Here is a 57,671-nt window from a genome sequence, read left to right as displayed (position 1 = left end):
CCGATCCAGATCGCCAGCACCACCACGGTCGCGACGCCCGCGACCGCGATCGCGCCATGCGGTCCTTGCGCGACGATGCGTTCGACTTCGTCGTCCGAAGCGTTGCCGGAATGGTCGCCGGAGTGAACGTTAGGGTCCATCTGCCATATCTCCGAGGACAAGGTTTATGCGAAATGATGTGGGCTAATGCAACGGCGCCTTGCGCAGTTCATTGACCTGCTTCGCCGTCACGGGCAAGCCGTGATTGCCCCACGCGGTGCGGATGTACGTGACGACGGCGGCGAGATCGGCGTCGTTCAGTTCCTGCGCGAACGGCGGCATGCCATACGGCTCGGGATTGCGCCGCGTGCCGGGCGGAAAGCCGCCGTTCAGCACGATGCGAATCGGGTTGACGGCCGAGTCCATTTCGATCGACTGGTTGTGCGCCAGCGGCGGATAGTGCTGCAGATGACCTTCGCCGTGCTCGCCGTGGCATGTCGCGCACTTCTGCATGTAGATGCGCTGGCCGTTCTCGAACACAGCCGGCTTCACGGTCGCCGACGGGCCCGTCTTGCGGCCGGGGTCGTTATCGGGCAGCGTCTTCAGATAGACGGCCATCGCCTTCACGTCGTCGTCGGTCATGTATTGCAGGCTGTGATACGTGACTTCGGCCATCGGGCCGTAGACCGCGCCGCGATCCGAGATGCCCGCCTGCAGCAGATCGACGATGTCCTTGATGCTCCAGTCACCGAGACCGCCGTCCTTGTCGGAGGTGAGCGACGGCGCGTACCAGTTCTGCACCGGGATCAGGCCGCCCGCGAACTGCTCGCTCTTCGATGAGCCGCCGAGCAGATTGATCTTCGTATGGCACATCGAACAGTGGCCGAGTCCTTCCACCAGATACGCGCCGCGATTCCATTCGACCGAACGGCTCGGGTTCGGCTGGTACTCGCCTTCGCGGAAATACAGCGAGCGCCAGCCGATCAGCAGTTCGCGCTGATTGAACGGGAAGCGCAGTTCCAGCTTGCGGCTCGGTTGATGCACGGGTTCCACTGACTGCAGATACGCGAAGATCGCGTCGGAGTCTTCGCGCGTGACTTTGGTGTAGGCCGCAATCGGCATCACGGGATAGATCAGCTTGCCGTCGGGACTTTTGCCCGTGCGCATCATCTTGAAGAACTCGTCGGCGGTCCATTTGCCGATGCCGTACTCCTTGTCGGAGCTGATGTTCGGCGTGTAGAAGGTGCCGAACGGCGTCTCCATCGCGAGGCCGCCGCCAAACGTCTTGCCGCGCGGTGCCGTGTGGCACGCAACGCAATCGCCCGCGCGCGCGAGATACTCGCCGCGCTTGACGATCTCGGGGCGCGTGTCCGGGCCAGCAGGCGCGGTGGCTTCTGCTGCATGCGCGGCGGCGATGAACGGCGAGCGCGGCGCGAGCGCGACGAGCGTGAACATGGCACCCACGGCGAGCGACACGGTGATGCGGCGCGCGACGCGCGCTGCGCGTGGCATGCGATACACGGAGCTGATCGACACGGAGCTAAGGGAGAGAGTCTTCATTCCGGTTGGCTCCCACATGCGAGCGGCAGCTTGCCGGGCAATCGCGGCACGGGACGCGGATCGGCGGGACGCGGCTGGCGCGCGAGCCAGCTCGATACGGCGGTGATGTCCTTGTCGCTCAGCTTCACGGCGATGGTGTGCATGCAGTCGGGCGCGAGCGCGTGACGCGTGCCCGAGCGCCACGTACCCATCTGCCCGGCGATATAGCTCGCATGCAGACCGAGCAGACCGGGGATGCCCGGTTGCTGGCCCGTCAACCGCTCGCCATGACAGGCGGCGCATGCCGGGATGCCGCGCTTCGTGTCGCCTTGCATGACGACCTGCTTGCCGTAATCGAGCGTCGCTTGCGGCACCGGGTTGGTGTCGGGGTTCGGATACGGTGGCTGCAGATCGGCGAAGTACTGGCTGATCTTGCGCAGGTACTCGTCGGGCAGAAACGCGAGCAGATAACCCATCGGCGGATAGGTGCGGCCGCCGTCGCGAAATGCCGTCAACTGGTTGAACAGATACTCGGCGGGCTTGCCCGCGATACGCGGAAAGTAATCGTTGTTGCGCCCCTGGCCCTGCGCACCGTGACAGGTCGTGCAGGCGTGCATTTTCTCGTCCATCGCCGACGGCGTGGGCGCGTCGTTCGACGCCGCGAATGACGCTCGCGCGCAAAGGGCGCACAGCAGCAAAAGGATCGAAGAGCCGATGGTTCTGCGATGCACGACTGGCCTCGTAGGGAAATAGGGTTTGTAGATATCGTTGTGTTGCACCCTTGGGAAGAGACGCATTGCGCTCTTCTCTTTTGCTTCTCTACCGCGGCCGCATCAGCGACCCATGACATGCGAATGATTGCTGCTCTTACATGCGCGATGCGCGGCGCCGACAGTCTAGTCAAGTCCGCAAAAGCATGCAGATGAGGGTACGGATTGACGCGCGCGCATGCTTCGCGCTTGCCTACGATCAGGCAAACGCATTGATACGTTAAGGCATCACGATGACGGTGGCGTTGCAATCATCATAGATGGCAATTGGTCGCGTTTCAACGCAGCAAAAACAGTTGCAGTAATTGTCGTGTCAACTAAGCACTTGTGCAGATACTGCAATCGCATTCACGCGAGCAGGCGCATGAACGCTTCACGCGCATCGCTGACGCGTGCGCTTTCGCCGGGACGTCCGGGCAGCAGATGAAACTCGACGGCTGGCAACTGAGGCAGGCCGATCGTCGGCGGACACAGCACCATGCCCGAACCGATCGACGATTCATTCAGACATGAGATGCCGAGCCCCGCCTTCAACGCCAGTTGAAGACCCGCCATGCCCGATGCCGAATGCGAGACGAGATACGACACCTTGTTCTCGTCGAGCAACCTGACGACGAAGCGCTGCAGCTGACAAGTGGACGGCAGCAGCACGAGATGGAAAGGCGCGGCGACGTGTCGCGGATCGGCGTCGGCGGACATGGCCCAGACCAGCTTCTCGCGCCGCACGACGGTGCTCGCCGCTTGCGGCCTGTTCGATGCCGCGCGCTTCGTGTCCGGCGCGACGATGCGCAGCGACAGGCCGATATCGAACGTGGTGTCGTCTTCGACGCTGCTGTCGATCACCGCGCTCGGCAGCACAGTCACATGCAGACGCAACCGCGGATGCTGCTCCGAGAATATTTTCAGCACGCGCGCGACGTCGTGTGGCCGGTAGTAGTCGGTGATCGCGATGCGCAGTTCGCCGTCGAGCGAGCGGCCTTGCAGATCTTCGAAAGCCGCTTCGCTCATCGCCAGAATGCGGCGTGCATGATCGAGCAGCTTCGCGCCTGCTGGCGTCGCGGTGACGCCCTGCTTGCCGCGCAGGAACAGCGGCTGGCCCGCGCGCTCTTCGAGCTTCTTCAACTGCTCGCTAGCCGACGACTGCGACAGGAACACGCGTTCCGCGCCCGCCGACACGCTGCCTGCTTCCGCGACGGCAACGAAGGTGCGCAGCTGCGCAAGGTCGAACGCACGCTGGTTCATGTTTCGGATTCTCCGATGGATGACATCCTATTTTCCCGCTTTTCCGATTGATCGTCCAATCCTACGATAGCCGTCAACCGATACAACTGGAGGCGATCGTGGGACAGGGATCTGGAATGGGCGGCAATCACCGCTGGAAGGTGCTGGGCGTCGGCTTTGCCGCGAACGCGAGCTTTTCGGCCGCTTTTTCGGGCATTCCGACGACAGCGATTTTTCTGCGCAACGGCTATCACATCGGTAACGGCGGGCTGGGCCTCGTGCTCGGCATGCTGGGGCTCGGTATCGCCATCAGCGAATTGCCATGGGGATTGCTCACCGACCGTTGGGGCGACCGGCGCGTACTGCTGCTCGGCCTTCTGGCGACGGCAGCGGCGCTCGCAGCGATGGCCGGCTTCGTGGTGCCGCACGGCGCCGATGCGCCGGGCATCGTGCCGCTCGCGCTTGGATTGCTGGCTGTCGGGCTGCTGGGCGGCAGCGTCAACGGATCGAGCGGGCGCGCGGTAATGGCATGGTTTCGCGAAGGCGAGCGCGGCCTCGCGATGAGCATCCGGCAGACAGCCGTTCCCGCTGGCGGCGGATTGGGTGCGCTGACGTTGCCGTCGCTTGCCGCGCATTTTGGCTTTGTGGCCGTGTATGGCGTTCTGGCCGTGCTGTGCGCGGTGACCGCGTGGTTCGCGTGGTGCTGGCTGCACGAGCCGCCCGTCGCGGCTGCGTCGGGCGGGCAGCATGCAGCGGCTGGCGGCGAACTCGCTGCTTCGCCTGCCGCGCCCGCCGCGCCGATTTCGCCGCTGCGCGATGCTGGCGTCTGGCGTGTCGCTCTGGGCATCGGCGTGCTGTGCGTGCCGCAACTGGCCGTCGTGACGTTCGCGACGGTCTTTCTGCACGACTTCGGCCATGCAGGCGTGTTCGAGATCAGCGCGACGATGGCCGCCGTGCAGACGGGCGCCGCCGTTGCGCGCGTGTGGAGCGGGCGCTGGACGGACCGGCACGGCAACCGGCGCCAGTACATGCGCGCCTGCAGCGTGCTGACGGCGCTACTGTTCGCGACACTCGCGTTGCTTGCCGCGGGCGCCAACGGCGCGCACGGCGCGATCACGATCGTGCTCGCGGCGATGGTGGTGCTCGGCGGCGTGAGCGCGTCCGCATGGCACGGCGTCGCCTACACCGAACTCGCGACGCTCGCGGGCACGCGCCGCGCGGGCACCGCGCTGGCGATGGGCAACACGTGCGCGTTCATGACCCTGTTCGTTACACCGCTTGCCATTCCGCCGCTGCTCGCGGCGACCTCGTGGCCGGCCGTGTGGGCAATCGCCAGCGTGTTCGCGCTGATTGCGCTGCCCGTCTTCCCGAGGCCCGTGCGCGCGGCGGGGTACGCGTCGAGAGCCAGGGCGTGATCGCGTCGACACTTTCTTGAACATCTCTTTTTTTGCGTCCGGTCATGAGCCGGACGCTTTTTTATTTTGGTGTTATTTCTTCAAGGTGAAGTTAATCGAATTCACCCTATGGATGAAAATCGATGTGATGTGTCTGATATTTCTGTCGTGAAAGTAGGAATTATTTTAGAGGTTGATTTTTGTGGGTTTCGCTTTCTAAGCGGGTTCTTCTCTTTAGAGCATTTTGCGCGACCATGATTTCGTGGCGTACGTCGTATTCACTGCAAATCTAAGATGCATTGGCGCGATTTTGCGAGAGCCGGCCGGGTGCGCCGATTGCCTCTGCGCGCCAGCTTCCTGCACGCTGTGGTTTCCTAACCTGCCTTTAGAAACTTCGGAAATAGTGCGATGAAAATGGTTAAGCACTATCTCAATGGAAGTGTCTGAAATCGGTAATTACTCAACGAAACTTGTAGTTTGTCTTTGAATCGGCCATTGATTCGGAACTCTCTGATATTCCATTTTTGCCGCAAATGTTTTGATTCATTTTGTCAGAACATGATTCGTTATATGTCGCGAGCGTTGTCGTAAAGCGGGCTCGTTTCGACGTTGCCGCGAAATGAGCGTTTCGACATCGACAAACACAAACCAATAACAAGGCGGCAATAGTGAATCTTCGAATCATGCTGGCAGACGATCATCCGTTTGTTCTGCTCGGTATCCGGGCCACGCTCGTGGCGCACGGAGGATTCACGATCGTCGGCGAGGCAACGAGCCCTTCGTCGCTCGTTCAACTCATGGGTAAGACCTCATGCGATGTGCTGGTCACGGACCTGACCATGCCGGATGCGTCGGGTGACGCGGACGACGGGCTGCGGCTCATCCGGCGCATTCGCGGCGGCTGGCCCGAGGTGCGCATCGTCGTGCTGACCAGTCTGACCAACGCGGCCATTCTCCGGTCGATCGTGTCCGACGGCGTGATCGGCATGCTCAACAAGAGCGAATCGATGGACGAACTGACCGCGGCTATCCGCGCGGCGGGCGCGGGCCGTTCCTACGTCAGCCAGTCGATCCTGCTGACGCTCGCAGAAGCGAGTGGTGAGCCGCTTGGCATGTCGCCCATGCGCAATCTTTCCCCACGCCAGGCCGAGGTGATCCGCATGTTCGTGCGCGGGCAGTCGATCTCCGAAATCGCCCGCGACCTGGGGCGCGATGTCCGGACGGTCAGCCGGCAAAAGCGCGACGCAATGGCGAAGCTGGGCGTCAGCAATGATCCGGGGCTTTTTGCGTTCGTGCGGGCGTATGGTCTTGCGCAGAAGGTTGTGCAGGATCGCTAATCAAATGTCATCGCTAAATGATTCTTCCAAATTCAGAGAAGTCTTATGTCGGGGGGCGGTTGAATGTCTGATCCTCAGCCGGCTATGGGCTCGCCGAATCAATACCAAGCTACAGAGCACAGGGAGCGACCACGCGTGAATATCAGAAAGGATGTGACACTGCCAATCCGCACCATCATCGCCGACGACCATCCACTGGTCCTACTCGCGATGGAGAATCTGATGTCGGGGTTTCCGAATATCGAAATCGTTGGGAAGGCAACGGACTCATCGGAGTTGTTCGCTGAGGCGCAGCGTGTCAAATGCGAGCTTGTCGTCATGGATCTGTACATGCCTGGTGGTACATATGGCGACGGCGTCGACATGGTCCGACAGTTCAAGGAACGTCATCCCGACGTCGTGGTCGTGGTGCTGACCATGGAAATCGCGGCGGATTCCCTGCAAAAGGTGATTTCGCTGGGCGTGGGTGCGGTCGTCAGCAAGCGCGACCGTATCGATCTGATTCATGTGGCGATCATTACCGCGTTGGCGCGCGAATGCTATGTCGGTCCCGCCATTCGCGCGTTGCTCGCCGACGCAACGTTGTCGCGCCGGATCGACTATGTCCGACAGGTTCTTTCGCGGCGCGAGCTCGAAGTGTTGACGCACTATGCGACCGGGCGTGGCGTGACCGAAATTGCGCTGAGGCTCGGTCGTAGCGTCAAGACGATCAGCGCACAGAAATGCACTGCAATGCGCAAGCTGTCGCTGCAGAGCGATGCCGATCTGTTCCGGTTCGCCGTCGAACATGGTCTGGTGCCTGACGATCCATCAAGTGGCCCAGGCGGGTCCGGCAAAAGAGGCTGACGCAGCGAAGCTGCGACCCTGGCGAAGTGACCGTCCTCGAGGGGAACGCGCTGTACGGTGACGGTCCATCAACAAGATCACAACAAGATGGAAAACAAGATTCGCGTCATCGTCGCCGACGATCACGTGTGCGTGCGCATGGGCGTCAGGTGTTTGCTGGAACAGATCGCACATGTGTCGGTGGCGGGCGAAGCAGCGAGCACGCAGGCACTCGCTGAACTGCTCGATGCGTGCGCATGCGACGTCGTCGTAACGGATATTGGCATGCCGGGCATCGACGGAGAAAGCAATGCGATCCAGTTCCTGCGGCGGCTGCTGCATCACACGCCTCAGTTGCCGGTTGTCGTGCTCACCATGATCCATCAGCCGTCGATCCTGATGGGGCTGCTGCAGCACGGCGTTGCCGCGATCGTCGATAAGCGCGATATCACCGCGTCGCTGATTCACGCGATCGACGCCGCGCTGACTGGCCAGGGTTACTTGTCAGATCACGCGCGCGCCGCCATTGCGAAGGCGGGCACACCGCAACCGCGGGCAGGCGTGATGAGCGCGGGCGAATGGAAAGTCTTCACGATGTACGTGAGCGGCCTGACGATCGGCCAGATTGCCACCAAGCTGAACCGCAGCACAAAGACGATCAGCACGCAGAAGCGCAATGCGATGCGCAAGCTGGGGCTCGAGACGGAGGCCGACGTAATCGACTATGCCTGCCAGATCGGCCTCACCTGAATGATTTCGGAGTTGTCCGATTCTCTATCTCGTTCGCCGGCCCAACAATCTTCTGTTGGACTCCCGGATCGAGAGGGGGCGGCGCCACTCCATTGATTTGCCATGCAAATCAATCGACACCAGGCGCAAGCATGTAAGCCGTCTCAGAAAGTCGTCGGGACGAGCAGCCGTTACGGGAGGATGCATGTCAGGGCTGGGAAAGCGATTGGTTGTCGAAGGTGCCGGGACGGCGTGGCTCGTGTTCGTTGGATGCGGCACGGCCGTGCTCAACACCGGCGCGCAAGGTAACAGCGTTTTAGCTGTGCCGCTAGCATTCGGACTCGCGCTGGCGACAGCGACTTACGTGCTTGGGCGGTTCTCCGGCGCTCACTTTAATCCCGCCGTCACCGTCGGTTACGTGACCGCGCAGCGGTTTCCCGTCCGCGATCTCGCGCCCTATATCGCCGCGCAGGTGCTTGGCGCGCTCGCGGGCGCGGCGCTGCTCGTCTACATCGCCAGCGGGCGTCCCGGCTTCGAACTCGCAGCGAGTGAATTCGGCGCGAACGGATATGGCGACCATTCTCCGGACGACTATCAACTTCATTCCGCGCTGGCCGTCGAAATCACCATGTCCTTTGCATTCGTGCTGGCGCGCATGCTGATGTCCAGCGGCCAATCCGCGAACCTGATCGATCCGCTCGTCGCAGGCCTGTGGCTGATGCTGAGCTACGTCATTGCGACGCCCATCACCAATGCGTCGTTGAATCCCGCGCGTTCGACCGGCCCGGCTCTCTTTGTCGGCGATTGGGCGCTCGACCAGTTGTGGCTTTTCTGGGCAGCTCCGCTGGCGGGCGGCATGCTCGCCGGCTTGGTCCATTCGCGACTGTTCAGCTACCCATGCGCTATCTTCGCCCGGCCGCCGCGCGAGAGCCGGCATGGCGAGTCGGCGTGAGCGTACGCACATGTACCGTTCGCGTATCTCCACTCATTTCCGTCTTCATTCCACACATCGCGTCTGGCTGATCGCAATCCGCCTGGTGCTGAAAGCAAGCCTCGCGCTGTTGCTGATCGTGCTGGGCGTTCAACAGGCTCATGCCGCGCTCGGCGCTCGGCCACGCGGATTTCCTCCCAAACTGATAGTCGGCGTGCTCGCCAGCGGCTGGTCGCCTTTTGAGATGTTTCAGGAAGGCCGGTTCACCGGGCTGAGCGTCGACTATCTGCGCGCCGTCGTCGGGCCGGACGTCGAGATCACGACGAAGTCGTATTCAGACCTGAACCAGCTGCTCGCCGCGGCATGCGCGAATCGCATCGATGTGCTGACGAGCATTGCCCGCACGCCTGAGCGCGAGCATTGCCTGTCTTTCTCGGTGCCGTATTTCCGCGGATCGACTTCCGTCGTGACGCGGGCGAGCAATGCGATGGCTTTGTCGAGCGAGTCCCAGGTGCAAAGCGCGCGCGTCGCTATCGAGCGCGGGTTCGCGCTCGGCGCCGTGCTGCGCGAGCGCTTCCCGCGCGCACGTATCGATAGTTTTGCCGACACGCTTGCCGCGTTGCGCGCAATCAAGCGGGGTGACGACGACGCCTATTTCGGCTTTACGCCTGCCGTGCGGCACTATCTGGCGGACCCGGAATTCCGTGACCTAAGTATCGCGTTCGAGGAGACGGGGCAGGCGAGCGAGATGCGCTTCGCCGTTCCTGCCGGGAAAAGCGACCTGCGCGACAAGCTGGACCGCGGGCTGTCCGCGCTGCGACCGGACGACGAAGCCGTAATCCGGGCGCGCTGGATCGGCGGCAGCTTCGAAGCGCGGCCTGCATCGGCGGTGTCCAATCTCGTGCTGAGCCGTGAAGAGCAGGCATGGCTCAGGTCGCTTCCGCCGCTCTCCGTCGGCTTCGACGCCGACTGGGCGCCGTTCAGCACGCTCGACGACCTCGGCCGTCCCTCGGGCATCGCCGCCGACTATCTCGACTATCTGGGTCGCACGCTCGGCCTCTCGTTCCACCGCGCGCCGGGGAAGGACTGGACGACCACGGTTGCCGATTTCAACCGCGGCAACGTCGCGCTGCTCGCGACTGCCACGCGCAATGATCCGCACCTGGAGTATGCGACATTCACCCACGCGTACGAAACGTATCCGCTTGTCATCGTCGCGCGCGAAGCCGAACCTGCTGCGCGCGGCCTCAACGATTTTGCCGCGCGCCGCATCGTGTTGTCGATTCATAGCCAGGGGGCGTTGCCATTCGAGTTGTACGGCGTAGTCGCGACGCACGCGACGGTCGCGCCAAATCTCGATGCGGCGCTGAAACTGCTGGCCGCCGGCGGCGCCGACGCGCTGGTTGGCAACGTCGCCGAAATCGACGCTGCGCTGACACGGGAATACGCAGGCGTGCTGAAAGTGGTCGGCGTAGTGCGCGAGCCAGATCCCATCGGCTTCGCGGTTCGTGACGACCTCGCGCCGCTGGCGGGACTGATCGACCGCGCGCTGCTCGCGATGCCTGCCTCGGAGCGACAGCGCATCCGACAGAAATGGGTGACAGGCGACGCACCGCCGCAAGGCGGCTGGAGCGTGACGGCACTGCGGCTGCTGCCTGTGCTGATCGGCATCGGCGTCGTGTTGTTGCTGACGTTGCGAGCGTATGTGTTGCTGCAGCGCGAAGTCAGCCGGCGCGAGCGCACTGAGCGCGAGCTCGAATCGCAACTGAACTTTCAGCAGACGATGATGGAAATGGTCCCGTACCCGCTCGTCGCAAAAGATCTGCAAGGGCGCTACATCGGCGTGAACCGGGCTTATGAAGAAGCGACGGGCCTCAGGCGTGAAACCGTGATCGGCTGCACGAGCGCGGACGTTCATGCCTGGGGAGAGGACAACAGCTTGCGTCTCGAGCAGTTGACACGCGAGGCGCTGCAAAGCGGCTCGGCCACGCAGATCGAACTGGAGTTCGAAGACAGTCAGTACGACAGCCGGCACGGTCTCTTTTGCGTGTGCGTCTGCAACGGCGTCGACGGTACGCCGCTGTGCGTGCTCGGCACGCTCGTTGACATTACGGATATCCGTCGCGCCGAAATGCTGGCAAGCGAAACACAGCGGCGCCTCGTCGACGTAACCAGCTCGTTGCCGGCCGTGGTGTTCCAGTTGCGCCGCGGGCTCGATGGCCAGTACACGTTCCCCTATGTGGGCGGCGATACCAAACAGTTGCTGGGATACGACAGTGCCGTTCTGATGCGGCGCGCCACGCTCAATTTCGGCACCATTTGTGCGGACGACCGTCCCGGCGTCGTCGCCGCACTCGAGCGGTCCGCCGAAATGTCGGAACCGCTGCACCTGGAGTTTCGGATCGACGGTCCCGGCGAGCAGCGCTGGGTTCGCGCGGAACTCGTGCCGTGTCGCGAGCAGAGTGGCGCGACCGTCTGGAGCGGCTATTGGGTCGACGCTAGCATCGAACGGCTGCGTGCCGACGAACTGGCGCGTGCGCGCGATCTGGCCGAAGCGGCGTCGCGCGCAAAAGACGATTTTCTCGCGATGATGAGCCACGAAATCCGCACGCCGATGAATGGCGTGCTCGGACTTGTCGAAGTCCTGGAGCGCACCCGGCTCGATGCCGACCAGGGCGAGATGCTCGGGATGATTCACGAATCGGCGGGTGCGCTGCTGCAGATTCTCGACGACCTGCTCGACTATTCGAAGATCGAGGCGGGAAGACTGACCATCGAATCCGAGCCGATCGACCTGCGTGATCTGGTCGATACGGCGGTTGGCCTGTTGGCGGGGCGCGCGCACGAGAAAGGTCTCAAAGTGCGCGTCGATATCGATCCGCAGGTCGCCGCAACGCTGCGCGGCGACAGCGTGCGGCTGCGACAAATCCTGTTCAATCTGCTCGGCAACGCGATCAAATTCACGCCGCGGGGCGAGGTCGACGTGAACGTGAAGGTAGTCGAGGAAAGCGAGGCGGGACAAACGGTCGAGATGAGTGTCGTCGATACGGGTATTGGTATCGCGCCTGAAGTCCAGGCTCGCCTGTTCGAGCCTTTCGTGCAGGCGGAATCGTCGACCACGCGGCGCTTCGGCGGCACGGGCCTGGGGCTGACGATCTGCCGCAAACTGATTGCGTTGATGGGCGGCACGCTGTCGTTGTCGAGCACGCCTGGTAAAGGCACGCACATGACGCTGCGTTTGCGGATGCCGCTCGAAATGCAGCAATACACGGCGGGCGGATTGCGCGGCAAGCGCGGCGTCGTCGCGACGCCGGATGCGTGCGTCGCGAGGGCGCTTGCGCACTTCGGCGCGGCGCTCGGCATCGAATTGCGTCGCGCCGGTGCCGATCTTGCCGAGTTGCGCGATCCGCAAGCGCTGCGAGGTGTGGACCTCGTATTCGTCGGCGACGGCGTCGACCTGCCGGCTGCCGTCGCGCAGTCCGGCGCGAAAATCATCAGCCTGACCGAGAAGCCGAAGCCGACAGGCTATCGGATCGTTGATAACGCCGTGCGCGTGAGCATCAACCCGATCTCGTGGCGCGGCTTGAGCGCGGCCTGCGCGGCCGCGTTGACGGGCCTTTCGCCGACGCCTGCGCGTCATCCGGGCGCAGCCGAAGCCGCCACCGCGCCACCGGATCGGGAGCGCGCGATTGCGTGCGGGCGTCTCGTGCTCGTCGCCGAAGATCATCCCGTCAATCAGGAACTGATCCGTCATCAGCTGGCGCTGCTCGGTTTCGCGTGCGACGTCGTCAATGACGGCGCCGAGGCACTCAAAGCACTCAATGCGACACCGTACGGCTTCCTGATTACCGACTGTCACATGCCCATCATGTCCGGCTACGAATTGGCGCGATCCGTGCGCGAAAGCGAGCAACTGACAGGCGTACACCTGCCGATACTCGGGATCACCGCGAACACCGCGCCCGAAGATCTAAAGGCATGTCGCGATGCCGGCATGGACGATTGCCTCGTCAAACCGACGCGCCTCGCCACCTTGCGCGAATATCTGAACCGCTGGTTCGGCGCGGACAGCGCGCGGCCCGCCACGCAAGGCGACGCGACGGCTGCTGTCGTCGCGGATGCGGAACCTGCAAACGTCGGCAGCATCGCATTCGTTCCCGTCGATCTCAGTCAGTTGACGCAGATCTGGGGCAGTGAATCGACGGTAAAGTCGCTGCTCGATGCATTCGTGTCGGCCGTGCGTGACGATCTGCGCGCGTTGCCGCCGCTGCTGAACGACCTCGATGTCCCGGCGTTGCGTCAATGGCATCATCGCGTCGCTGGCGCGGTGGGTGTGCTGCAGTATCCGCCGCTGCTCGGCGCGCTCGAACAGTACCGGCGGCAATTGACCTCGGCGCCGTCGGACACGCTGCGCAGCGAGGGCATTGCGCTCGTGCGCACGTGCAATACGATGCTCGACGGCATCGAAGAGCAGGCGGCGCTGCTCGCCTGACTTCCCGTTCCTTCTCCTGCTTCGCAACGCTTTGCGCTGCTGCGCGTGCGTCACGCGCAGCGCTCCGAATTACACTAGTATGTGCTGGCGCATGAGACGGCGTCCGCTCACGCACTACGCGTGAAGCGACGCCGATCCTGAGCGCAAAGACCCGGAGAGAACGATGATTACAATTCAAAAGCTGAGCATGGTTGCTGTCTTGTGGGCGCTGGCGTCGGGTGTGGCACTGGCGGATACGGTGGAATTGAAGGCCGACCTCGAGCCGTCGAGTGAAGTGCCGCCGCGCGTGAGTCACGGGCATGGCGCACTGAACGCCACGTTCGATACTTCGACGAAAACACTCCAGTGGACCGCGACTTACGAGAGCCTGTCGGGTCCCGTGACGATGGCGCACTTCCACGGTCCTGCGCCCGTCGGGCAGAACGCCAAGGTGCAGGTGCCCATCGACAAGAACGCGCTGGCCAGCCCGATCAAAGGCTCCGCGACGCTCACGGAGCAACAGGTCACCGACCTGATGGGCGGTCAGTGGTACTTCAACGTTCACACCGCGCAGAATCCGACAGGTGAAATTCGCGGCCAGGTGTTGCCGGCGAATTAAACGAAGCACGCAATCGAGCACGATGGCCGGAACCGTCAGCGGCGGTTCCGGCCATTTTTCTTTTCAAACGGCGCGCGAATGCCCACGCCGCCAATAGAAGCCGCCTTCGATTGAAGCGCGTTGAAAGCCACGTACCATGGCGATTCAACCCGCGATGGAGAGTGCCCCGATGAGTTGGCAAAGCGCCTTGGCATGCTGGTTCCTGCGCCGTCAGTTTCATCCGCAGACGCGGCATCCGACGATCAGCGCCGAACGCGCGCGCCGCATGACGGCGAAGCGCGCGTACACGCCGCGCGTGCCGTCGGGCTGGACGCTGGATGAGCGCTATGGCGAGCGCGACTGGCCATTGCGCGGCGAATGGCTGACGCGCGTCGACGGCAGGCACACGGCGACGATCCTCTACCTGCATGGCGGCGGCTATTACTTCTGTTCGCCACAGACGCATCGCGCGGCGTCCTTTGGTCTTGCATCGCGCAGCGGCGCGCGCGTGTTCTCGCTCGATTACCGGCTCGCGCCCGAAAACCCGTTTCCCGCCGCGCTCGACGATGCATTGGCCGCGTACCGTCGCTTGCTCGAAGACGGCACGAAGCCCGGCTCGATCGTGATCGCAGGCGATTCGGCGGGCGGCGGCCTCGCGCTTGCGACGCTCGTCGCGTTGCGCGATGCGGGTGAGCCGTTGCCGGCAGGCGGGATCCTGTTTTCGCCGTGGACCGATCTCGCGGCGACGGGTGCGTCGCTGCAAACCAACGACGGCATCGATCCGATGTTTCACGGTCCTTCCATCGCGCGGGCGGCGCGGTTTTATCTCGGCGACACGCCAGCTACGCACCCTTATGCATCGCCGCTCTACGCGGACCTGAAGGGCTTGCCGCCGCTCTTCATGCAGGTGAGCAGCACAGAAGTCCTGCTAGACGATTCGCGCCGCGTCGCGGACAAGGCGCGCACAGCGGGCGTCGATATCGACTTCGAGATCTGGCGCAAGATGCCGCACGTGTGGCAGCTCTGGGCGCCGTTCATTCCCGAAGCGCGCCGCGCCCTCGATCTCGCCGCGCGTTTCGTCGCGCGCGTGACGAGCGAGCCGCACGACGTTCATCCGGCGAGCGAAAGGTCGATCGCCTGATACGCGGCCTGCACGGCGTCCGTGCCGTACTGGCGTTCGAGCCGGCGCACGGTGAAGTGGCCGTGCGCGACCTGCTGGAAGTGGTCGATGAACACGGTGTTGACCATCGCGCCGAGCACCGCGCCGATCGCCGGAATGGACTTCGCGGCGATCTGCTCGCTCACCTGCACCGAGAAGCGCGCCGCGATAGTGTTCAACAATCGCAGCAGCGCCGCCGACCCATGCGTCGTGAACCCCTTCGTCGCGATTTCCGACGACGCTTTCGACACTGCCTGTGCCAACGCGCCTCGCATGATGAAGTAGCCGTAGTCGGCGTCGTCGTCGGCTTTCGACGTGCCGCCCATCCCTAGCACCGTCAGACATTGCAGTTGCGTATCGACGGAAGTCAGATCCTCACCCTCGCTGCGCGCGATGTCGCAGATCGAGCGGAACATCAGCGTGGTCGTGACGGGCAGTTCGACGGGCAGCGCGAACAGCCCGAATGCGCCGCCCGCTGCGCCCGTCGTCGCGACCGCGAACTTGTGTAACAGATTGCTCGGCCGGTCGCTGACGCCGAGCGGCGCGCCAGCCATCGGACGCCCGAGCGTGCGCAGCGCGATCTGCAGACATTTGCGCAGCGCGAGTTGCGTCGCGTCGTTGACCTTGTCGCTGGCAATCGCCGGCATGCGCGAAATCAGCTTTTCCATCGGCGAGCCGACGATGCTGGCGAGCTTCATCGTCAGCGCCGGGCTTTCGAGCTCGTGTTTGGCGCGGCGCAGGGCCGCGAGATCGTCCGCGGAGAGCGGCGCGGCGGCGAGCGTAGTGGGTTCCATGAATCTCCCTGATTTTTCGGAATTCTTAGAAGCGTCGGATCAAACGGTAGCAACGAAGGTCGCAATCGACGCACCCGGATTAGAGCCATTCAGCATGGTATGATTCCTTATCGTTGACGCGTCAACTGTTGTTTGATCAAAAATGGCCGTGCATACCGCCGCCCACCATTCGAGTGGGCAAGTTTTACCGTTCCGGGAGTCGCTACTGGCGATGCTCGGCGTCTCATTCGTCTCGATGCTCGTTGCGCTCGACCAGACCGTGGTCGGCACCGCGCTGCCGACGATCGTCGCGGATCTCAAAGGCTTCGAACTGTACGCGTGGGTCGCGACGTCGTATCTGCTGACGTCGGTGATCACCGTGCCGATCTTCGGGCGCCTCGGCGATTACTACGGGCGCAAGCCGTTCGTCATCGCGTCGATCGTCGTGTTCACGGCGGCTTCCGTGCTCTGCGGCGCGGCCAACAACATGCTGTTCCTGGTGATCGCGCGCGGCTTGCAGGGCATCGGCGGCGGCATGCTGGTCGGCACCGCGTTCGCCTGCATCCCCGATCTGTTTCCCGATTCCGTGGTCCGGCTGCGCTGGCAGGTACTGATGAGCACGGCGTTCGGCATTGCGAACGCCATCGGTCCGTCGCTCGGCGGCTTTCTCACGCAGTACTACGGCTGGCGCTCGGTGTTTTACGTGAATCTGCCCGTCGGCCTGCTGTCGCTGTTTTTCGTGTGGCGTTATCTGCCGCATCTGCGGTATGTCGTCCATGAAGGCAAGATGCGGCTCGACTGGCCGGGCGCGTTGCTGATCGCGCTGTCGCTCGGCAGCTTGCAGATGTTCGTCGAATTGCTGCCGAAGCACGGCGTCACGGCTTCGGCGCTTGCTTTGCTGGTCGTGAGCGTCGCGTGTGCGATTGCGTTGTGGAAGTGGGAAAAGCGCTTCCCGCAAGCGATTCTTCCCATCGACATGTTCCGCAACAAGAGCCTGTCCGCGCTGTTCGTGCTGGCCGTGCTCGGCGGTTTTGCGATGTTCTCGCTGCTGTTCTACGCGCCGCTGCTGTTTCAGGGTGGCTTCGGCATGACGCCGAACGAGGCCGGACTCGTGATCACGCCGCTCGTCGTGTTCATCACGATCGGCAGTATTGCGAATGGGCGCATCGTGTCGCGCGTGCCGAATCCGAATGTGATGCTGTTCATCGGCTTCGCGCTGTTCGCCGCGGCGTCGCTCGGCGTGGTGATCGCGACGCGCTCGATGCCGCATTGGCTGCTGATGCTGTTCATGACCTTTGGCGGCCTTGGCCTCGGCTTCGTGCTGCCGAATCTCACCGTGTTCGCGCAGCAGACGGCGGGCCGCGAGCATCTCGGCATCGCGACAGCGCTGCTGCAATCGCTGCGTATGATCGGCGGGATGATCGGCACGGCGCTGACGGGCACGCTCGTCACGCACATGTATGCGAGCGGCGTGCGCAGCGCGCTCGATGGCGATCAGGCGAGCCAATGGTTCGCCGATCTCGGCGATCCGCAGATCCTCGTGAACCGCGACGCGCAGCACACACTTTTGAGCGAACTCGCGAAGGCAGGGCACAATGGCGCCGTGCTGCTGGAGTCGGCGCGCGAATCGCTGGTGGGCGCGATCCATATCGGCCTGATGCTCGGCGCGCTGGTGTCGCTGTTCGCGATCTGGCAGAGCCGGCGCGTGCCGCCCGTCAAGCTGCGCAAGCAGATCGAGCCGGTCATCCACGCGGATTGACGGGAATGTAAGCGCTTTTGAATCGAAGATAGATCATGGAAGAACAGGACCGCGTCGCTATCCTGCATCAGTTTGGACGCACGTATCGCGCGTTCATGTCGGCGTTCGAAGGCCGCGTCGGGCATCCGATGCCGCGCTGGCGCATTCTGCTCGCGTTGTACGAGCAGGCGGGTGAGTCGTCGCAGAAGAAACTGGTCGAACGCTTGCGTATCGATCCGGGCGCGCTGACGCGACAGCTGAAGTCGCTCGAAGCGATGGGCTGGATCTCGCGCAGCATGGACGAGCGCGACAATCGCATCACGAATGTGAAGCTCACGGCGGAAGGCCGCGCCGCGATCGAAGCGAGCCTGCCGAACCGCAATGCGTTTCTGCACGACACGATGGCCGCCTTGCCCGACGATGTGCTGGCCGGCCTGTCGAGCGCGCTGACGATGCTCGAGGCGCGCATCGGCGAAGTAGCTGCGGCGACGGACGCGGAGACCGCGCAAGCCGGGCGCTGAGCCAATGATCGGCCAATAAAAAACGGCGCTGTGTCGTGAGACGCAGCGCCGTTTCGATCGAAGAAGAATCAGAAGAACGTTTCGATCACTTCCGTCACGCGATACGACGGATCGACCACCAGCACCTGACGCCACTTGTCGAACGTCAGGCACGGATGCGAGATGTCGAACGCGATCATGTCTCCGACTTTCAGATCGGCGCCTGCGGGAATCCGCAGATAGGCGTGCTGATCCATCAAGCCGAAAATTTCCCAGCCATCATCGGCGGTGACATCGCGCGGCGTCGGCGTGCCCGGACGATAATGCTTCGCGGGTTCGGGATAGCCGGCGTCGAACGCCGAGTCACGCTTACCGAGGCCGATGATCGCGCGATCCGGTTCGGGAATGGACTGCACATACGCCCACAGATGCAGCGCGGGCAACAGCCCTTCGCCCATGCGCTTCGCGACGGGATTGCGCTTGAAGATATCCGTCTGCGCCTTGCGATAGATGCCGACGTCGTGCGTCAGATAGCAGCCCGGCCGCAGCACGATCTCGATGCGGTCTTTGCGCGACGCCTTCGAGAACTCTTCCGCGACCACGTCGTACCACGCCGATCCCGCGCCCGACAGCACGGCCGGCGTGCGCGCGAAGCGGCCCTGGTCCGACAGTTCGAGCGTGAGCTTCACGGCGCTGCGCAGGAAGTCGCGCACTTCCTGTTCTTCCTTCAACACGCCTTCATACAGCTCGATGCCCGCGAGCTTCAACGAATCCGGGTAACGCGCGATCGCATCGAGCACGGCATGGGTTTGCGCGTCATCGCGCACACCTGTGCGACCGCCCGGCACGCCGAGTTCGACCAGCACCTGCAACTGCTTCTTCACCGAGCCGAAGAAGTTGCCAAGCTGCTCGACGCCTTCAACGGAATCCACGAGACAGAAGAACTCGAAATCCGGATCGCTCAGCAGTTCCGCGATCATCAGCATGTTGCGCTTGCCGACCAGCTGGTTCGCCATCAATACGCGCGACACGCCGCCGTGATACGCGGCGCGCACCTGATGTGCGGTGGCAAGCGTGATGCCCCACGCGCCCGTTTCGATCTGGCGGCGGAACAGTTGCGGCGCCATCGTCGTCTTGCCGTGCGGCGCGAGCTTCACGCCGTACTCGGCAACGAACGTCTGCATCCACTTCAGGTTGTGCTCGATACGGTCCGCATACAGAACGGCGGCGGGCAGACTCACGTCTTCGTCGAGCAGATTCCATTCGAGACGCGTCGCGTCCGTCAGTTGGATGCTCGCGCCCGGCACGTTGCCCAAGCCCTTGCTATAAGGGTCGATCGTGGCTCCCTGATAGTTTGTAACTTTCATGTCATCCTGCTCCATCGGCCAGTTAAATCGAATCGAAGTTGACTTTCGTATGTTACCGAAAGTACGATGTTTGATGAAATGTTATTTAGTACCACGCGTGCGCCGAGTAATGTTACCGGCGGCGCGCGGTGCTTGCGAGCCATGAATTCCACCGCCGAACCCGTTGCTTTCGATATTGTCGCCCGCATTGCGGAATGCGCGCCCGAATTGCGCTCGGCCGAGCGCAAGGTCGCGGCGCTGATTCTCGACGATCTGACGGGCGCATCGCGCGCGAGCATCGGCGCGTTGGCCGAGCGGGCGCAAGTGAGCGTCGCGACGGTCACGCGCTTCGCGAAAGCGGTTGGCTGCCGTGACGTGCGAGAACTCAAGCTGCGGCTCGCGCAGGCGGCCGCCGTCGGTCAGCGGTTCCTGCAACCGGGCGCGCAGGCCGACACACCCGAGCCATTGGCGACGCGCGTGTTCGACGAGTTGCAGACGGCGCTTACGCACAATCATCAGTTGCTGTGTCAGGCGCCCGTGGCGCAGGCCGCCGCTGCGTTGCGCGAAGCGCGCATGATTTACGTGTTCGGCATGGGCGGAGGCTCGACGGCGCTTGCCGATGAAATGCGCTTTCGGCTCGTGCGACTGGGGAGGCCGGTTGCGACGTATCAGGACGGTTTGCTGCAGCGCATGGTTGCATCGACGGTCTCGCGCGATACCGTGGTGATCGCGCTCTCGACGACGGGCCGCGTGCCGGAAATGGTCGACAGCTGCAAGATCGCGCGCAGCTATGGCGCGACGCTCATCACGTTGACGGCGCCCGCGTCGCCGCTTGCGAAGATGGCCGATTGGGTCATTCCCATCGTCGCGTTCGAAACCGATTTCATCTACAAGCCGTCGTCGTCGCGTTACGCGATGATGATGGCGCTCGACGTGCTCGTCACCGAACTGGCCGTGAGCCTCGGCGACGAGAGCCGCGAACTGCTGCGCCGCATGAAGCATGCGCTCGATGCGCATCGCGGCGGCGGCGACCGACAACCGCTAGGAGACTGATTCATGCACTCGCACCCCGAAGCCGCCGATACGCTGATCGTCGGCGCGCAACTGTACGACGGCACGGGCGCGCCGCCTGCCGAACGCGACGTCGCGTTGCGCAACGGCAAGATCGCCGCGATTGGCAACCTGTCGAACTGGCTGGCCGAAGAGGTGATCGAAGCGAACGGCCGCGCACTCGCGCCGGGCTTCATCGACGTACACACGCACGACGACACGCACGTCATCCGCTCGCCGCAAATGCTGCCGAAGATCACGCAGGGCGTGACGACGGTGATCGTCGGCAATTGCGGGATCAGCGCGTCGCCTGTGTCGCTCAAGGGTGATCCACCCGATCCGATGAACCTGCTCGGCCCGCGCGATGCGTTTCAGTATCCGACGTTCGCCGCGTATGTCGATGCCGTGAATGAAGCGAAGCCGTCCGTGAACGTCGGCGCGTTGATCGGACATACGGCGCTGCGCAACAACCATATGGACCGGCTCGACCGTGCGGCGACGCGCGAGGAAATCGACGGGATGCGCGTGCAGCTCGAAGAGGCGCTCTTGAATGGCGCGTTGGGGTTGAGTTCAGGGCTCGCGTATAGCTCCGCGTTCGCCGCGCCGACGGAAGAAGTGATGGCGCTCGCCGAGCCGCTCGCGGTGGCGGGCGCGTTGTACACGACGCACATGCGCACCGAGTTCGATGCGATTCTCGATGCGATGGACGAGGCGTACCGCATCGGCAAGCACGCGCGCGTGCCCGTCATCATCTCGCACCTGAAATGCGCGGGGCCGTCTAACTGGGGGCGCAGTGTCGAGGTGCTGGCGTCGCTGGAAGGCGCGCGGCAGTTTCATCCTGTTGGTTGCGACTGTTATCCGTACAACCGCAGCTCGTCGACGCTCGACGTCAAGCAGGTGACGGGTGATATCGACATCACGATCACGTGGTCGACGCCGCATCCCGAGATGGCCGGCAAGCTGGTGAAGGAGATCGCGGCGGAGTGGGGCGTGCCGCAGCAGGAAGCGGCGAAGCGTCTGCAACCAGCGGGCGCGGTCTATCACAACATGTCCGAGGACGATGTGCGGCGCATCCTTTCGCATCCGGCGACGATGGTCGGCTCCGATGGCCTGCCGAACGATCCGCTGCCGCATCCGCGTTTGTGGGGCGCGTTTCCGCGCGTGCTGGGCCACTATGCGCGCGATCAGCAGCTGATTCCGCTGGAAGAGGCGATTCGCAAGATGACGAGTTTGTCGGCGCGACGCTTCGGGTTGACGGAGCGGGGCGAAGTACACATCGGTTATCACGCCGATCTCGTGCTGTTCGACCCGGCGCGCGTGCGCGACGCGGCGACGTTCGACAAGCCGCAGCAGGCGGCGGATGGCATCGATGCCGTGTGGGTGAATGGCGTACTGTCGTATCTCGATGGCAAGCCGACGGGCGAGCGCGCGGGCAGGTTTGTGGCGCGTGGGGCGACGGCGGCGTCGCGGGCCGAGCTTACGCAGGGTTTCTGAATTTTTGCGTTCGCATTGGGTGCGGACGCGCTTACGTTACAGGAGTTGAACGATGAAGCGTTATGGCGTTGAAGGTGGCAAAGGTACGGGCGGTCAGGTGATGCCGTTTGCGCGTGCGGTCGAGGCGGATGGCTGGCTGTTCGTGTCGGGGCAGACGCCGATGGAGAACGGCGAAGTGATCAATGGCGGGATTGTTGAGCAGTCGCACAAGACGATTCAAAACGTGCTGGCGATTTTGACCGAGGCCGGGTATGGGCCTGAGCACGTCGTGCGGTGTGGGGTGTGGCTCGATGATCCGCGTGACTTTGCTTCCTTTAACAAGGTGTTCAAGGAGTACTTTGGGGCGAATCCGCCTGCGCGGGCATGTGTGGTGTCGTCGATGGTTATCGACTGTAAAGTTGAGGTTGACTGCGTCGCTTATAAGAAGCCTGCGGCGTAAGGTTTTTTGCTTGCTGCGCGGGGTGGTTTGCTTGACTTTGCGCTGGCATCCGCGATTCGTTAGCGTGCTTCAAGCGTCGCCCCTGTGCGGGGCGGCACCTACTTTTCTTTGCCGCCGCAAAGAAAAGTAGGCAAAAGAAAGCGGCTAACACCGCCAACATTTCTCCTTGCCTGAGGGCCCCCAACGGGTCTTACGCTTCACACGGCAGCATCTCTGTTCGCGTTCGTTGCCAACGCTTCGAATGACCGCCTCACCCACTTCAAACACCCGAACAAGAACTAGCGGCAGCGAATGTTCTGCGCCGCCCAGGTGGCAAACTGTGTGTAGGTTGTCGCGTCGTATAGCCTGGCGCTCTGACAGGGTGGAACGCGTGCGCAATCGGGTCCGAAGTGAGGCGTGTGAGCTGCTACGGCCTACACACAGTTTGCCACCTGGGCGGCGGTGGACTATCTGGCACGGCATGCCGTAATGCGGGGGCGTGAAGCGGGTGAGGCGTACCCGCAAGAGAGTTGGCAACGGACGTGGGTCACGTGGTCGCCGTGTGAAGCGTAAGAACCTTTGGGGGCCCTCAGGCAAACACAAGTGCTGGCGGTGTGAGCCGCTTTCTTTTGCCTACTTTTCTTTGCGGCGGCAAAGAAAAGTAGGTGCCGCCCCGCACAGGGGCGACGCTTGAAGCGAGCTAACGAATCGCGGATGCCAGCGAAAAGGCAAAAAAACCAGCCCAAGCGTCGCAGACAGAAAAAACCCAAATCACTGTCTTGCAGTCCGCAAATTATCCGGCATCGGCAGATTAAAGTTAGTACGGAAAGGATTGATATCCAGCCCACCACGCCGCGTATAGCGCGCATACACAGCCAGCTTCACAGGCTGACAAACCTTGAGCACATCAAGAAAGATCTTCTCGACACACTGCTCATGAAACCCCGTGTGGTTTCGATAAGAAATAATGTACCGCAGCAGCCCGGCCTGATCGATCTGCGGCCCCACGTAGTGGATCTGCACCGAACCCCAATCAGGCTGCCCAGTCACCGGACAATTCGACTTCAAAAGATTGGAGAACAGCGTCTCTTCAACAGGCGCCTCATCAAGCGCAGCCTTGAGCAACGAAGCATCAGGCAGATAAACATCCGTATCCAGATCGAGCCGATCTAGCGAAGTCCCTTCGAACTCATCGAGCCCGAGCTTGGAAAACTCCGCCGGCGGATAAAGATGCAACGACACGGACGACCCACACGCAGCGGAAACATCCCGCTTGATCGTATCGCGAACCGTCTCGATGGAATCGAACGAAGTCTGCGCAAACGATCCGAGATAAAGCTTGAACGACTTCGACTCAACGATATTCGGCGATTCCGCCGGAATATAAAAAGTGGCGACCGCAATCTGCGGCTTGCCGCGCGCATTGAGCCACGACAGCTCATACGCATTCCAGATATCCGTGCCGAAAAACGGCAACGTCGCGCCAATACCGATCTGCTCGCGCGCATTCTTCCGCGCGATCGGAAAGAGCAGCGATGCGTCGTACTGTTCGGTGTAGCTGGACGGTTTGCCCAGCGGTGATTGTTCGGGTGTCATGATGCGTTCACGATGCCACTCAATACATGCCCGATCGCTGTCACGTCACGGGCCGACTCGCAGTGGCGAATTTGGTCGTCGAAGAAAAAGTCCGGCTCGAACTCGCGCAAAAACGCGCTCTTGTCCAGCCCGCCAAGAAACATCGCTTCGTCGATTTCGATGTTCCAGGCCATCAATGTCCGTATCGCGCGCTCGTGCGCGGGCGCCGAACGCGCCGTCACCAGCGCAGTGCGAATGTGCATCGGCGCGGCTTCGTCAGCCAGCGTCTGCAGTCGATGCAGCGCTTTCAACAAAGGCTTCAGCGGTCCATCGGCAAGCGGCAAATCCTTGTTGTCGATCTCATGACCGACGAACGCACCCAAGCCGTCCTTCTGAAACACGCGCTCCGCTTCGTCGGAAAACAGCACGGCGTCACCGTCGAACGCAATGCGGATTTCGTCCGGATACTTGCTCGCCATTTTCGCCGATTCAGGCAACACGCGTGCAGCGGGAAATCCGGCGGCCAAAGCATCGCGCACGTCGTCCTGATTCGCCGACAGAAACAGCGACGCATTCAGCGGCTTCAGATACGCGAACGGGGCGCGGCCGCGCGTGAAAACGCCGCGCTCGATCGCCAGCCCATGCTCGCGGCACGAACTGAACGCGCGCAAGCCGCTGATGGGATCGCTACGCGACAGAATCACCACTTCCACACGGTGCGCACTCGTATTCAGCGCAAGCAGCTTGCGAATCAGCGGAAACGCGACGCCCGGCTTGGCCGGCACGTTCAGCCGCTCGCGCTGCAGTGCTTCGTAGTCGCGCAGATTGCCATCTTCGTACACACGGTTCTCTTCCTCGAAATCGAACAGCGCGCGCGAGGAGATCGCCACTACCAGTTTGTCGTCGAGCGAAAAGGCCATGCGCGTGCTTCGTTATCCAAGGAACAGTCGATACACCGGGTTCAACGTCTCTTCCCAATACGGATAGCCGAGTGTCGCAAGGAAGCGAGCGAATTCCGAATCTTCCGCTGACGGCACCTGAATGCCGACGAGAATCGAACTGTAGTCCGCGCCCTGGTTGCGGTAATGGAAGAGGCTGATGTTCCAGTTCGGCGCCATCGACGACAGGAACTTCATCAGGGCGCCCGGCCGCTCGGGAAACTCGAAGCGGAACAGGCGCTCGTCGTGCGCGAGCGGCGAGCGTCCGCCGACCATGTAGCGGATGTGCTGCTTCGACAGTTCGTCGCCCGTCAGATCGACGGTGGCGAAGTTGTGCGCCTCGAACGCGCCCGCGATCTGCGCCGACTCGCTGCGATTGCGGATCTGCACGCCGACAAAGATATGGGCCGACGCCGAATCCGCAATACGGTAGTTGAACTCGGTGACGCTGCGCGTGCCGACCAGTTCGCAGAAGCGCTTGAAGCTGCCGCGTTCTTCGGGAATCGTTACCGCGAACACGGCCTCGCGCGCCTCGCCGACTTCTGCGCGCTCCGCGACGAAACGCATGCGGTCGAAGTTCATGTTCGCGCCGGACGTGATGGCGATCAGCGTCTGATTCTCGATGCCTTCACGCTCCGCGTATTGCTTCGCGCCCGCGACGGCCAGCGAGCCGGCCGGCTCAAGCACGCTGCGGGTGTCCTGGAAGACGTCCTTGATCGCCGCGCACAGTGCGTCGGTGTCGACGGTCAGCACTTCGTCGAGATATTCCTGGCACAGGCGGAAGGTCTCTTCGCCGACTAGCTTCACGGCCGTACCGTCCGAAAACAGGCCGACTTCGTTCAGCGTCACGCGTTTGCCCGCCTTCAGCGATTGCGCCATCGCGCACGAATCGTCCGTCTGCACGCCGATCACCTTGATCTCCGGGCGCACCGATTTCACGTACGCCGCGATACCCGCCGCGAGACCGCCGCCGCCGATGGGAACGAAGATCGCGTGAATGGGCGCCTGATGCTGGCTCAGCACTTCCATCGCGACCGTGCCCTGGCCGGCGATCACGTATTCGTCGTCGAACGGATGGACGAAGGTCAGGCCGTGTTGTTCCTGCAGCTTGACCGCGTGCGCGTAGGCGTCGCTGAACGATTCGCCCGACTGCACGACTTCGACGGTCGGGCCGCCATGTGTGCGCACGGCATCGACCTTCACCTGCGGCGTCGTCACGGGAACCACGATGATCGCCTTCACGCCCATGCGGGCCGCCGACAACGCCACGCCTTGCGCATGGTTGCCCGCCGAAGCCGTAATCACGCCGCGCGCGAGGGCGTCGGCGGGAATGTGCGCCATCTTGTTGTAGGCGCCGCGCAGCTTGAACGAGAAGACGGGCTGATTGTCTTCGCGCTTCAGGTAAATCGGGTTGCGCAGCCGTGCGGACAGATTCCGCGCATGTTCGAGTTCGGTCTCACGCGCGACGTCGTAGACACGGGCGGTGAGGATTTTCTTCAGGTAGTCGTGGGAAGCCATGCGGGTCACGCGCGATGCGCTATTTCGGACAGGAAAGGATCAATGATAGCGCCAACCGTCTGTCCGGACGCGGCTGATCCGGGATTTGTCCGATTGCGTTCGCTTTATCAGTAAGCTTGGCCAGCCGACCGGACGGTCGAAAAATCGGACTCAGCGTGGGCACGGATGCGATGCATTTTGGGTGCGTCGTCACCTGGCAATTTCGTGGCGAATTCTGTCAAGCGAACGCGCAAAGGCTTGTCACGCTTACATTCGGGCGTCAACGCGCAATGGGATCATGCGGTAGAATCCTATTTTGGAACAAGGATCGGAAGATGCACTGGCAGCCTCGGATCGCCCATTTGATGCCCGTCCCGCGCGAGTCTCGCCCCGCGGCGCAGCGGCACGTGCGGCATGCACGATCGTGTAGCTGCCTCTGAGCGCCGCGAGGCGACCGGCCACCCACGTTCCAGCCATATCCCCGGCGATCCCGGGCGCTGGCCTGCCGGTTGCGGCTTCGCACACTAGAAAGATTTCCAGCATTGCGCCCCACGCGCACTGTCAGCGGGCCTCAACGATGAGCGCACGCCGCTGACCTACCGAGTCGTCCAAACATGAACGCACCTCAAGTTTTCGATCCGCACGGCGCCGCCGCCACCGTTGCCGCCGACGCCGAACCGCGTCTGCGCGAAATCCCATACAACTACACGTCGTTCTCCGACCGCGAAATCGTCATCCGTCTGCTCGGCGACGAAGCGTGGGCTGCCCTCGACGAACTGCGCGCGGAACGCCGCACCGGCCGCTCGGCGCGCATGCTGTACGAAGTGCTCGGCGACATCTGGGTCGTGCGCCGCAATCCTTACCTGCAGGACGACCTGCTCGACAACCCGAAGCGCCGCGCGCTGCTGATCGAAGCGTTGAATCACCGTCTGACCGAAATCGAAAAGCGCCGCCGCGCTGACCTCGTCGAACATGGCGACGACGCGGGCGTCGATCGCGCGGCGCGTGTCGAAACGCTGGTCGCCGCCGCGCGCCGCGCCGTCGATGCGTTCGCGGGCGAGTTCGAAAAGATGGCCGACCTGCGCCGTCGCTCGACCAAAGTGCTGGGCCGTCAGACGCAGAAGGACAACATCCGCTTCGATGGCCTCGCGCGCGTCTCGCATGTGACGGACGCAACCGACTGGCGCGTCGAATACCCGTTCGTCGTGCTGACGCCGGACACGGAAGCCGAAATCGCCGGTCTCATCAAGGCGTGCTTCGAACTCGGCCTTACCGTGATTCCGCGCGGGGGCGGCACGGGCTACACGGGCGGCGCGGTGCCGCTCACGCCGTTTTCCGCCGTCATCAACACCGAGAAGCTCGAACAACTCGGCGCGGTCGAATTGACGGAGTTGCCCGGCGTCGCTCACAAGGTGCCGACGATTTTCTCCGGCGCAGGCGTCGTCACGCGCCGCGTGACGGAAGCGGCCGAACAGGCGGGCTATGTGTTCGCCGTCGATCCGACGTCGCTCGACGCATCGTGCATCGGCGGTAACGTCGCGATGAACGCGGGCGGCAAGAAGGCCGTGCTGTGGGGCACGGCGCTCGACAACCTCGCGTGGTGGCGCATGGTCGACCCGGAAGGGAACTGGCTCGAAGTCACGCGCCTCGATCACAACCTCGGCAAGATTCACGACATTCCCGTCGCGCGCTTCGAACTGAAGTGGTTCGACGGCGAACACGCGCCGGGCGAAAAGCTGCTGCGCACGGAAATGCTCGACATCGAAGGCCGGCGTTTCCGCAAGGAAGGTCTCGGCAAGGACGTGACGGATAAATTCCTTGCCGGCCTGCCGGGCATCCAGAAGGAAGGCTGCGACGGCCTGATCACGTCCGCGCGCTGGGTGCTGCACAAGATGCCCGCGCACACGCGCACCGTTTGCCTCGAGTTCTTCGGCCAGGCGCGCGAGGCGATTCCGAGCATCGTCGAAATCAAGGACTATCTGTTCGAAACGTCGAAGCAGGGCGGCGCGATTCTCGCGGGCCTGGAACACCTCGACGAGCGTTATCTGCGCGCGGTCGGTTACGCGACCAAGAGCAAGCGCAACGCGTTTCCGAAGATGGTGCTGATCGGTGACATCGTCGGTGACGATGCGGACGCTGTCGCGACGGCGACGTCGGAAGTGATCCGCATGGCCAACGGCAAGAGCGGCGAAGGCTTCGTCGCCGTGAGCGCTGAGGCGCGCAAGCGCTTCTGGCTCGACCGAAGCCGCACGGCCGCGATCGCGAAGCACACCAACGCGTTCAAGATCAACGAAGACGTCGTGATTCCGCTCAATCGCATGGGCGAATACACGGACGGCATCGAGCGCATCAACATCGAACTGTCGATCAAGAACAAGCTGCAACTGATCGACGCGCTCGAAGCGTTCTTCAAGAGCGGCAAGCTGCCGCTCGGCAAGAGCGACGACGCGAATGAAATTCCGAGCGCTGAATTGCTGGAAGATCGCGTGCAGCAGGCGCTCGAACTGCTCGGCCATGTGAAGAAGCGCTGGGAATTCCTGCGCGACAAGCTCGATCTGTCGTTGCGTGAAGCGCAGCACTATCTGGTGGGACTCGGCTATGCGGGGCTCGCGGAGAAATTCGCGGACCGCGTCGACGATCAGCCGGACGCGAACGTATTCCATATCGTCCAGGACCGCACGGTGCGCGTGTCGTGGAAGCAGGAGATTCGCGCGGAACTGCGCCAGATTTTCAACGGCGGCGAGTTCAAGCCGATTCTCGACGAAGCGCAGGCTATTCATAAAAAGGTGCTGCGCGGCCGCGTGTTCGTCGCGCTCCACATGCACGCGGGCGACGGCAACGTTCATACGAACATCCCCGTCAACTCCGACAACTACGAGATGCTGCAGGACGCGCATCACGCGGTGGCACGCATCATGAAGCTCGCGCGTTCGCTGGATGGCGTGATTTCCGGCGAGCACGGCATCGGCATCACGAAGCTCGAATTCCTGACGGAAGACGAGATCGGCGAATTCCGCGCGTACAAGCAGCGCGTGGATCCGCATGGCCGCTTCAACAAGGGCAAGCTGCTCGAAGGCGCGGATCTGCGCAACGCGTACACGCCTTCTTTCGGGCTGATGGGATATGAATCGCTGATCATGCAGCAGTCCGATATCGGCGCGATCGCCGATTCGGTGAAGGACTGTCTGCGCTGCGGCAAGTGCAAGCCCGTCTGCGCGACGCACGTGCCGCGCGCGAACCTGCTGTACAGCCCGCGCAACAAGATTCTCGCCACGTCGCTGCTGGTCGAGGCGTTCCTGTATGAAGAGCAGACGCGCCGTGGCGTGTCGATCAAGCATTGGGACGAGTTCAACGATGTCGCCGATCACTGCACCGTGTGCCACAAGTGCGTGACGCCGTGCCCGGTGAAGATCGACTTCGGCGACGTCACGATGAACATGCGTAATCTGCTGCGCAAGATGGGCAAGAAGAAGTTCAACGCGGGCAACGCGGCGGGCATGTTCTTCCTCAACGCGACCAATCCGCAGACCATCAATCTCGCGCGCACCGCGATGATGGGCGTCGGCTACAAGGCGCAGCGCCTCGGCAACGACGTGCTGAAGAAGTTCGCCAAGAAGCAGACGGCGCATCCGCCCGCGACGACGGGCAAGCCGCCCGTGGTCGAGCAGGTGATCCACTTCGTCAACAAGAAGATGCCGGGCAACCTGCCGAAGAAAACGGCCCGCGCGCTGCTCGACATCGAGGACAACAAGATCGTCCCGATCATCCGCAACCCGAAGGCCACGACCGTCGATTCGGAAGCGGTGTTCTACTTCCCCGGTTGCGGTTCCGAGCGTCTGTTCTCGCAGGTCGGTCTCGCGACGCAGGCAATGCTTTGGGAAGCGGGCGTGCAGACGGTGCTGCCGCCGGGTTATCTGTGTTGCGGCTACCCGCAGCGCGGCTCGGGCCAGTTCGACAAGGCCGAGCAGATCGTCACGGATAATCGCGTGCTGTTCCATCGTGTCGCGAACACGCTCAACTATCTCGACATCAAGACGGTGGTGGTGTCGTGCGGCACGTGTTACGACCAGCTGGCTGGCTACGAATTCGAGAAGATCTTCCCGGGCTGCCGGATCATCGACATCCACGAATTCCTGCTGGAAAAGGGCATCAAGCTCGAGGGCGTGAAGGGCACGCGCTACATGTACCACGACCCGTGCCACACGCCGATCAAGACGATGGACCCGGTCAAGCTGGTCAACGAACTGATGGGCGCCGAGAAGAACGACGGCTACAAGATCGAGAAGAACGATCGTTGCTGTGGCGAGTCGGGCACGCTGGCTGTCACGCGTCCGGATATTTCGACGCAGGTGCGCTTCCGCAAGGAAGAGGAAATCCGCAAGGGCGCGGCGAAGCTGCGCGGCATTCCCGTCGTGGCGGATGCGAACGCGAACGCGCAGCCGGGTTCGGTGCTCAAGGCGGGTGACGGCCCGCAACCGAACGGCGGGAACGGCGCCAACGGTGCAAACGGCGCAGCGACCGACGTCAAGATCCTGACAAGCTGCCCATCCTGTCTGCAAGGCCTGTCGCGCTACAACGAAGACGCGAATATCGAAGCGGACTACATCGTTGTCGAAATCGCGCGACACGTGCTCGGCGAGAACTGGATGGCCGACTATGTGCAGCGCGCGAACAATGGCGGAATCGAGCGCGTGCTGGTCTAATGGCGCGATAAAGGTTCCGTTCGAGGACGACGATGGACTGTATCTTCTGCCGTGAAGACGGTGGCGATGTACTGTGGCAGGACGACACGCTGCGTGTCGTCCTCGCCGACGAACATGACTACCCCGGTTTTTGCCGCGTGATCTGGAACAGGCACGTCGCCGAGTTCTCCGATCTGGGCGACGGCGAGCGCGACCGCGTGATGCGCGTGGTGTATGCCGTCGAGCGCGCAATCCGGCGCATCCTGCAACCCGTCAAGGTGAATCTGGCGAGTCTCGGCAACCAGGTGCCGCACGTACACTGGCATGTGATCCCCCGGTTCTCCAACGACGCGCATTTCCCGCTGCCCATCTGGGCGCCGCGCCAGCGCACCGTTTCCGAGGCGATGCTGTCGCAGCGCCGCGCGCAGGCCACATTGCTGCGCGAAGCGGTACGCGGCGAAATCGAACACGCTCTCGCCTGAGGTCATCATGAGTGGATTGAAACCCGACACGCCGGTGCCCGCCGGCGTCGTCGTTCATGCCGTGTCGCGCGTGCTCGAATTGCAGTACGCGGACGGCAAGAGTTACCGCGTGCCGTTCGAGCTGATGCGCGTCTATTCGCCGTCGGCGGAAGTGCGCGGCCACGGCCCGGGCCAGGAGACGCTGCAGACAGGCAAGCGCGAGGTGTCGATCACGGCGCTCGAAGGCGTCGGCAACTATGCGTTGCAGCCGACTTTCTCCGACGGCCATAACACGGGCATCTATTCGTGGGACCTGCTGTGGGATCTCGCGACCCGTCAGGACGAACTCTGGGCCGATTATTTCGACAAACTTAAGGCGGCAGGCGTCGACCGGGACGCGCCGATGCCCGTATCCGGCCCTGCGCACGGCCACAGACACTGATACGATTCCCGCCTTCCCGTCGCTTGATGCGGCGCGACAATTTCTTAGAATACGCGAAAGGACGAAGCGCGATGACCAAAACCCACTTCGGCTATCAGACAGTCGACGAACAGGAAAAAGCGAAGAAAGTGGCCGGCGTGTTCCACTCGGTCGCCTCCAACTATGACCTGATGAACGATCTGATGTCGGGCGGGATGCACCGCGCGTGGAAGGCGTTCACGATCGCGCAGGCCAACGTGCGGCCCGGCTACCGGGTGCTCGACATTGCGGGCGGCACGGGCGATCTGTCGAAGACCTTCGCGAAGCAGGCGGGCGAGACGGGCGAAGTGTGGCACACGGACATCAATGAATCGATGCTGCGCGTGGGCCGCGACCGCCTGATCGACAAGGGCATCATCACCCCGACGCTGCTCTGCGACGCCGAAAAAATACCCTTTCCGGACAACTACTTCGACGTGGTGACGGTGGCATTCGGCTTGCGCAACATGACGCACAAGGACGCCGCGCTCGCGGAAATGCGCCGTGTGTTGAAGCCGGCCGGCCGCGTGCTCGTGCTGGAGTTCTCGAAAGTGTGGGATCCACTCAAGAAGGCGTACGACGTCTATTCTTTTAAGGTGCTTCCGTGGCTCGGGGAGCGCTTCGCAAAGGACGCCGAGAGCTACCGCTACCTGGCCGAATCGATCCGCATGCATCCGGATCAAGAAACTTTGAAAACGATGATGGAACAAGCTGGCCTCGAAGCCGTCAAATATTACAATTTGTCAGCTGGCGTGGTAGCCTTACATGTGGGGACAAAATACTAATGTCCCTAACTTCTCGTTTTTAAAAGGAAATTGCAGAAATGTCTGATTCGAATCTGTCATCTCGTTGTAAGGTAAAGGGGGCATGGGCGAGGAGAATCGGACTGATCGCGATGGTCGGGCTGATTTCGATCGGCACGCTGGCCTCGCTCGACGCCGAAGCGAAACGCATGGGCGGCGGCCGCAGTATCGGGCGTCAGTCGAACATTACCCAGCCGTCACAGCAGTCGGCGCCTTCGCAGTCGCCGGGCGCGCCGTCGCAAGCCATGCAGCAGCAGCGTCCCGCCACGCCGCCGCCCACGCCGGCCGCGCAGCCTAACCGCTCGCGCTGGCTCGGGCCGATCGCCGGTCTCGCTGCGGGTCTCGGCATCGCGGCGCTTCTGTCGCACTTCGGTCTCGGCGAAGCGTTCGCCGGCATGATGTCGAACCTGATCGTGATCGCGCTGATCGCGTTCGTCGCCATCTGGCTGATCCGTAAGTTCATGGGACGCAAGCGCGACGCGCAGACGCCGGCTTACGCGAGCGGCGCGCCGACGCTGAACGCGGGCGGCACGGGTTACGCGCAGGAGCCGCGCTACACGGCGCCGCCGGCTGGCTCGTACCTCGGGCCGCAAGGCAACCCGCTGACGACGCCTGAAATCGCAGCCGCGCCGGTCGTTCCGGCAGGCTTCGATACTGAAGCGTTCCTGCGCAACGCGAAGGTCTACTTCGTGCGTCTGCAGGCTGCGTGGGACGCGGGCAACATGGACGACATCCGCGAGTTCACGACGCCTGAAATGTTCGCCGAAGTGAAGGTCGACCTGAGCTCGCGCGGCGCCGAAAAGAACCAGACGGATGTCGTGAAGCTGGACGCCGATCTGCTGGGCGTCGAGGATCGCGGCAGCGAATATCTCGCGAGTGTGCGCTTCCACGGCCTGATCCGCGAAACGTCGGGCAGTGCGGCGGAGCCGTTCGAGGAAATCTGGAACCTGTCGAAGCGCACTGGCGAAGGCTGGCTGCTCGCAGGCATCCAGCAAGTGAATCTTCACTGATCCCGTAAAGGATTAGCCGTTCGGCAGAGCCAGGCTCGAAGCGAACGGACGTTACAATAGGAACCCGCGTCGGCAGTCGCCGGCGCGGGTTTTCTCTTTCCACTGCCGATGACCCTTGCCGCCAAGCCCTTCGCTGCTGCCGTCAACCATCTGCTCGCTCGCGAAACGTGGGCGCGCGAACGTCTCACCCCGTACGCCGGCAAGATTGCGCGGCTGTCCTGTCCTCCCGTCACACTGATCCTGCTGGTGCAGCCGGACGGCTATCTGAGCGCCGTCGACGAAAGCGAAGCGCACAACGCGTTCGACGTCACCGTCGCCGTGCCTTCGGATGCCGTCCCCGCGTTCCTGCAAGGCGGCCAGGCGGCCGTGATGAAGCACGTGAAGATCGAAGGCGACGCCGAGTTCGCCACGGCCATCGCGAAGCTCGCCGAGCATTTGCGCTGGGAGCCGGAAGAAGATCTGGCGAAACTGATCGGCGACGGGCCTGCGTGGCGGATCGCATCGGTGGCGCGCACGGTCGGCGATCATGCGCTGCGCACGGGTCGCAATCTGGTCGAATCGGTAGCCGAATATCTGCTGGACGAAAACCCGCAGCTCGTGCGCCGCGCCGCGCTCGACGACTTCAACGTCGAGCTGGCGCGCGCCCGCGACGCGCTCGCGCGCGTCGAGAAGCGCATCGAGCGTCTCGAACAGAAGGTCGAAGCCCGCGGCGCCAATGCGCCGGGCGGCGCCGCCACGTCGCGCGGCACGCGCTAGTCACCGGGCTCAACCATGCGTTTCCTGCGTTTCCTCAAGATCTTCTTTACCGTCATCCGCTTCGGGCTGGACGAAATGATGCTGAGCCGCATCAACGACCGCCGCGTGCGGATGTTGCTGCGTATCACCACGATCGGCCGGAAGTTCGACCAGCCGCCGGGTGTGCGGCTGCGTCTCGCGCTCGAAAGCCTCGGGCCGATTTTCGTGAAGTTCGGCCAGGTGCTGTCCACGCGCCGCGACCTGCTGCGCCCCGACATCGCCAGCGAGCTTGCCAAGCTACAGGACCAGGTCCCGCCGTTCGACTCGGCGGTGGCAATTGCGATCATCGAAAAATCGCTCGGCGCGCCCGTCGATACGATCTTCGACGACTTCGAGCGCGTGCCCGTGGCGAGCGCGTCGATTGCGCAGGTTCACTTCGCGACGTTGAAGACGGGCCAGCACGCGGGCAAGCAGGTCGCCGTGAAGGTGCTGCGGCCGAACATGCTGCCCGTGATCGATTCCGATCTCGCGCTGCTGCGTGACATCGCCGTATGGGCTGAGCGTCTGTGGGCGGACGGCAAGCGCCTGAAGCCGCGCGAAGTGGTCGCGGAATTCGACAAGTATCTGCACGACGAACTCGACCTGATGCGCGAAGCCGCGAACGGCAGTCAGCTGCGGCGCAACTTCGCGGGCCTCGATCTGCTGCTCGTGCCGGAGATGTACTGGGAGTACTGCGCGGCAAACGTGCTCGTGATGGAGCGGATGGTCGGCGTGCCGATCAGCCAGGTCGATACGCTGCGGGCGGCGGGCGTCGATATTCCGAAGCTCGCGCGCGAGGGCGTCGAGATTTTCTTCACGCAGGTGTTCCGCGACGGTTTTTTCCACGCGGACATGCACCCCGGCAACATTCAGGTCAGTCTTGATCCGGTGCATTTCGGCCGGTATATCGCGCTGGATTTCGGCATCATCGGCGCGCTGTCGGACTTCGATAAGAACTATCTCGCGCAGAACTTTCTCGCGTTCTTCAAGCGCGACTATCACCGTGTCGCGACGCTGCATCTGGAATCCGGCTGGGTGCCGCCCACGACGCGCGTCGAAGAACTGGAAAGCGCGATCCGCGCGGTCTGCGAGCCGTATTTCGATCGCGCGCTGAAAGACATTTCGCTCGGCCAGGTGCTGATGCGGCTCTTCTCGACGTCGCGCCGCTTCAACGTGGAAATCCAGCCGCAACTGGTGCTGCTGCAGAAGACGATGCTGAACGTCGAAGGGCTGGGCCGTTCGCTCGATCCCGAACTCGACTTGTGGAAGACCGCGAAGCCGTATCTGGAACGCTGGATGAACGAGCAGATCGGCGCGAAAGGCTGGTACGAGCGGCTGAAGATCGAGGCGCCGCAGTGGAGCAAGACGCTGCCGCAGCTGCCGCGGCTGATCCATCACATGCTGGCTCAGCGTCACGACGCGCAGCAGCGCGGCATCAACGACGAAACCATCCGCCAGATTCTGCTGGAGCAGAAGCGCACCAACCGGCTGCTGCAAGGTCTGCTGATGTTCGGCGTGGCCGTGGGCGTCGGTGCGGTGCTGGCGCGCGCATGGCTCGCCATCGCGTACGGCGGCTATTGAACGCGTTGCACGAGGTCTACCGATGAGCGATCCCAAGCCGAATGTTTCTCCCGCGCCGCCAGCTTTCGAGAGCCGCGATCCGAACGCGCCCGGCTTCTGGGACGAGCGCTTCGAACGCGGTTTCATGCCATGGGATCAGGCGGGCGTGCCGTCGGCGTTCAAGGCGTTCGTCGACCGGCACGCGCCGATGCCGGTGCTCATTCCCGGCTGCGGCAGCGCGTACGAGGCGTGGTGGCTCGCCGAAAAAGGCTGGACGCTCCGGGCGATCGACTTTGCGGCCCATGCTGTCGAAGCCGCCCGCGCTCAACTCGGCGCGCATGCGAGCCTCGTCGAACAGGCGGACTTCTTTACGTACCGGCCGCCGTTCGAGCCGGGCTGGATCTACGAGCGGGCGTTCTTGTGCGCGCTGCCGCCGTCGCGGCGCGCGGACTGGCTGGCGCGCATGGCTGAACTCTTGCCCGCGGGCGGATTGCTCGCTGGCTTCTTTTTCATCGGCGAGGGCTCGCCAAAAGGCCCGCCGTTCATCATCGAGCGGGCCGAACTCGACGCGCTGCTGTCGGCCCATTTCGAGTTGCTGGAAGACGAACCCGTCGGCGACTCGATCCCCGTCTTCGCCGGACGCGAGCGCTGGCTGACCTTGCGTAGGCGCGGTGCATAGACGCGGCAAGGGCTTGATTCCCGACTCCGCCGACCTCATCTAAAGAGGGGCGGCTGCGTCGGCCGTTCCACCCCGAATTCCGGGGCGTGCCATTGTTTGCGGCTATAATTCAAGGCTTTGCAAGCGTTCAAAGAGTTTTCAGTAGGGACAAGGTCATGCCGATCTACGCTTATCGTTGCGAGTCATGCGGCTTCGCGAAGGACGTGCTCCAGAAAATGAGCGACGCCCCGTTGACGCAATGCCCGGAGTGCGGAACCGATGCTTTCCGCAAACAGGTCACCGCCGCCGGCTTCCAGCTGAAGGGTTCGGGCTGGTACGTCACGGACTTCCGCGGCGGCAATTCAGGCAACAAGTCGGGCGGCGCTGCCAGCAACGCCCCGGACGCGTCGGCGTCCAAAACAGACAGCAAGCCGGAGGCGACGGGTTCGTCCGACAGCGCAGCTTCCGCGACTACGCCGGCTGCCGCGCCGACACCGGCAGCGACGCCCGCTCCCGCGAGCAGCTCGGGCACCTAGCAGTTTCGCCACCGTGAGGTGACGTAGACGCCGCGCAACGCAGTCGCGCGGATTTCTGGCGGTATACATGACGACGAAAAAGACGACGCTTAAATCGGTGTTCCTGACTGGCCTGCTGGTGCTGGTGCCTCTTGCCATCACGCTGTGGGTGCTCGGCCTGATCATCGGCACGATGGATCAAACGCTGCTGCTGCTGCCCCGTTCGTGGCAGCCGGAGCGGGCGCTCGGCTTCCGCCTGCCGGGTCTCGGCGCCGTATTGACGCTCGCTTTCATTTTTGTCGTCGGTCTATTGACGCAGAACTTTGTTGGGCAGAAGCTCGTCGGCTGGTGGGAACTGATCGTCGCGCGCATTCCCGTCGTCGGCCCGATCTACACCAGCGTCAAGCAGGTGTCCGACACGCTGCTGTCGTCGAGCGGTAATGCGTTCCGCAAGGCGCTGCTGATCGAATACCCGCGCAAAGGGTCCTACACCATCGGGTTCCTGACGGGCATCCCCGGCGGCGACGTCGTCAACCATCTCAAGGAAGAGCACGTCAGCGTCTATGTGCCGACCACGCCGAACCCGACGTCCGGCTTCTTCCTGATGGTGCCGAAAAGCGAAGTGATCGAGCTCGACATGACCGTCGACGCCGCACTCAAGTACATCGTCTCGATGGGCGTCGTTGCTCCGCCCGCGAATCAGCCGGCGCCGGAGCGCCGCACGCCTGTCGAGCCACCGCTGTAATGCCGGCTTGCGCCGCCCGTCACACGGTGCGGCGCGCGCCGTTCAACCAATGCAAAACGAAAGACAAACATCATGTCGATGAGATCTGAATACTGCGGTCTGGTGACCGAACACCTGCTGGGTCAAACCGTGTCGCTGTGCGGCTGGGTGAGCCGGCGCCGCGACCATGGCGGCGTTATCTTCATCGACCTGCGCGATCGCGAAGGCCTCGTTCAGGTCGTCTGCGACCCGGACCGCGCTGAGATGTTCAAGACGGCCGAAGGCGTGCGCAACGAATTCTGCGTCCAGGTGAAGGGCGTCGTGCGCAACCGTCCGGAAGGCACGACCAACGCCAGCCTGACGAGCGGCAAGATCGAAGTGCTGTGCCACGAACTGAACGTGCTGAACGCGTCGGTCACGCCGCCGTTCCAGCTCGACGACGACAACCTGTCGGAAACCACGCGCCTCACGCACCGCGTGCTGGACCTGCGCCGTCCGCAGATGCAACACAACCTGCGCCTGCGTTATCGCGTGACGATGGAAGTGCGCAAGTACCTGGATTCGCGCGGCTTCATCGACATCGAAACGCCGATGCTGACCAAGAGCACGCCGGAAGGCGCGCGCGACTACCTCGTGCCGTCGCGTGTGAACGCGGGCCAGTTCTTCGCGCTGCCGCAATCGCCGCAGCTGTTCAAGCAGCTGTTGATGGTCGCGAACTTCGACCGTTACTACCAGATCGTCAAGTGCTTCCGCGACGAAGACCTGCGCGCCGACCGTCAGCCGGAATTCACGCAAATCGACTGTGAAACGTCGTTCCTGGGCGAGCAGGAAATCCGTGACCTGTTCGAAGACATGACGCGTCACGTGTTCAAGGAAACGATCGGTGTCGACCTCGACGCGAAGTTCGCCGTGATGCCGTATTCGGAAGCTATGCGCCGTTTTGGTTCGGACAAGCCGGACCTGCGCGTCAAGCTCGAGTTCACCGAACTGACGGACGCGATGAAGGACGTCGACTTCAAGGTGTTCAGCACGCCCGCGAACACGAAGGACGGCCGCGTCGCGGCGCTGCGCGTGCCGAAGGGCAGCGAACTGTCGCGTGGCGACATCGACAGCTACACGGAATTCGTGCGCATCTACGGCGCGAAGGGTCTGGCGTGGATCAAGATCAACGAAGTGGCGAAGGGCCGTGACGGCCTGCAAAGCCCGATCGTCAAGAACCTGCACGATGCGGCCATCGCGGCCATCATCGAGCGCACGGGCGCGCAGGACGGCGACATCATTTTCTTCGCGGCGGATCGTGCGAAGGTCGTCAACGACAGCCTCGGCGCGCTGCGTCTGAAGATCGGCCACTCGGAGTTCGGCAAGGCCAACGGTCTGGTCGAGAAGGGCTGGAAGCCGCTGTGGGTCGTCGACTTCCCGATGTTCGAATACGACGAAGAAGAAAACCGCTACGTCGCCGCGCACCACCCGTTCACGAGCCCGAAGGACGAGCACCTCGAGTATCTGGAAACGGACCCGGGCCGTTGCCTCGCAAAGGCCTACGACATCGTGCTGAACGGCTGGGAAATCGGCGGCGGTTCGGTGCGTATCTTCCAGGAAGACGTGCAGAGCAAGGTGTTCCGCGCGCTGAAGATCGGCGCGGAAGAAGCGCGTCTGAAGTTCGGCTTCCTGCTGGACGCGCTGCAGTACGGCGCGCCGCCGCACGGCGGCATCGCGTTCGGTCTGGACCGCATCGTCACGATGATGGCGGGCGCAGACTCGATCCGTGACGTGATCGCGTTCCCGAAGACGCAGCGCGCGCAGGATCTGCTCACGCAGGCGCCGAGCGAAGTCGACGAGCGTCAGTTGAAGGAACTGCACATCCGCCTGCGTCAGCCCGAGCAGAAAGCGTAAATGTGACCGTTTGCGCGGTTGCGTCGTTAAAACAACGACGTGCCCGCCAAACTACTAGTGAAAAAGGCGCGTTATGCGCCTTTTTCGCTTTTTGCGTTACAGTCGTTGTAAGCTCTGCCGTCCGACATGCAATCGCGCGGTCCAGTCAGCAAAACCGCGCACCGCTTTATCACCATGCCGAAACCGCCGAAGATTCCGGAATCCGTACTCGTCGTCATTCATACGCCCGATCTCGACGTGCTGCTCATCGAACGAGCCGACCGGGAGGCGTTCTGGCAATCCGTGACGGGTTCGAAGGACCACATCGACGAACCGATCGCGCAGACGGCTATCCGCGAAGTCGCAGAAGAGACGGGCATCGTGATTGGCGGCGAGGTCGTGCCGCGTGAGGCGCTCGTCGACTGGCATCACCATATCGACTTCGAAATCTTCCCGACCTGGCGTCACCGTTATGCGGACGGCGTCACGCACAACACCGAGCACTGGTTCAGCCTGCAGGTGCCACAGCGTCTCGAAGTGACGCTTGCGCCGCTCGAGCACACCGCGCATCTGTGGCTGCCCTGGCAAGAGGCAGCCGAGCGGTGCTTCTCGTGGTCCAACCGCGACGCGATCCTGCAATTGCCGCAACGCGTGAAGGAGCGTTGCCGATGAGCGGCGGCAACGGCCGCCGCTTCGACCGGCTGACACAGCATTTGCCCGGCCGGCGCTACTGGTCCAGGTATCGCTTTTGTTCCGGCAACTCGGTGCGCCTGTTCACGGCGGGCGAGACGTACTTTGCCGCGCTGATCGAACGGATCGACGCGGCGACAAGCGATGTCGCGCTGGAAACCTACATCTTTTGCGACGACGCCTCAGGCCGTCCCGTTTCCGACGCGCTGATCCGTGCCGCCACGCGCGGCGTGCGCGTGCGCGTGATCACCGACGGTGTCGGCACCGAGCGCCTGCCGATGTTCAACGACTGGCAGGTGGCGGGCATCGAGCATCGCATCTACAACCCGCATATCTTCGGGCGATTCGGCTTCTCGCGCACGCACCGCAAGCTCGCCGTCGTCGACGACCAATTCGGGTATTGCGGCGGCATCAATGTCGTCGATGACTACGATCAGAACGGCACGCGTCTGCCTTACGCCCGCTGGGACTTCGCCGTCGAGCTGGAAGGCCCCGTCGTGGCCGACGTGCTCGAAGCGTTCGACGTGCAGTGGGAGCGCATCCGCATCGGCCATCGTCCGGCGCTCGTACCGCCGCCCGTCGGCGGGGCGACGCCGCAGGCCGCGACTGAACGCTTCGTGCGCGTGCGCCGCAGCACCCGTACGGCCGACATGCGCGCGATGGCCGAGCCGTGCGTCGCGTTCGTCGCACGCGACAACTTCGTCAACCGCCGCGCGATCGAAAGGGCGTATCTCACTGCGATCGGCCAGGCGCGCTCCGAAGTGCTGCTCGCCAATCCGTACTTCATGCCCGGACGCAAGCTGCGGCGCGCGCTGATCTACGCGGCACAACGCGGCGTCGACGTGCGTCTCGTGATCGGCAGGAAGGAATTCGCGATGCTCGATTACGCGGTGCCGTTCCTGTACCGCACGTTGTTGAAGGCGGGCGTGAAGATCGCCGAATACGAAAAGACGATGCTGCACGGCAAGGTCGCCGTGGTCGATTCGAACTGGGGCACGGTCGGCTCGTCGAATCTCGACGCGTTGAGCCTGATGCTGAACAACGAGGCGAACGTCGTGCTCGTGCTGCATCCGGAGATCGACCAGTTGCGCACCGCGATCGTCGCCGCGTTCGACGAGGGGCGTCGCATCGACGAAAAACACTATGCGGCGCGTCCCGCCGGCGAGCGTCTGCTGAACTGGTTTGCGTACAACACCTACCGGCTCGCGATGAAACTGCTGACGGTGGGCGGCTACGATTAAGAGGTGATACAGAAAAAGGCAGACAAAAGCCTATTCATAATAATCAATAATCGGAGACAACTCAGATCAGTTCTGGCAAATGATTCTAAAAATTCCGCATCCTCTTATAGGCGAATGACGGAAAATCAGAACGTGTTAGAAACCCGTTTCTAATAAAGTCCTTGTCTCGCGGACGGTCGCCCACAATAATGGTACGACCGTTCGATTTTTCTTTCGATCAAATCAGACGGTACACAGCTATGCGAAAAGGCGAACAAACGCGAGCCGCGATTCTCGATGCAGCACTCGATCTGGCAAGCCGCGACGGACTGGAAGGTCTGACGATCGGTCTGCTTGCCGAGCGCATGCAGATGAGCAAGAGCGGAGTGTTCGCGCATTTCGGGTCGCGCGAAGACCTGCAGGTCGAAGTGGTGCGCGAATATCACCGTCGTTTCGAGGACGAGGTGTTTTTCCCGAGTCTGCGCGAGCCCCGGGGCTTGCCGCGCTTGCGCGCGATGATCTCGCGCTGGATCGAGAAGCGCATCCAGGAAGTGACGACTGGGTGCATCTACATCAGCGGCGCGGTCGAGTATGACGATCGCGCGGAAAGCGCGGTGCGCGAGCAACTGGTCGCGAGCGTCACGATGTGGCGCGCGGCGCTCACGCGAGCCATTTCGCAGGCAATGGATGAGGGGCATCTGCGCGCGGACACCGATCCGCAACTGATGCTTTTCGAACTGTATAGCTTCACGCTCGGCCTGCATCATGACGCACGCTTCCTGCATCTGCCCGATGCCGTGCGCCTGACGTGGGCCGCGCTGGAAAAACTGATTGTTTCGTATCAGAGCGAGAGCGCAAGCCGCTAGCGAGGCTGGTTGGGTCCTCATCGGATGGATCCAGACGGCGGGGAGACTGGCGGCGGAGCTCGAGCCAACACCTTTGGATTGATTGGAGAGACTCATGGGACAGTACGCCGCGCCGTTGCGCGACATGCAATTCGTATTGCACGAGCTGCTGAACGTCGAAGCCGAGATCAAACAGATGCCGAAGCACGCTGATCTCGATGCCGACACGATCAACCAGGTGCTCGAGGAAGCCGGCAAGTTCTGCTCGGAAGTGCTGTTCCCGCTGAACCAGAGCGGCGACCAGGAAGGCTGCAAATACGAAGGCGATGGCGTCGTCACCACGCCGAAGGGCTTCAAGGAAGCGTACCGGCAGTATGTCGAGGCGGGCTGGCCCGCGCTCGGCTGCGATCCTGACTTCGGTGGCCAGGGCCTGCCTGCGTTCGTCAACAACGCGATGTACGAGATGATGAACTCGGCGAACCAGGCCTGGGCGATGTACCCCGGCCTGTCGCACGGCGCCTACGAGTGCCTGCATGCGCACGGCACGCCGGAGCTGCGGCAGGCGTATCTGCCGAAGCTGGTGTCGGGCGAATGGACGGGCACGATGTGCCTGACCGAGCCGCATTGCGGCACCGACCTCGGCATCCTGCGCACGAAGGCCGAGCCGAATAGCGACGGCTCGTACGCGATCAGCGGCACGAAGATTTTCATTTCCAGCGGCGAGCACGATCTCGCCGAGAACATCGTTCACCTCGTGCTGGCTCGACTGCCGGACGCGCCGCAAGGCACGAAGGGCATTTCGCTGTTCGTCGTGCCGAAGTTCATTCCCGACGTAAGCGGCAACCCCGGCGAGCGCAACGGTGCGAAGTGCGGCTCGATCGAACACAAGATGGGCATCCACGGCAACGCGACGTGCGTGATCAATCTCGACAGCGCGAAGGGCTGGCTGGTCGGCGAGCCGAACAAGGGCCTCAACGCGATGTTCGTGATGATGAACGCCGCGCGCCTGGGCGTCGGCATGCAGGGTCTGGGGCTGACGGAAATTGCGTACCAGAACTCGCTCGTCTATGCGAAAGAGCGTTTGCAGATGCGCTCGCTGACGGGTCCGAAAGCGCCCGAGAAAGCCGCCGATCCGATCATCGTCCATCCCGACGTGCGCCGCATGCTGCTCACGCAGAAGGCCTACGCGGAAGGCGCACGCGCCTTCACGTACTGGGCTGCGCTGAACATCGACAAGGAGCTGTCGCACGCCGACGAATCCGTGCGCAAGGACGCCGCCGACCTCGTCGCGCTGTTGACGCCCGTCATCAAGGCCTTCCTGACGGACAACGCGTTCGAAGGCACGAACATGGGCATGCAAATCTACGGTGGCCACGGCTTCATCACCGAGTGGGGCATGGAGCAATACGTGCGCGACGCGCGCATCAACATGATCTACGAAGGCACGAACTCGATCCAGTCGCTCGATCTGCTGGGCCGCAAGGTGCTCGGCGACATGGGTGCGAAGCTCAAGAAGTTCGGCAAGCTGGTGACGGACTTCGTCGAGGAAGAAGGCATCAAGCCGGAGATGCAGGAGTTCGTCAATCCGCTCGCGGATATCGGCGACAAGGTGCAGAAGCTGACGATGGAAATCGGCATGAAGGCGATGCAGAACCCGGATGAAGTCGGCGCCGCGGCTGTGCCGTACCTGCGCACGGTCGGCCACCTGGTGTTCTCGTACTTCTGGGCCCGCATGGCACGCGTTGCGCTCGACAACGAAGCATCAGGCGATCCGTTCTACAAGTCGAAGCTCGCCACCGCGCGCTTCTACTTCGCGAAGCTGCTGCCCGAAACGGCCTCGACGATCCGCGCCGCGCGCGCCGGTTCGAAGACGTTGATGGAAGTCGACGAAGCGCTGTTCTAAAGCCATCGCGAGGTGGCGCATGACAGTCATGCGCCGCCGCCACACTCACACACATACGCCGCGCGCCGCCCATCGAAGCCCGCGCGCGGTGACTCGCGACACCGCATAACGCCCCGGAGGAACGACGTGAGCAATCTGATCATTCGCAAGGTCGCCGTACTCGGCGCCGGCGTGATGGGCGCGCAGATCGCTGCGCACCTGATCAACGCGAAGGTGCCCGTGCTGCTGTTCGACCTGCCAGCCAAGGAAGGCCCGAAGAACGGCATCGCACTGAAGGCGATCGAAAACCTGAAGAAGCTGTCGCCCGCGCCGTTCGGCGTGAAGGACGACGCGCAATACATCCAGCCCGCCAACTACGACGACGATATCGCGAAGCTCGCGGAATGCGACGTGGTGATCGAGGCGATCGCCGAGCGCATGGACTGGAAGCACGATCTCTACAAGAAGGTCTCGCCGCATATCGGCCCGAACGCGATCTTCGCGAGCAACACGTCGGGCCTGTCGATCACTGAACTGTCGAACGGTTTCTCCGACGAACTGAAGGCACGCTTTTGCGGCGTACACTTCTTCAACCCGCCGCGCTACATGCATCTGGTCGAGCTGATCCCGACCACGGCGACGCGCCCGGAAATCCTCGATCAACTCGAAACGTTCCTGACGAGCGTCGTCGGCAAGGGCGTGGTGCGCGCGAAGGACACGCCGAATTTCATCGCGAACCGCGTCGGTATTTTCTCGATTCTCGCGGTCATCAAGGAAGCCGAGAAGTTCGGCCTGCGCTTCGATGAAGTCGACGACCTGACGGGCAGCCGCCTCGGCCGCGCGAAGTCGGCGACGTTCCGCACGGCGGACGTGGTCGGTCTCGACACGATGGCGCACGTCATCAAGACGATGCAGGACAACCTCGCCGACGATCCTTTCTTCCCGGTCTACGAAACGCCTGCCGTGCTCGCCGGACTGGTGAAGCAGGGCGCGCTCGGGCAAAAGACGGGCGCGGGCTTCTACAAGAAAGAAGGCAAGGCGATCAAGGTGCTCGACCCGAAGGCGGGCAGCTATGTGGATGGCGGCGCGAAGGCGGATGAGCTGGTCGGCCGCATTCTCAAGCGTCCGCCCGCCGAGCGCCTGAAGCTCTTGCGCGAATCGCAGCATCCGCAGGCGCAGTTCCTGTGGGCGATCTTCCGCGACGTGTTCCATTACATCGGCGTGCATCTGGAGTCGATCGCCGACAACGCGCGCGACGTCGATCTCGCGATCCGCTGGGGCTTCGGCTGGAACGAAGGTCCGTTCGAGGGCTGGCAGACGGCGGGCTGGAAGCAGATCGCCGAGTGGGTGCAGGAAGACATCGCGGCAGGCAAGGCGTTGTCGAACGCGCCGCTGCCCGTGTGGGTGCTGGAAGGTGCTGTCGCCGAAAAGGGCGGCGTGCATACGAACGAAGGCTCGTGGTCGCCGGCTGAAAAGCGCTTCGTGCCGCGCTCGTCGCTGTCCGTGTACGACAGGCAGGTGTTCCGCGCGCCGCTCGCAGGTGAAACGGGTGCCGATCCGAAGACGTATGGCAAGACCGTGTTCGAGACGGATGCCGTGCGCGCATGGGTTGATGATCGCGCGGGCGAGAACGACGTGTTGATCGTGTCGTTCAAGAGCAAGCTGAACACGATCGGACCGTCGGTGATCGACGGCATCACGCAGGCGATCGACGTCGCCGAGAAGGACTACAAGGCCGTCGTGATCTGGCAACCGACGTCGCTGAAACTCGGCGCGCCGGGCGGCCCGTTCTCTGCAGGCGCGAATCTCGAAGAGGCGATGCCCGCGTTCATGATGGGCGGCGCGAAGGGCATCGAGCCGTTCGTGAAGAAGTTCCAGCAGGGCATGCTGCGCGTGAAGTACTCGAACGTGCCCGTGGTCGCGGCCGTGTCGGGCATCGCGCTCGGCGGCGGGTGCGAGCTGGTGCTGCATAGCGCGAAGCGCGTTGCGCATGTCGAGAGCTATATCGGTCTGGTCGAAGTGGGCGTCGGTCTCGTGCCGGCGGGCGGCGGTCTGAAGGAAGCGGCATTGCGCGCGGCTGAGGCCGCGACGCAAGTCGGCGCGACCAACGATTTGCTCAAGTTCCTGCAGAAGTCGTTCGAGAACGCGGCGATGGCGAAGGTCTCCGGTTCGGCGCTCGAAGCTCGCGCGATGGGCTACCTGAAGCCGTCCGACACGATCGTCTTCAACGTCTTCGAACTGCTTGATACCGCGAAGAAGGAAGCGCGCGCGCTGGCCGCCGCGGGCTATCGTCCGCCGCTGCGCGTGACGCAGGTGCCTGTTGCCGGACGTTCGGCGATTTCGACGATCAAGGCGTCGCTCGTCAACATGCGCGATGGCCGCTTCATTAGTGAGCACGATTACCTGATCGCGAGCCGCATCGCGGAAGCGGTGTGCGGCGGCGACGTCGAGGCGGGCAGTCTCGTCGATGAAGAATGGCTGCTGGCGCTGGAGCGTCGCGCGTTTGTCGAGTTGCTCGGCACGCAGAAGACGCAGGAACGGATCATGGGCATGCTGCAGACGGGCAAGCCGGTGCGCAACTGATCGATTCCCATAGGACCAGAGTAAGCGCTGAAGCGCTAAATCTGTTCGACATGGCATGGGACCAGAGTAAGGCGCTAAAGCGCCAACTCTGGTCGACTCACCAAGGGATCAGAGTAAGCGCTAAAGCGCTAACTCTGTTCGACGTGGCGTGGGACCAGAGTAGGGCGCTAAAGCGCCAACTCTGGTCGACAGGAGAACCTCAAAAATGACCAAGCAATTGCAAGACGCATATATCGTCGCCGCGAGCCGCACGCCGATCGGCAAGGCACCGCGCGGAATGTTCAGGAACACGCGCCCGGACGAACTGCTGGTGCATGCGATCCGCTCGGCCGTCGCGCAGGTGCCGGGCCTCGACACATCGCTGATCGAAGACGCGATTGTCGGCTGCGCGATTCCGGAAGCCGAACAGGGTTTGAACGTGGCACGCATGGGCGCGTTGCTCGCCGGCTTGCCGAACACGGTTGGCGGCGTGACGGTGAACCGCTTCTGCGCATCGGGCGTGACGGCGCTCGCGATGGCGGCGGATCGCATTCGCGTCGGCGAATCGGACGTGCTGATCGCGGGCGGTTGCGAATCGATGAGCATGGTGCCGATGATGGGCAACAAGCCGTCGTTGTCGCCGCATATTTTCGATCGCAATGAAGATGTGGGCATTGCGTATGGCATGGGCCTGACGGCGGAGAAGGTCGCGGAGCGCTGGAAGGTGAGCCGCGAGCAGCAGGATCAGTTTTCGGTCGAATCGCATCGCAAGGCGGTTGCTGCGCAACAGGCGGGCGAGTTCGACGACGAGATCGCGGCCTACACGATCACCGAGCGTTTTCCCGATCTCGCGACGGGTGAAGTGAAGGTGAAGACGCGCGAGGTGAGGCTTGATGAAGGTCCGCGCGCGGATACGTCGATGGAAGGCCTTGCGAAGTTGCGCACGGTGTTTGCGAACAAGGGTTCGGTGACGGCGGGCAATAGTTCGCAGACTTCGGATGGGGCGGGCGCGTTGATCGTGGTATCGGAGAAGATTCTCAAGCAGTTCAATCTGACGCCGCTGGCCAGGTTTGTCAGCTTTGCTGTGCGCGGTGTGCCGCCGGAGATTATGGGCATTGGTCCGAAGGAAGCGATTCCGGCGGCGCTGAAGGCAGCGGGGCTCAAGCAGGACGATATCGACTGGATCGAGTTGAATGAGGCTTTTGCTGCGCAGTCTCTGGCTGTGATTAATGATCTTGGGCTCGATGCTTCGAAGATTAATCCGCTGGGTGGGGCTATTGCGTTGGGGCACCCGCTGGGGGCGACTGGGGCGATTCGTGCTGCTACCGTTGTGCATGGCCTGCGGCGGCGGAATTTGAAGTACGGGATGGTCACGATGTGTGTGGGCACCGGGATGGGTGCGGCTGGGATTATTGAGCGGGTTTGAGTGGGGTGGGGTTTTGCTTGCGGGCCGCTGGTGTGATAGCGGTTCGCATTTGGTTTCGCTGGCATCCGCGATTCGGTGTTTGCTGCGCAAAGCTGTTTGGTTTTTGGGTGTTTGCGCTGGCATCCGCGATTTGCGTTCGTGCTTCAAGCGTTGCCCCTGTGCGGGGCGGCACCTACTTTTCTTTGCCGCCGCAAAGAAAAGTAGGCAAAAGAAAGCGGCTAACACCGCCAGTTCTAGTTTTTGCCTGAGGGCCCCCAAAGGTTCTTACGCTTCACACGGCAATCACGTGACTTATGTTCGTTGCCAACGCTTTGAATGAACGCCTCACCCACTTCACACACCCGTACACGTGTTAGCGGCGGCGAATGGTATGTGCCGCCCAGGTGGCAAACTGTGTGTAGGTTGTCGCGGCGTATAACTCGGCGCCCTTACAGGGTGGGACGCTTGCCCTATCGGTCCGGAGTGAGGCGTGCGGAGCACCTGGGACCTACACACAGTTTGCCACCTGGGCGGCCGTGGATTATCTGATACGGCACGCTGCGACGCGAGTGTATGAAGCGGGTGATGCGCTGGATTGGAGCGTTGGCAACGAACGCGAACAGGAAAGTTGCCGTGTGAAGTGAGGGACCGGTTGGGGGCCCTCAGGCAGGGAGAAGAACTGGCGGTGTGAGCCGCTTTCTTTTGCCTACTTTTCTTTGCGGCGGCAAAGAAAAGTAGGTGCCGCCCCGCACAGGGGCGACGCTTGAAGCACGCTAACAAATCGCGGACGCCAGCGAAACGGCAAGCACACAACATCGAAGCGTGCGCAGCAAACACCGTAACGCGGATGCAAGCGCAAAGGCCAAAACGCCTCACCTAGGCCACCGCAAAAGCACCAACATGGAGGAGTGACAAATGGACATCGAAATCACCCGCACGCACGACGTGCAAACAATCGCCTTCACCCGCCCGGAAAAGAAAAACGCGATCACGGCAGCGATGTACCAAACGATGGCCGACGCGCTGGTCGAAGCGCAACAAGACCCGGCCACCCGCGCGGTGCTCATCCGCGGCAGCGCAGGAATCTTCAGCGCCGGCAACGATCTCGAAGACTTCATGAAGCAGCCGCCCGTCAGCGAAGACGCGCCGGTCTTCCAGTTCCTGCGCGCGATCAGCTCAGCGGAAAAACCGCTAGTGGCATCAGTAGCCGGCGCAGCCGTAGGCATCGGCACAACGCTGCTGCTGCATTGCGACCTCGTCTACGCCGCCGACGCAGCGACCTTCTCGCTGCCATTCGCGCAACTCGGCCTGTGCCCGGAAGCCGCATCGTCGCTGCTGCTGCAACGCGTCGCGGGCTATCAAGGGGCAGCGGAAAAGCTGATGCTCGGCGAACCGTTCGACGCCAAAGAAGCGCAACGCATGGGCTTCGTGAACCGCATCCTGCCCGCGGCCGAAGTCGACGCATTCGCACTGCAGCAAGCGCAGAAGCTGGCCGCCTTGCCCGCGTCATCGCTGCGCGTAACCAAGCAGCTCATGAAACGCGCCGCGCAGCACGAAATCCAGACCCAAATGACCGACGAAGCCGTGCATTTCGCCAAGATGCTGCTCGCACCCGAAGCAAAGGAAGCGTTCAAGGCGTTCTTCGAGAAGCGCAAACCGGACTTCCGCCAGTTCAGCTAAACGGGAAACGAGGCGGCCGCGTCAGACAGTGTCGTAATCGACGTAGCCCGCCTCGCGACAGAAGCTCACTAACCGCACGCCCGCCTCGCGCGCAATCGTAATCGCGAGCGACGACGGCGCCGAAATCGTCGCGACCATCGGAATATCGACGCGCGCCGCCTTGCGCACCAGTTCGTAGCTCGCGCGGCTCGACAAAAAGACGAAGCCTTCCTTCGTATCGACGCGATCCAGCGACAGCCGCCCGATCAGCTTGTCGAGCGCGTTGTGACGGCCCACGTCCTCGAACGCATAGTGGATCGCGCCCGTCGCGTCGCACCACGCGGCGGCGTGCAGGCCGCCCGTCATCTTCGTGAGCGCCTGGTGAGCGGGCAGTTCCTTCGCGGCGCGAGCGATCGCATCTGGCGCAAGACGCTGCAGAAAGCCCGTGTCAGGCACGCGCTCCGGCGCCAGATCGAGCAGATCAATGCTCTCGATTCCGCACACGCCGCAACCCGTCCGCCCGGACAGCGCGCGCCGCTTTTCCTTCAACGCGACGAACGCCTGCTGCACGACGGTCAATTGCACCTCCGCATGCGGCAATTTGCCGTCGCGGAACTCGACCTCGATGTCCTGAATGTGCGCGCCGCGCTCGACAATCCCTTCCGAAATCGCAAAACCCACCGCGAACTCTTCCAGGTCGCGCGGCGTACACATCATCACCGCGTGCGAAATGCCATTGAAGACGAGCGCAACGGGCCACTCCTGGCCGACATGATCGGCGACGCTCTCGACCGCGCCGCCACGGTGTCGGCGCACCGCCTGCTCGACGATGCCCGGTTGTTCGCCCGTTTCCAGTTCGTTCACCTGCTGACTCCTGCACGAATGCTGCGACCCGGCTTAGGGCCGCCGCGCCGCCAATATGGTTCTAAAATACCTCAGACCGGCATAGCGCGTTGCCCGCCGAACAAGAGGAATCTGTCATGGGACTCAATGATGCGCCCCTGCTGTTCAACTTCGAGGTTGAATCTTCGGAGAATCTGAAATTCATTCCGATGGTCGTCCGATTCAATCTCGACCGTTTCGGGCTGCGGATCTCGCTCGAACAATGGCAGATGCTGCCACACGAAGACCGCGTGTTGCTGGCGCGCTTTCCCGTCGAGGACGACACCGCGATCGAGCCGAACTTCGATCACGCCCTCTTCGAGATGATGCGCACGCACGCGAATATCGAGCCCGAATGGTTCACGCCCGAGGATAACCCGGCATGGCGCGACACTGCAGTCGTGCCGGATACCGTTCTGAATCAGGCGCAACTCGCGAATCTCCCCGCGCCGAGCGCGGCGCAGTGGGGGCGGCTCGAGCCGTTTCAGCGCTATGTGCTCGCCAAACTGTCGCGCAAGACGGCGAGCAACCATGATTTCCTGCCGGCAATGAAGGAATTTGGCCTCGCCAGCTGAATCTGGCGCAAGATTTTTTCGTTTTTACCCTCAATCTCTTCCGATCGCTGCCGTTATCCAAAGGTTGGCGCGTAAAGCGCTGCGCCCGGCTGCGCTCGTTTGTCCGCGTGGTCCGTGCGTGCCCTATGTGAGTGACCGCGCATCTGACTGGCTTCCCGCGCGCCCCCGCCTGCAGGATCGAACGACGTTCGGAACCTATGATCTCTTTTCTATCGAAGCGGCTGCTGATCAATCTCGCGGTCGTCGCCGCGGCGGTCGGCGCGAACGCCTTCGTCGCGTACACGCAGATTTGCGGACAGCGCGACGCCGATGCGCGCACGGTCCGCTCGACGGCTATCCGCCAGAATCTGGAAGCCTATCGCGCGACGCTCGAGGACGGCCTCGACATGCTCGGTCGCTATGAGGCAACGGCCGAACCCGCGACCGCCAATGCGGTGCCCGCCATGTCCGCTTCGCTGGCGAAGATCGACCGCGCGTTGCACGAGCAGCTGGCGAACCAGCCGAACGTCGCCGGCGCGCTCGCGCAGCTCACGTCCGACGGCTCGCGGCTTCAGCAGGACATCGCGCTCGCGCTGGCCAAAACCACCGCGCCGGAACAGGACGGCTCGCGCGCATGGGCTGCGCAGACTTATACGCGGCTCGGGATGGAAGTCGACGGGCTCGAAGCGCGGATGGACCAGTTGCGCGCGCAGGAAGACCTGTCGCTGAAAGCGGCGCTCGACGCATCGATGCGCGACTCTCGCTACGCGATGCTGTTCCTGATCGTGACGATGCTCGCGGGCAGCGGGTTGCTGATCTACACCTTCGGCGCCCGGGAAAATGTCGCGCGCGAAAAACTGCGCATCGCGAAGGCGCTGCATCGGCACGATGAGCGCTTTCGCGGGCTGTTCGAGCAGCATCCCGTGCCGATGTACATTTTCGACCGCGACACGCTGCGCTTTCTCGCCGTCAACACGGCGGCCGTGCAGCAATACGGCTACTCGGAGAGCGAATTTCTGGCGATGACCGTGCGCGCGATCCGCCCGCACACGGAGGTTGCGCGGCTCGAATCGCACTTGCAGCGCAGCGACGTGGCGCCGGGCGGCCCGCGCACGATGGCGGGCATCTGGCATCACCGGCGCAAGGACGGCTCGCAGATCAGCGCCGACATTTCGTATCACGCGATGACCTTCATGGGCCGGCCCGCGCTGTTCGTGCTCGCCGACGACGTCACCGAGCAGATCAACGCCGAAGCCGAAGCGCAGCGTTCGAACCAGATGCTGGAAACGGTGATCGACAACATCCCGCAGCGCATTTTCTGGAAGGACAAGGAGCTGCGCTATCTGGGCTGCAACATGGCGTTCGCGCGCGACGCGGGCCTCGCCTACCCGGAGCAGGTGATCGGCAAGCGCGACGAGGACATGCCGTGGCGCGCATTCGCCGACGAGCTCAGCCGCCAGGATAGCGAGGTGATGGCCTCCGGCGTGCCGAAGATGAACTACGAAACCGACATGGTGATCGACGGCGTGCATCGCACGACGGTGACGAGCAAGCTGCCGTTCACCGACAGCGACGGCCGCGTGATCGGCGTGCTCGGCTCGTACACCGACATCACCGAGCGCAAGCGCGCGGACCTCGCGCTGCGCTTGCAAAGCCGCGCGCTCGATGCGAGCGTCAACGCGATCCTGATTACGGCGCCTTCGAAGGAAGGCAATCTGATCGAGTACGTGAACCCGGCGTTCAAGCGCATCACGGGCTACGATCCGCAGGAAGTGATCGGCCAGGACTGCCGCCTGTTGCAGCGCGACGATCGCGATCAGGAAGGTATTGCCGCAATCCGCCAGGCACTCGCGGCAAATCGCGAAGTGAGCGCGGTGCTACGTAACTACCGCAAGGACGGCGCGCTGTTCTGGAATCAGCTGTATATCGCGCCCGTGCCCGACGCCGACGGGCAGACCACGCATCACATCGCCGTCATCAACGATGTGACGGCGCTGATCCGGTATCAGGAACAGCTCGAATATCAGGCGAACTACGACAGCCTCACGCGCCTGCCGAACCGCAACCTGCTGCGCGACCGGCTGCAGCATGCGCTGATCGTCGCGCAGCGGCATCACAAAGGCGTGGCCGTCGTGTTCATCGATCTCGACGGCTTCAAGAACGTCAACGACAGCCTCGGCCATAGCGTCGGCGACCGGCTGCTGTCGGTAGTCGCGGACCGTCTCGCGCGCTGCGCGCGGGCCAGCGACACGGTTGCGCGTCACGGCGGCGACGAGTTCGTGATCGTGATGACGGATACCGTCGACGAGCAGTCGCTGATCGCGTGGATGGAGCGCGTGCGCGCGTCGATTTCTGAGCCGGTATGGCTCGACGGCACGGAGTTGTACGTTGGCTGCAGCATGGGCGCGAGCCTGTTCCCGCAAGACGGCGACGACGCCGAAACGCTGATGAAAAAGGCCGATCTCGCGATGTACCGCGCGAAGGACATGGGCCGCAACACGTTCCAGTTCTATCAGCCGGAGATGAATGTATCGGCGGGCGCGCGGCTCAATCTGGAGCGGCGTTTGCGCCGGGCGCTGCGCGACAACGAGTTCCTGTTGCACTACCAGCCGCAGGTCGATATCGAAACGGGCCAAGTGGTTGGCATGGAAGCGCTGGTGCGCTGGAGCGATCCGGAAGTCGGCCTGATTCCGCCTTCGCAGTTCATTCCCGTCGCCGAGGAAAGCGGACTGATCGGGCCGCTGTCGGAATGGGTGCTGCGTGAGGCGTGCCGTCAGAACAAGGCCTGGCAGGATGAAGGCTTGCCGCCCGCGCGCGTGTCGGTGAATCTGTCGGCGCGGCAGTTTCAGCAGCGTGATATCGCGAAGCTCGTGATGCAGGTGCTGGAGGAAACCGGGCTCGATCCGCAGTATCTTGAGCTGGAGCTGACCGAGAGCACCATCATGCGCAACGCGGAAGAGGCCGTGTCGATGCTCAACGAACTGCACGCGCTCGGCATCGGACTTGCAATCGACGACTTCGGCACGGGGTACTCGAGCCTCAGCTATCTGAAGCGTTTCCCGGTGGACCGGTTGAAGATCGACAGATCGTTCGTGTCGGATATCGGTGAATCGTCGGACGACGAGACGATCACGTCGGCAATCATCGCGCTCGCACACTCGCTGAATCTGCAGGTGATTGCCGAAGGCGTGGAGACGTCGACGCAGCTCGACTTTCTCAAGGAGCGCGCGTGCGACGAGATGCAGGGCTATTTCTTCGCGAAGCCGCTGCCACACGATGCGATTCCCGGCATGCTGCAGCGGGGCGCCGAGAACGCGGCGATGATCGCGGCGAACGCCTGATCGTCAGGCATTCACGGGCGGATTGAAGGCCGCGCTGTGTGGGCGCGGCACGCCGGATTCGATCCGGCAACTCAGTCCAGTTCAGGCAGCGCGCGCGGGCGGCGGTCGCTGTCCGTCGCGACATAGGTGAGGGTCGCTTCCGTCACCTTCACCGTTTCTTCCGAGAGGCTCATGCGCTGCGCGTAGACCTCGACGGCGACCGTCACCGACGTGTTGCCCGTCTTCACGATATCCGCATAAAAGCTCAGCAGATCGCCGACGAACACCGGCTGCTTGAACACGAACGAATTGACGGCGATGGTCGCAACTCGGCCATTCGCGCGGCGGCTTGCGGGAATCGAGCCTGCGATATCGACTTGCGCCATGATCCAGCCGCCGAACACATCGCCATGGACGTTCGCATCCGACGGTTGCGGGACGACGCGCAGCGCGCACGGTTTCTGCGGGAGGTTGAGAGTCTGGGTCATCGGGGCATCCATGAATTCAGTTGGGTCGACAGGGATGGCGCTCGCGACGACGGCATGACCGGAAGACCAGTGTCAGCGCGGCGAAAGCGGCGCCAGCCGGCTTCTGCGACAATGTTGCTAGATCAGGAATTGTACGGGAAAGCGCACGTTGGCACTTATTGCTGGCGTGTCGCGTTCGGGATGCTGTTTTGTTCGTCGAACGCACTTGCCCGTCACATTCCCCACGAGTCACGCGTCAAGCGTGCAGCCTTTCCCCACAATAGAACCATGCGTCGCTCTTCCGCTTCGTCCGAACCGTCGCCGATTTCGAATCTGCCGCGCAACGACTGGCAAACCATCGTCTCGCTGTTGCCGTACCTTGCGACCTACAAATGGCGCGTGGTGTTCGCGCTCAGCTGCCTGATCGGCGCGAAGGTTGCCAATCTTGGCGTGCCGATCGTGATGAAGCGCATCGTCGACGGTCTTGCTTCCGTGCAGCATCTGACGGCGCTCGGCCGCGCGACCAACGCGCCGGGCATCGTGCTGCTGGGCGGCGTGGGGCTGCTGGTGGTCGCGTATGCCGTCGTGCGGTTGTCGACGTCGCTTTTCACCGAGCTGCGCGAAATTCTGTTCTCGAAGGTGACGGAAAGCGCGGTGCGTCAACTGGCGCTGAAAGTGTTCCGGCATCTGCATGCGCTGTCGCTGCGTTTTCATCTGGAGCGGCAAACGGGCGGCATGTCGCGCGATATCGAACGCGGCACGCGCGGCATCACGCAACTGATTTCGTACTCGCTCTACAGCATTCTGCCGACGCTCGTCGAAGTCGGTCTCGTGCTCGGCTTCTTCGTCGTCAAATACGAGGCGTATTACGCGATCGTCACGTTCATCGCGCTGGCCGCGTACATCACGTTCACGGTGAAGGTGACCGAGTGGCGCACGCATTTTCGCCGCACGATGAACGAACTCGATTCGAAGGCGAACTCGCGCGCGATCGATTCGCTGCTGAACTACGAGACGGTCAAGTACTTCAACAACGAGGAATGGGAAGCGCAGCGTTACGACGAGAACCTGAAGCGCTATCGTGCGGCGGCGATCAAGTCGCAGAACTCGCTGTCGGCGCTGAACTTCGGGCAGCAGGCGATCATCGGTACTGGGCTCGTGTTCATCCTGTGGCGTGCGACGCAAGGCGTGATGGCAGGGCGGCTCACGCTCGGCGATCTCGTGCTGATCAACACGTTCATGTTGCAGCTGTATATTCCGCTGAATTTTCTTGGCGTCGTGTATCGCGAGCTGAAGCAGAGTCTCACCGATATGGACCGGATGTTCACGCTGCTTGGCGCGGCGCGCGAAGTGCCCGATGCACCTGATGCGTTGCCGCTTGTCGTGAGCGGCGCGCAGGTGAGCTTCGAGCATGTGAACTTTGCGTACGAGCCTGCACGTCCGATCCTGCATGACGTGAGTTTCACGATTGCAGCGGGCACGACCACGGCTGTGGTTGGCCATAGCGGCTCGGGCAAATCGACGCTCGCGCGGCTGCTGTTTCGCTTCTACGATCTGGATCGCGCGACGGGCGGCGCGATTCGCATCGACGGGCAGGATATTCGCGATGTGACGCAGGATTCGTTGCGGGCGTCGATTGGCATCGTGCCGCAGGATACTGTGTTGTTCAACGACACGATCTATTACAACATCGCGTATGGCCGGCCTTCGGCGACACGCGACGAAGTGATTGCGGCGGCGCGCGCGGCGCATATTCATGAGTTCATCGAGAGCTTGCCCAAGGGGTATGACACGCCGGTCGGCGAACGTGGGCTGAAGCTTTCTGGTGGTGAGAAGCAGCGTGTTGCGATTGCGCGGACCGTGTTGAAGAATCCGCCTGTGCTGCTGTTCGATGAAGCGACTTCAGCGCTTGATTCGCGGTCGGAGCGTGCTATCCAGCATGAGTTGGATTTGATTGCTCGCGAGCGGACGACTTTGATTATTGCGCATCGGTTGTCGACGGTTGTGCATGCGGAGCAGATTATCGTGATGGATAAGGGGCGCATCGTCGAGCGCGGGACTTTTGGCGAGCTTCTTCTCGTTGGTGGGCTGTTTGCGCAGATGTGGGCCTTGCAGCAGGAACGTGCTGCGCACGCGGAAGAGGTTTTGGATTTGCCTGGGGCCCGTGAGTAAAGTTTTTGTTGTCTGCGACGCTGGGTGGTTTGCTTGTTTTTTCGCTGGCATCCGGGTGGCTGGGTTTGCTGCGCAAGCGGTTTGATGTTTTTGCCGTTTCGCTGGCATCCGCGATTCGTTAGCGTGCTTCAAGCGTTGCCCCTGTGCGGGGCGGCACCTACTTTTCTTTGCCGCCGCAAAGAAAAGTAGGCAAAAGAAAGCGGCTAACACCG

General features: G+C 62.8%; 45 protein-coding genes (1 of these 45 running past the window's edge). 34 read left to right on the top strand and 11 right to left on the bottom strand.

Features of this window, described 5'->3' with window-relative positions; genetic code table 11:
- From BLT65_RS11195 to BLT65_RS11180, 4 genes are all read right to left on the bottom strand, one after another.
- Window positions 1–140, bottom strand: the 5' portion of a protein-coding gene (locus BLT65_RS11195; RefSeq protein ID WP_042306289.1) for a hypothetical protein. It extends 43 nt beyond the left edge of the window; the window shows 140 of its 183 coding nt (coding positions 1–140); the start codon lies at window positions 138–140; its stop codon lies beyond the left edge, outside the window.
- 43 nt (window positions 141–183) lie between these two features.
- Entirely contained in the window at window positions 184–1,539 is a 1,356-nt protein-coding gene (locus tag BLT65_RS11190; RefSeq protein ID WP_091777756.1) for a c-type cytochrome, read from the bottom strand.
- Window positions 1,536–2,249: a c-type cytochrome gene (locus BLT65_RS11185; protein ID WP_091777754.1), complete on the bottom strand. Its 714-nt coding sequence runs from the start codon at window positions 2,247–2,249 to the stop codon at window positions 1,536–1,538. The genes BLT65_RS11190 and BLT65_RS11185 overlap by 4 nt, the downstream gene beginning before the upstream one ends.
- Window positions 2,250–2,636: 387 nt before the next feature.
- Complete coding sequence (locus tag BLT65_RS11180) at window positions 2,637–3,530, bottom strand: LysR family transcriptional regulator (RefSeq protein ID WP_042306286.1); 894 nt, start codon at window positions 3,528–3,530, stop codon at window positions 2,637–2,639.
- A gap of 116 nt (window positions 3,531–3,646) precedes the next feature.
- On the opposite strand from BLT65_RS11180, the gene BLT65_RS11175 reads away from it, so the two are divergent.
- The 8 genes from BLT65_RS11175 to BLT65_RS11140 all read left to right on the top strand — a co-directional run bounded on the left by BLT65_RS11175 (window position 3,647) and on the right by BLT65_RS11140 (window position 14,935).
- Window positions 3,647–4,924: an MFS transporter gene (locus BLT65_RS11175; protein WP_091777751.1), complete on the top strand. Its 1,278-nt coding sequence runs from the start codon at window positions 3,647–3,649 to the stop codon at window positions 4,922–4,924.
- Between the two features lie 662 nt (window positions 4,925–5,586).
- Entirely contained in the window at window positions 5,587–6,240 is a 654-nt protein-coding gene (locus BLT65_RS11170) for a response regulator (RefSeq protein ID WP_091777749.1), read from the top strand.
- A gap of 135 nt (window positions 6,241–6,375) precedes the next feature.
- Window positions 6,376–7,086: a response regulator gene (locus BLT65_RS11165; protein ID WP_042306283.1), complete on the top strand. Its 711-nt coding sequence runs from the start codon at window positions 6,376–6,378 to the stop codon at window positions 7,084–7,086.
- 87 nt (window positions 7,087–7,173) lie between these two features.
- Complete coding sequence (locus BLT65_RS11160; protein ID WP_091778138.1) at window positions 7,174–7,815, top strand: response regulator; 642 nt, start codon at window positions 7,174–7,176, stop codon at window positions 7,813–7,815.
- 184 nt (window positions 7,816–7,999) lie between these two features.
- Window positions 8,000–8,746, top strand: coding sequence for an aquaporin (locus BLT65_RS11155; protein WP_091777747.1), 747 nt, complete (start codon window positions 8,000–8,002; stop codon window positions 8,744–8,746).
- Window positions 8,730–13,217 carry an ATP-binding protein gene (locus BLT65_RS11150; RefSeq protein WP_244186482.1) on the top strand — a complete coding sequence of 1,496 codons (4,488 nt, stop codon included), beginning with the start codon at window positions 8,730–8,732 and terminating at the stop codon, window positions 13,215–13,217. Before BLT65_RS11155 ends, BLT65_RS11150 begins: the two co-directional genes overlap by 17 nt.
- Window positions 13,218–13,380: 163 nt before the next feature.
- On the top strand, window positions 13,381–13,815 hold the full coding sequence (locus BLT65_RS11145) for a CHRD domain-containing protein (RefSeq protein ID WP_091777743.1): 435 nt from the start codon (window positions 13,381–13,383) through the stop codon (window positions 13,813–13,815).
- A gap of 169 nt (window positions 13,816–13,984) precedes the next feature.
- Complete coding sequence (locus BLT65_RS11140) at window positions 13,985–14,935, top strand: alpha/beta hydrolase (RefSeq protein WP_091777741.1); 951 nt, start codon at window positions 13,985–13,987, stop codon at window positions 14,933–14,935.
- On the opposite strand, the gene BLT65_RS11135 is transcribed toward BLT65_RS11140, so the two are convergent.
- A complete protein-coding gene (locus BLT65_RS11135) occupies window positions 14,905–15,747 on the bottom strand; it encodes an EcsC family protein (protein WP_091777739.1) in 843 nt (280 codons plus the stop codon). The two genes, BLT65_RS11140 and BLT65_RS11135, sit on opposite strands and share 31 nt — an antisense overlap.
- A gap of 142 nt (window positions 15,748–15,889) precedes the next feature.
- Here BLT65_RS11135 and BLT65_RS11130 point away from each other — a divergent pair, with 142 nt between their 5' ends.
- Both BLT65_RS11130 and BLT65_RS11125 read left to right on the top strand, forming a co-directional pair.
- On the top strand, window positions 15,890–17,485 hold the full coding sequence (locus BLT65_RS11130; RefSeq protein WP_091777737.1) for an MDR family MFS transporter: 1,596 nt from the start codon (window positions 15,890–15,892) through the stop codon (window positions 17,483–17,485).
- A gap of 35 nt (window positions 17,486–17,520) precedes the next feature.
- Window positions 17,521–17,985: a MarR family winged helix-turn-helix transcriptional regulator gene (locus BLT65_RS11125; RefSeq protein WP_091777735.1), complete on the top strand. Its 465-nt coding sequence runs from the start codon at window positions 17,521–17,523 to the stop codon at window positions 17,983–17,985.
- Window positions 17,986–18,053: 68 nt separating this feature from the next.
- On the opposite strand, the gene BLT65_RS11120 is transcribed toward BLT65_RS11125, so the two are convergent.
- Window positions 18,054–19,331 (bottom strand): amino acid deaminase, encoded by a 1,278-nt coding sequence (locus tag BLT65_RS11120; protein ID WP_091778136.1) that lies wholly within the window; start codon window positions 19,329–19,331, stop codon window positions 18,054–18,056.
- Between the two features lie 141 nt (window positions 19,332–19,472).
- Here BLT65_RS11120 and BLT65_RS11115 point away from each other — a divergent pair, with 141 nt between their 5' ends.
- Genes BLT65_RS11115 through BLT65_RS11105 form a run of 3 tightly spaced genes read left to right on the top strand, consistent with a single transcriptional unit; the run spans window position 19,473 to window position 22,293 of the window.
- Window positions 19,473–20,363: a MurR/RpiR family transcriptional regulator gene (locus BLT65_RS11115; RefSeq protein ID WP_007579745.1), complete on the top strand. Its 891-nt coding sequence runs from the start codon at window positions 19,473–19,475 to the stop codon at window positions 20,361–20,363.
- A 3-nt stretch (window positions 20,364–20,366) separates the two neighbouring features.
- Window positions 20,367–21,854 carry an N-acyl-D-amino-acid deacylase family protein gene (locus BLT65_RS11110; RefSeq protein WP_042306276.1) on the top strand — a complete coding sequence of 496 codons (1,488 nt, stop codon included), beginning with the start codon at window positions 20,367–20,369 and terminating at the stop codon, window positions 21,852–21,854.
- 52 nt (window positions 21,855–21,906) lie between these two features.
- Window positions 21,907–22,293, top strand: coding sequence for a RidA family protein (locus tag BLT65_RS11105; RefSeq protein WP_042306275.1), 387 nt, complete (start codon window positions 21,907–21,909; stop codon window positions 22,291–22,293).
- Between the two features lie 750 nt (window positions 22,294–23,043).
- Here the strand turns inward: BLT65_RS11105 and queF are convergent.
- The 3 genes from queF to ilvA are packed head-to-tail and all read right to left on the bottom strand — an operon-like array spanning window position 23,044 to window position 26,303.
- Complete coding sequence (gene queF / locus BLT65_RS11100; RefSeq protein WP_091777733.1) at window positions 23,044–23,868, bottom strand: NADPH-dependent 7-cyano-7-deazaguanine reductase QueF; 825 nt, start codon at window positions 23,866–23,868, stop codon at window positions 23,044–23,046.
- Window positions 23,865–24,767: a 5'-nucleotidase gene (locus BLT65_RS11095; protein ID WP_091777731.1), complete on the bottom strand. Its 903-nt coding sequence runs from the start codon at window positions 24,765–24,767 to the stop codon at window positions 23,865–23,867. Before BLT65_RS11095 ends, queF begins: the two co-directional genes overlap by 4 nt.
- Window positions 24,768–24,779: 12 nt before the next feature.
- Window positions 24,780–26,303 carry a threonine ammonia-lyase, biosynthetic gene (gene ilvA, locus BLT65_RS11090; RefSeq protein WP_091777729.1) on the bottom strand — a complete coding sequence of 508 codons (1,524 nt, stop codon included), beginning with the start codon at window positions 26,301–26,303 and terminating at the stop codon, window positions 24,780–24,782.
- Window positions 26,304–26,896: 593 nt separating this feature from the next.
- Between ilvA and BLT65_RS11085 the strand changes: the two genes are divergently transcribed.
- The 18 genes from BLT65_RS11085 (at window position 26,897) to BLT65_RS11000 (ending at window position 50,085) form a co-directional block, all read left to right on the top strand.
- On the top strand, window positions 26,897–30,985 hold the full coding sequence (locus tag BLT65_RS11085) for a DUF3683 domain-containing protein (RefSeq protein WP_091777727.1): 4,089 nt from the start codon (window positions 26,897–26,899) through the stop codon (window positions 30,983–30,985).
- Window positions 30,986–31,017: 32 nt separating this feature from the next.
- Entirely contained in the window at window positions 31,018–31,446 is a 429-nt protein-coding gene (locus BLT65_RS11080; protein ID WP_042315302.1) for an HIT family protein, read from the top strand.
- A 7-nt stretch (window positions 31,447–31,453) separates the two neighbouring features.
- Entirely contained in the window at window positions 31,454–31,867 is a 414-nt protein-coding gene (locus tag BLT65_RS11075) for a gamma-butyrobetaine hydroxylase family protein (RefSeq protein ID WP_007579753.1), read from the top strand.
- A gap of 71 nt (window positions 31,868–31,938) precedes the next feature.
- Complete coding sequence (gene ubiE / locus BLT65_RS11070) at window positions 31,939–32,670, top strand: bifunctional demethylmenaquinone methyltransferase/2-methoxy-6-polyprenyl-1,4-benzoquinol methylase UbiE (protein ID WP_042315322.1); 732 nt, start codon at window positions 31,939–31,941, stop codon at window positions 32,668–32,670.
- A 38-nt stretch (window positions 32,671–32,708) separates the two neighbouring features.
- On the top strand, window positions 32,709–33,698 hold the full coding sequence (locus BLT65_RS11065; protein ID WP_091777725.1) for a Tim44 domain-containing protein: 990 nt from the start codon (window positions 32,709–32,711) through the stop codon (window positions 33,696–33,698).
- Between the two features lie 108 nt (window positions 33,699–33,806).
- On the top strand, window positions 33,807–34,454 hold the full coding sequence (locus BLT65_RS11060; RefSeq protein WP_042315305.1) for a ubiquinone biosynthesis accessory factor UbiJ: 648 nt from the start codon (window positions 33,807–33,809) through the stop codon (window positions 34,452–34,454).
- Window positions 34,455–34,469: 15 nt separating this feature from the next.
- Entirely contained in the window at window positions 34,470–36,053 is a 1,584-nt protein-coding gene (gene ubiB / locus BLT65_RS11055) for a ubiquinone biosynthesis regulatory protein kinase UbiB (protein ID WP_042315307.1), read from the top strand.
- Between the two features lie 22 nt (window positions 36,054–36,075).
- Window positions 36,076–36,711 (top strand): class I SAM-dependent methyltransferase, encoded by a 636-nt coding sequence (locus BLT65_RS11050; protein ID WP_091777723.1) that lies wholly within the window; start codon window positions 36,076–36,078, stop codon window positions 36,709–36,711.
- A gap of 155 nt (window positions 36,712–36,866) precedes the next feature.
- Entirely contained in the window at window positions 36,867–37,226 is a 360-nt protein-coding gene (locus BLT65_RS11045) for an FmdB family zinc ribbon protein (RefSeq protein ID WP_091777721.1), read from the top strand.
- A gap of 67 nt (window positions 37,227–37,293) precedes the next feature.
- Window positions 37,294–37,950 carry a DUF502 domain-containing protein gene (locus BLT65_RS11040; protein ID WP_042315311.1) on the top strand — a complete coding sequence of 219 codons (657 nt, stop codon included), beginning with the start codon at window positions 37,294–37,296 and terminating at the stop codon, window positions 37,948–37,950.
- A gap of 72 nt (window positions 37,951–38,022) precedes the next feature.
- Window positions 38,023–39,822 carry an aspartate--tRNA ligase gene (gene aspS, locus BLT65_RS11035; RefSeq protein ID WP_042315313.1) on the top strand — a complete coding sequence of 600 codons (1,800 nt, stop codon included), beginning with the start codon at window positions 38,023–38,025 and terminating at the stop codon, window positions 39,820–39,822.
- Between the two features lie 174 nt (window positions 39,823–39,996).
- A complete protein-coding gene (gene nudB, locus BLT65_RS11030; protein WP_091778134.1) occupies window positions 39,997–40,473 on the top strand; it encodes a dihydroneopterin triphosphate diphosphatase in 477 nt (158 codons plus the stop codon).
- Window positions 40,470–41,732 carry a cardiolipin synthase ClsB gene (clsB, locus tag BLT65_RS11025; RefSeq protein WP_091777719.1) on the top strand — a complete coding sequence of 421 codons (1,263 nt, stop codon included), beginning with the start codon at window positions 40,470–40,472 and terminating at the stop codon, window positions 41,730–41,732. Before nudB ends, clsB begins: the two co-directional genes overlap by 4 nt.
- Before the next feature lie 239 nt (window positions 41,733–41,971).
- Window positions 41,972–42,577: a TetR/AcrR family transcriptional regulator gene (locus tag BLT65_RS11020; RefSeq protein ID WP_091777717.1), complete on the top strand. Its 606-nt coding sequence runs from the start codon at window positions 41,972–41,974 to the stop codon at window positions 42,575–42,577.
- 94 nt (window positions 42,578–42,671) lie between these two features.
- Window positions 42,672–44,459: an acyl-CoA dehydrogenase C-terminal domain-containing protein gene (locus tag BLT65_RS11015; protein ID WP_091777715.1), complete on the top strand. Its 1,788-nt coding sequence runs from the start codon at window positions 42,672–42,674 to the stop codon at window positions 44,457–44,459.
- A gap of 126 nt (window positions 44,460–44,585) precedes the next feature.
- The gene (locus BLT65_RS11010; protein ID WP_091777712.1) at window positions 44,586–47,021 is read left to right on the top strand and encodes a 3-hydroxyacyl-CoA dehydrogenase/enoyl-CoA hydratase family protein; all 2,436 of its coding nucleotides are present in this window, start codon (window positions 44,586–44,588) and stop codon (window positions 47,019–47,021) included.
- Window positions 47,022–47,226: 205 nt separating this feature from the next.
- The gene (locus tag BLT65_RS11005; RefSeq protein ID WP_091777709.1) at window positions 47,227–48,426 is read left to right on the top strand and encodes an acetyl-CoA C-acyltransferase; all 1,200 of its coding nucleotides are present in this window, start codon (window positions 47,227–47,229) and stop codon (window positions 48,424–48,426) included.
- A gap of 894 nt (window positions 48,427–49,320) precedes the next feature.
- Window positions 49,321–50,085 carry an enoyl-CoA hydratase gene (locus BLT65_RS11000; protein WP_091777706.1) on the top strand — a complete coding sequence of 255 codons (765 nt, stop codon included), beginning with the start codon at window positions 49,321–49,323 and terminating at the stop codon, window positions 50,083–50,085.
- A gap of 21 nt (window positions 50,086–50,106) precedes the next feature.
- Here BLT65_RS11000 and fdhD read toward each other — a convergent pair whose 3' ends face one another.
- Window positions 50,107–50,928, bottom strand: coding sequence for a formate dehydrogenase accessory sulfurtransferase FdhD (gene fdhD / locus BLT65_RS10995; protein ID WP_007745223.1), 822 nt, complete (start codon window positions 50,926–50,928; stop codon window positions 50,107–50,109).
- A 116-nt stretch (window positions 50,929–51,044) separates the two neighbouring features.
- Here fdhD and BLT65_RS10990 point away from each other — a divergent pair, with 116 nt between their 5' ends.
- Together BLT65_RS10990 and BLT65_RS10985 are read left to right on the top strand one after the other, a co-directional pair.
- Window positions 51,045–51,521 (top strand): nitrate reductase associated protein, encoded by a 477-nt coding sequence (locus BLT65_RS10990; protein ID WP_042315328.1) that lies wholly within the window; start codon window positions 51,045–51,047, stop codon window positions 51,519–51,521.
- A gap of 197 nt (window positions 51,522–51,718) precedes the next feature.
- Window positions 51,719–54,841, top strand: a complete 3,123-nt coding sequence (locus BLT65_RS10985) for a sensor domain-containing protein (RefSeq protein ID WP_091777703.1) — start codon at window positions 51,719–51,721, stop codon at window positions 54,839–54,841.
- 71 nt (window positions 54,842–54,912) lie between these two features.
- Here BLT65_RS10985 and BLT65_RS10980 read toward each other — a convergent pair whose 3' ends face one another.
- Window positions 54,913–55,308 (bottom strand): acyl-CoA thioesterase, encoded by a 396-nt coding sequence (locus BLT65_RS10980; protein WP_007579793.1) that lies wholly within the window; start codon window positions 55,306–55,308, stop codon window positions 54,913–54,915.
- Window positions 55,309–55,575: 267 nt separating this feature from the next.
- On the opposite strand from BLT65_RS10980, the gene BLT65_RS10975 reads away from it, so the two are divergent.
- Entirely contained in the window at window positions 55,576–57,459 is a 1,884-nt protein-coding gene (locus BLT65_RS10975) for an ABCB family ABC transporter ATP-binding protein/permease (RefSeq protein ID WP_091777701.1), read from the top strand.
- Window positions 57,460–57,671 lie beyond the last annotated feature (212 nt).

This window comes from Paraburkholderia steynii (assembly GCF_900100565.1).
Classification (GTDB): domain Bacteria; phylum Pseudomonadota; class Gammaproteobacteria; order Burkholderiales; family Burkholderiaceae; genus Paraburkholderia; species Paraburkholderia terrae.
This window is presented reverse-complemented; position numbering and strand designations above follow the sequence as displayed.

Excerpts from the sequence above, each read along its gene's own strand:
- BLT65_RS11190 (WP_091777756.1), bottom strand. The coding sequence starts at position 1,539 with ATGAAGACTCTCTCCCTTAGCTCCGTGTCGATCAGCTCCGTGTATCGC.
- BLT65_RS11180 (WP_042306286.1), bottom strand. The coding sequence starts at position 3,530 with ATGAACCAGCGTGCGTTCGACCTTGCGCAGCTGCGCACCTTCGTTGCC.
- BLT65_RS11175 (WP_091777751.1), top strand. The coding sequence starts at position 3,647 with ATGGGCGGCAATCACCGCTGGAAGGTGCTGGGCGTCGGCTTTGCCGCG.
- BLT65_RS11170 (WP_091777749.1), top strand. The coding sequence starts at position 5,587 with ATGCTGGCAGACGATCATCCGTTTGTTCTGCTCGGTATCCGGGCCACG.
- BLT65_RS11160 (WP_091778138.1), top strand. The coding sequence starts at position 7,174 with ATGGAAAACAAGATTCGCGTCATCGTCGCCGACGATCACGTGTGCGTG.
- BLT65_RS11155 (WP_091777747.1), top strand. The coding sequence starts at position 8,000 with ATGTCAGGGCTGGGAAAGCGATTGGTTGTCGAAGGTGCCGGGACGGCG.
- BLT65_RS11150 (WP_244186482.1), top strand. The coding sequence starts at position 8,730 with ATGGCGAGTCGGCGTGAGCGTACGCACATGTACCGTTCGCGTATCTCC.
- BLT65_RS11145 (WP_091777743.1), top strand. The coding sequence starts at position 13,381 with ATGATTACAATTCAAAAGCTGAGCATGGTTGCTGTCTTGTGGGCGCTG.
- BLT65_RS11140 (WP_091777741.1), top strand. The coding sequence starts at position 13,985 with ATGAGTTGGCAAAGCGCCTTGGCATGCTGGTTCCTGCGCCGTCAGTTT.
- BLT65_RS11135 (WP_091777739.1), bottom strand. The coding sequence starts at position 15,747 with ATGGAACCCACTACGCTCGCCGCCGCGCCGCTCTCCGCGGACGATCTC.
- BLT65_RS11130 (WP_091777737.1), top strand. The coding sequence starts at position 15,890 with ATGGCCGTGCATACCGCCGCCCACCATTCGAGTGGGCAAGTTTTACCG.
- BLT65_RS11125 (WP_091777735.1), top strand. The coding sequence starts at position 17,521 with ATGGAAGAACAGGACCGCGTCGCTATCCTGCATCAGTTTGGACGCACG.
- BLT65_RS11120 (WP_091778136.1), bottom strand. The coding sequence starts at position 19,331 with ATGAAAGTTACAAACTATCAGGGAGCCACGATCGACCCTTATAGCAAG.
- BLT65_RS11115 (WP_007579745.1), top strand. The coding sequence starts at position 19,473 with ATGAATTCCACCGCCGAACCCGTTGCTTTCGATATTGTCGCCCGCATT.
- BLT65_RS11110 (WP_042306276.1), top strand. The coding sequence starts at position 20,367 with ATGCACTCGCACCCCGAAGCCGCCGATACGCTGATCGTCGGCGCGCAA.
- BLT65_RS11105 (WP_042306275.1), top strand. The coding sequence starts at position 21,907 with ATGAAGCGTTATGGCGTTGAAGGTGGCAAAGGTACGGGCGGTCAGGTG.
- queF (WP_091777733.1), bottom strand. The coding sequence starts at position 23,868 with ATGACACCCGAACAATCACCGCTGGGCAAACCGTCCAGCTACACCGAA.
- BLT65_RS11095 (WP_091777731.1), bottom strand. The coding sequence starts at position 24,767 with ATGGCCTTTTCGCTCGACGACAAACTGGTAGTGGCGATCTCCTCGCGC.
- ilvA (WP_091777729.1), bottom strand. The coding sequence starts at position 26,303 with ATGGCTTCCCACGACTACCTGAAGAAAATCCTCACCGCCCGTGTCTAC.
- BLT65_RS11085 (WP_091777727.1), top strand. The coding sequence starts at position 26,897 with ATGAACGCACCTCAAGTTTTCGATCCGCACGGCGCCGCCGCCACCGTT.
- BLT65_RS11080 (WP_042315302.1), top strand. The coding sequence starts at position 31,018 with ATGGACTGTATCTTCTGCCGTGAAGACGGTGGCGATGTACTGTGGCAG.
- BLT65_RS11075 (WP_007579753.1), top strand. The coding sequence starts at position 31,454 with ATGAGTGGATTGAAACCCGACACGCCGGTGCCCGCCGGCGTCGTCGTT.
- ubiE (WP_042315322.1), top strand. The coding sequence starts at position 31,939 with ATGACCAAAACCCACTTCGGCTATCAGACAGTCGACGAACAGGAAAAA.
- BLT65_RS11065 (WP_091777725.1), top strand. The coding sequence starts at position 32,709 with ATGTCTGATTCGAATCTGTCATCTCGTTGTAAGGTAAAGGGGGCATGG.
- BLT65_RS11060 (WP_042315305.1), top strand. The coding sequence starts at position 33,807 with ATGACCCTTGCCGCCAAGCCCTTCGCTGCTGCCGTCAACCATCTGCTC.
- ubiB (WP_042315307.1), top strand. The coding sequence starts at position 34,470 with ATGCGTTTCCTGCGTTTCCTCAAGATCTTCTTTACCGTCATCCGCTTC.
- BLT65_RS11050 (WP_091777723.1), top strand. The coding sequence starts at position 36,076 with ATGAGCGATCCCAAGCCGAATGTTTCTCCCGCGCCGCCAGCTTTCGAG.
- BLT65_RS11045 (WP_091777721.1), top strand. The coding sequence starts at position 36,867 with ATGCCGATCTACGCTTATCGTTGCGAGTCATGCGGCTTCGCGAAGGAC.
- BLT65_RS11040 (WP_042315311.1), top strand. The coding sequence starts at position 37,294 with ATGACGACGAAAAAGACGACGCTTAAATCGGTGTTCCTGACTGGCCTG.
- aspS (WP_042315313.1), top strand. The coding sequence starts at position 38,023 with ATGTCGATGAGATCTGAATACTGCGGTCTGGTGACCGAACACCTGCTG.
- nudB (WP_091778134.1), top strand. The coding sequence starts at position 39,997 with ATGCCGAAACCGCCGAAGATTCCGGAATCCGTACTCGTCGTCATTCAT.
- clsB (WP_091777719.1), top strand. The coding sequence starts at position 40,470 with ATGAGCGGCGGCAACGGCCGCCGCTTCGACCGGCTGACACAGCATTTG.
- BLT65_RS11020 (WP_091777717.1), top strand. The coding sequence starts at position 41,972 with ATGCGAAAAGGCGAACAAACGCGAGCCGCGATTCTCGATGCAGCACTC.
- BLT65_RS11015 (WP_091777715.1), top strand. The coding sequence starts at position 42,672 with ATGGGACAGTACGCCGCGCCGTTGCGCGACATGCAATTCGTATTGCAC.
- BLT65_RS11005 (WP_091777709.1), top strand. The coding sequence starts at position 47,227 with ATGACCAAGCAATTGCAAGACGCATATATCGTCGCCGCGAGCCGCACG.
- BLT65_RS11000 (WP_091777706.1), top strand. The coding sequence starts at position 49,321 with ATGGACATCGAAATCACCCGCACGCACGACGTGCAAACAATCGCCTTC.
- BLT65_RS10990 (WP_042315328.1), top strand. The coding sequence starts at position 51,045 with ATGGGACTCAATGATGCGCCCCTGCTGTTCAACTTCGAGGTTGAATCT.
- BLT65_RS10985 (WP_091777703.1), top strand. The coding sequence starts at position 51,719 with ATGATCTCTTTTCTATCGAAGCGGCTGCTGATCAATCTCGCGGTCGTC.
- BLT65_RS10980 (WP_007579793.1), bottom strand. The coding sequence starts at position 55,308 with ATGACCCAGACTCTCAACCTCCCGCAGAAACCGTGCGCGCTGCGCGTC.
- BLT65_RS10975 (WP_091777701.1), top strand. The coding sequence starts at position 55,576 with ATGCGTCGCTCTTCCGCTTCGTCCGAACCGTCGCCGATTTCGAATCTG.